This is a genomic window from Rhodococcus sp. NCIMB 12038 (assembly GCF_002165735.1).
Taxonomy (GTDB): Bacteria; Actinomycetota; Actinomycetes; order Mycobacteriales; family Mycobacteriaceae; genus Rhodococcus_F.
This window is the reverse complement of sequence record NZ_NHML01000009.1, coordinates 1-56,369: the sequence shown is the minus strand read 5'-3', so window position 1 is coordinate 56,369 and position 56,369 is coordinate 1. Positions and strand designations below refer to the sequence as shown.

56 protein-coding genes, 2 pseudogenes and 1 riboswitch (1 of these 59 running past the window's edge) are annotated in these 56,369 nt (G+C 69.2%); of the genes and pseudogenes, 34 read left to right on the top strand and 24 right to left on the bottom strand.

Annotation, left to right across the window (positions count from 1 at the left end; all coding sequences use genetic code 11):
- From CA951_RS15270 to CA951_RS15250, 6 genes and pseudogenes are all read left to right on the top strand, one after another.
- On the top strand, positions 1-99 hold the end of the coding sequence (locus CA951_RS15270; RefSeq protein WP_087557631.1) for a LysE family translocator. 549 nt of this gene lie to the left of the window's left edge; 99 of the gene's 648 nt are visible here — the last part of the coding sequence; its start codon lies off the left edge, out of view; its stop codon occupies positions 97-99.
- A gap of 21 nt (positions 100-120) precedes the next feature.
- Entirely contained in the window at positions 121-348 is a 228-nt protein-coding gene (locus CA951_RS44260; protein ID WP_256973728.1) for an alcohol dehydrogenase catalytic domain-containing protein, read from the top strand.
- Between the two features lie 11 nt (positions 349-359).
- Positions 360-605 (top strand): hypothetical protein, encoded by a 246-nt coding sequence (locus CA951_RS44255; protein WP_256973726.1) that lies wholly within the window; start codon positions 360-362, stop codon positions 603-605.
- Positions 536-1,660 carry a zinc-binding dehydrogenase gene (locus tag CA951_RS15260; RefSeq protein ID WP_306300849.1) on the top strand — a complete coding sequence of 375 codons (1,125 nt, stop codon included), beginning with the start codon at positions 536-538 and terminating at the stop codon, positions 1,658-1,660. Before CA951_RS44255 ends, CA951_RS15260 begins: the two co-directional genes overlap by 70 nt.
- Positions 1,661-1,663: 3 nt before the next feature.
- Positions 1,664-1,861, top strand: a pseudogene (locus CA951_RS15255) (zinc-binding dehydrogenase); the annotation flags it as partial.
- 52 nt (positions 1,862-1,913) lie between these two features.
- A complete protein-coding gene (locus tag CA951_RS15250; protein WP_087557630.1) occupies positions 1,914-2,339 on the top strand; it encodes a VOC family protein in 426 nt (141 codons plus the stop codon).
- Positions 2,340-2,350: 11 nt separating this feature from the next.
- Here CA951_RS15250 and CA951_RS15245 read toward each other — a convergent pair whose 3' ends face one another.
- The gene (locus CA951_RS15245) at positions 2,351-3,382 is read right to left on the bottom strand and encodes an AraC family transcriptional regulator (protein ID WP_087557629.1); all 1,032 of its coding nucleotides are present in this window, start codon (positions 3,380-3,382) and stop codon (positions 2,351-2,353) included.
- Positions 3,379-4,566: a pyridoxal phosphate-dependent aminotransferase gene (locus CA951_RS15240; RefSeq protein ID WP_087557628.1), complete on the bottom strand. Its 1,188-nt coding sequence runs from the start codon at positions 4,564-4,566 to the stop codon at positions 3,379-3,381. Before CA951_RS15240 ends, CA951_RS15245 begins: the two co-directional genes overlap by 4 nt.
- A 120-nt stretch (positions 4,567-4,686) precedes the next feature.
- Here CA951_RS15240 and CA951_RS15235 point away from each other — a divergent pair, with 120 nt between their 5' ends.
- On the top strand, positions 4,687-5,286 hold the full coding sequence (locus CA951_RS15235; RefSeq protein WP_087557627.1) for a carboxymuconolactone decarboxylase family protein: 600 nt from the start codon (positions 4,687-4,689) through the stop codon (positions 5,284-5,286).
- Here CA951_RS15235 and CA951_RS15230 read toward each other — a convergent pair.
- A complete protein-coding gene (locus CA951_RS15230; protein WP_087557626.1) occupies positions 5,261-6,181 on the bottom strand; it encodes a sigma-70 family RNA polymerase sigma factor in 921 nt (306 codons plus the stop codon). The genes CA951_RS15235 and CA951_RS15230 overlap by 26 nt on opposite strands.
- A 279-nt stretch (positions 6,182-6,460) precedes the next feature.
- Here CA951_RS15230 and CA951_RS15225 point away from each other — a divergent pair, with 279 nt between their 5' ends.
- The 8 genes from CA951_RS15225 (at position 6,461) to CA951_RS15190 (ending at position 14,603) form a co-directional block, all read left to right on the top strand.
- A complete protein-coding gene (locus tag CA951_RS15225) occupies positions 6,461-7,531 on the top strand; it encodes an ABC transporter substrate-binding protein (protein WP_087557625.1) in 1,071 nt (356 codons plus the stop codon).
- 38 nt (positions 7,532-7,569) lie between these two features.
- Entirely contained in the window at positions 7,570-8,658 is a 1,089-nt protein-coding gene (locus CA951_RS15220; RefSeq protein WP_143543057.1) for an ABC transporter substrate-binding protein, read from the top strand.
- On the top strand, positions 8,655-9,491 hold the full coding sequence (locus tag CA951_RS15215) for an ABC transporter ATP-binding protein (RefSeq protein ID WP_087557624.1): 837 nt from the start codon (positions 8,655-8,657) through the stop codon (positions 9,489-9,491). Before CA951_RS15220 ends, CA951_RS15215 begins: the two co-directional genes overlap by 4 nt.
- Complete coding sequence (locus tag CA951_RS15210; protein ID WP_087557623.1) at positions 9,484-10,359, top strand: ABC transporter permease; 876 nt, start codon at positions 9,484-9,486, stop codon at positions 10,357-10,359. The genes CA951_RS15215 and CA951_RS15210 overlap by 8 nt, the downstream gene beginning before the upstream one ends.
- Positions 10,360-10,383: 24 nt before the next feature.
- Positions 10,384-11,727 carry an LLM class flavin-dependent oxidoreductase gene (locus CA951_RS15205; protein WP_087557622.1) on the top strand — a complete coding sequence of 448 codons (1,344 nt, stop codon included), beginning with the start codon at positions 10,384-10,386 and terminating at the stop codon, positions 11,725-11,727.
- Positions 11,724-12,950 carry an MFS transporter gene (locus CA951_RS15200; RefSeq protein ID WP_087557621.1) on the top strand — a complete coding sequence of 409 codons (1,227 nt, stop codon included), beginning with the start codon at positions 11,724-11,726 and terminating at the stop codon, positions 12,948-12,950. The genes CA951_RS15205 and CA951_RS15200 overlap by 4 nt, the downstream gene beginning before the upstream one ends.
- Positions 12,951-12,963: 13 nt before the next feature.
- Positions 12,964-13,953, top strand: a complete 990-nt coding sequence (locus CA951_RS15195; RefSeq protein WP_087557620.1) for an LLM class F420-dependent oxidoreductase — start codon at positions 12,964-12,966, stop codon at positions 13,951-13,953.
- Positions 13,954-14,039: 86 nt separating this feature from the next.
- Positions 14,040-14,603 carry a GNAT family N-acetyltransferase gene (locus CA951_RS15190; protein WP_087557840.1) on the top strand — a complete coding sequence of 188 codons (564 nt, stop codon included), beginning with the start codon at positions 14,040-14,042 and terminating at the stop codon, positions 14,601-14,603.
- Here CA951_RS15190 and CA951_RS15185 read toward each other — a convergent pair.
- Both CA951_RS15185 and CA951_RS15180 read right to left on the bottom strand, forming a co-directional pair.
- Positions 14,600-15,268, bottom strand: coding sequence for a DUF3239 domain-containing protein (locus tag CA951_RS15185; RefSeq protein ID WP_087557619.1), 669 nt, complete (start codon positions 15,266-15,268; stop codon positions 14,600-14,602). The two genes, CA951_RS15190 and CA951_RS15185, sit on opposite strands and share 4 nt — an antisense overlap.
- Positions 15,269-15,305: 37 nt before the next feature.
- Positions 15,306-16,985, bottom strand: coding sequence for a DNA repair helicase XPB (locus tag CA951_RS15180; RefSeq protein ID WP_087557618.1), 1,680 nt, complete (start codon positions 16,983-16,985; stop codon positions 15,306-15,308).
- A 173-nt stretch (positions 16,986-17,158) separates the two neighbouring features.
- Between CA951_RS15180 and CA951_RS15175 the strand changes: the two genes are divergently transcribed.
- The 7 genes from CA951_RS15175 to CA951_RS15145 all read left to right on the top strand — a co-directional run bounded on the left by CA951_RS15175 (position 17,159) and on the right by CA951_RS15145 (position 27,333).
- Positions 17,159-17,920, top strand: coding sequence for a hypothetical protein (locus tag CA951_RS15175; protein WP_072944856.1), 762 nt, complete (start codon positions 17,159-17,161; stop codon positions 17,918-17,920).
- 147 nt (positions 17,921-18,067) lie between these two features.
- A complete protein-coding gene (locus tag CA951_RS15170) occupies positions 18,068-19,279 on the top strand; it encodes an ROK family transcriptional regulator (RefSeq protein WP_087557617.1) in 1,212 nt (403 codons plus the stop codon).
- A 285-nt stretch (positions 19,280-19,564) separates the two neighbouring features.
- Positions 19,565-20,632, top strand: a complete 1,068-nt coding sequence (locus CA951_RS15165) for a PhnD/SsuA/transferrin family substrate-binding protein (protein WP_087557616.1) — start codon at positions 19,565-19,567, stop codon at positions 20,630-20,632.
- Positions 20,629-21,498 (top strand): ABC transporter permease, encoded by an 870-nt coding sequence (locus CA951_RS15160; protein ID WP_087557615.1) that lies wholly within the window; start codon positions 20,629-20,631, stop codon positions 21,496-21,498. The genes CA951_RS15165 and CA951_RS15160 overlap by 4 nt, the downstream gene beginning before the upstream one ends.
- Positions 21,474-22,208 (top strand): ABC transporter ATP-binding protein, encoded by a 735-nt coding sequence (locus tag CA951_RS15155; protein ID WP_072944848.1) that lies wholly within the window; start codon positions 21,474-21,476, stop codon positions 22,206-22,208. Before CA951_RS15160 ends, CA951_RS15155 begins: the two co-directional genes overlap by 25 nt.
- An 11-nt stretch (positions 22,209-22,219) precedes the next feature.
- Positions 22,220-23,581, top strand: coding sequence for an LLM class flavin-dependent oxidoreductase (locus CA951_RS15150; protein ID WP_087557614.1), 1,362 nt, complete (start codon positions 22,220-22,222; stop codon positions 23,579-23,581).
- Entirely contained in the window at positions 23,578-27,333 is a 3,756-nt protein-coding gene (locus CA951_RS15145) for an ABC transporter ATP-binding protein (RefSeq protein WP_087557613.1), read from the top strand. The genes CA951_RS15150 and CA951_RS15145 overlap by 4 nt, the downstream gene beginning before the upstream one ends.
- A gap of 37 nt (positions 27,334-27,370) precedes the next feature.
- On the opposite strand, the gene CA951_RS15140 is transcribed toward CA951_RS15145, so the two are convergent.
- Together CA951_RS15140 and CA951_RS15135 are read right to left on the bottom strand one after the other, a co-directional pair.
- A complete protein-coding gene (locus CA951_RS15140; protein WP_179220204.1) occupies positions 27,371-28,354 on the bottom strand; it encodes an alpha/beta hydrolase family protein in 984 nt (327 codons plus the stop codon).
- A 147-nt stretch (positions 28,355-28,501) separates the two neighbouring features.
- Positions 28,502-30,820, bottom strand: coding sequence for a helicase-associated domain-containing protein (locus CA951_RS15135; protein WP_087557611.1), 2,319 nt, complete (start codon positions 30,818-30,820; stop codon positions 28,502-28,504).
- A gap of 60 nt (positions 30,821-30,880) precedes the next feature.
- Between CA951_RS15135 and CA951_RS15130 the strand changes: the two genes are divergently transcribed.
- A complete protein-coding gene (locus CA951_RS15130; protein WP_015888783.1) occupies positions 30,881-31,069 on the top strand; it encodes a hypothetical protein in 189 nt (62 codons plus the stop codon).
- A gap of 66 nt (positions 31,070-31,135) precedes the next feature.
- Here CA951_RS15130 and CA951_RS15125 read toward each other — a convergent pair whose 3' ends face one another.
- The 3 genes from CA951_RS15125 to CA951_RS15115 all read right to left on the bottom strand — a co-directional run bounded on the left by CA951_RS15125 (position 31,136) and on the right by CA951_RS15115 (position 32,835).
- Positions 31,136-31,717, bottom strand: a complete 582-nt coding sequence (locus tag CA951_RS15125; RefSeq protein WP_087557610.1) for a transglycosylase family protein — start codon at positions 31,715-31,717, stop codon at positions 31,136-31,138.
- Positions 31,718-31,725: 8 nt separating this feature from the next.
- A riboswitch (cyclic di-AMP (ydaO/yuaA leader) is annotated at positions 31,726-31,939 on the bottom strand.
- A 234-nt stretch (positions 31,940-32,173) separates the two neighbouring features.
- Positions 32,174-32,551, bottom strand: coding sequence for a YccF domain-containing protein (locus tag CA951_RS15120; RefSeq protein ID WP_087557609.1), 378 nt, complete (start codon positions 32,549-32,551; stop codon positions 32,174-32,176).
- 44 nt (positions 32,552-32,595) lie between these two features.
- A complete protein-coding gene (locus CA951_RS15115) occupies positions 32,596-32,835 on the bottom strand; it encodes a hypothetical protein (protein ID WP_072944834.1) in 240 nt (79 codons plus the stop codon).
- Positions 32,836-33,004: 169 nt separating this feature from the next.
- Between CA951_RS15115 and CA951_RS15110 the strand changes: the two genes are divergently transcribed.
- Entirely contained in the window at positions 33,005-33,415 is a 411-nt protein-coding gene (locus CA951_RS15110; RefSeq protein WP_087557839.1) for a cold-shock protein, read from the top strand.
- A gap of 63 nt (positions 33,416-33,478) precedes the next feature.
- Here the strand turns inward: CA951_RS15110 and CA951_RS15105 are convergent, their stop codons facing one another.
- The 3 genes from CA951_RS15105 to CA951_RS15095 all read right to left on the bottom strand — a co-directional run bounded on the left by CA951_RS15105 (position 33,479) and on the right by CA951_RS15095 (position 36,507).
- Positions 33,479-33,964 carry a DUF2771 domain-containing protein gene (locus CA951_RS15105; RefSeq protein WP_087557608.1) on the bottom strand — a complete coding sequence of 162 codons (486 nt, stop codon included), beginning with the start codon at positions 33,962-33,964 and terminating at the stop codon, positions 33,479-33,481.
- Between the two features lie 6 nt (positions 33,965-33,970).
- Positions 33,971-35,641, bottom strand: a complete 1,671-nt coding sequence (locus tag CA951_RS15100) for an MFS transporter (RefSeq protein WP_087557607.1) — start codon at positions 35,639-35,641, stop codon at positions 33,971-33,973.
- Between the two features lie 71 nt (positions 35,642-35,712).
- On the bottom strand, positions 35,713-36,507 hold the full coding sequence (locus CA951_RS15095) for a glutaminyl-peptide cyclotransferase (RefSeq protein WP_087557606.1): 795 nt from the start codon (positions 36,505-36,507) through the stop codon (positions 35,713-35,715).
- A 38-nt stretch (positions 36,508-36,545) separates the two neighbouring features.
- Here CA951_RS15095 and CA951_RS15090 point away from each other — a divergent pair, with 38 nt between their 5' ends.
- The 3 genes from CA951_RS15090 (at position 36,546) to CA951_RS15075 (ending at position 40,655) form a co-directional block, all read left to right on the top strand.
- Positions 36,546-37,379 (top strand): DUF3027 domain-containing protein, encoded by an 834-nt coding sequence (locus CA951_RS15090; protein ID WP_087557605.1) that lies wholly within the window; start codon positions 36,546-36,548, stop codon positions 37,377-37,379.
- Positions 37,380-37,555: 176 nt separating this feature from the next.
- Positions 37,556-40,123 (top strand): ATP-binding protein, encoded by a 2,568-nt coding sequence (locus tag CA951_RS15080; RefSeq protein WP_087557603.1) that lies wholly within the window; start codon positions 37,556-37,558, stop codon positions 40,121-40,123.
- Positions 40,113-40,655, top strand: a complete 543-nt coding sequence (locus CA951_RS15075; protein ID WP_087557602.1) for a phosphatase PAP2 family protein — start codon at positions 40,113-40,115, stop codon at positions 40,653-40,655. The genes CA951_RS15080 and CA951_RS15075 overlap by 11 nt, the downstream gene beginning before the upstream one ends.
- A 19-nt stretch (positions 40,656-40,674) precedes the next feature.
- Here CA951_RS15075 and CA951_RS15070 read toward each other — a convergent pair whose 3' ends face one another.
- Positions 40,675-40,926 carry a DUF2530 domain-containing protein gene (locus CA951_RS15070; protein ID WP_087557601.1) on the bottom strand — a complete coding sequence of 84 codons (252 nt, stop codon included), beginning with the start codon at positions 40,924-40,926 and terminating at the stop codon, positions 40,675-40,677.
- A 76-nt stretch (positions 40,927-41,002) separates the two neighbouring features.
- Here CA951_RS15070 and CA951_RS15065 point away from each other — a divergent pair, with 76 nt between their 5' ends.
- The 3 genes from CA951_RS15065 to CA951_RS15055 all read left to right on the top strand — a co-directional run bounded on the left by CA951_RS15065 (position 41,003) and on the right by CA951_RS15055 (position 44,499).
- Positions 41,003-42,457 carry an NCS2 family permease gene (locus CA951_RS15065; RefSeq protein WP_087557600.1) on the top strand — a complete coding sequence of 485 codons (1,455 nt, stop codon included), beginning with the start codon at positions 41,003-41,005 and terminating at the stop codon, positions 42,455-42,457.
- Between the two features lie 33 nt (positions 42,458-42,490).
- On the top strand, positions 42,491-42,922 hold the full coding sequence (locus CA951_RS15060) for a MarR family winged helix-turn-helix transcriptional regulator (protein ID WP_072944816.1): 432 nt from the start codon (positions 42,491-42,493) through the stop codon (positions 42,920-42,922).
- Between the two features lie 245 nt (positions 42,923-43,167).
- Positions 43,168-44,499: an MFS transporter gene (locus CA951_RS15055; RefSeq protein ID WP_087557838.1), complete on the top strand. Its 1,332-nt coding sequence runs from the start codon at positions 43,168-43,170 to the stop codon at positions 44,497-44,499.
- A 16-nt stretch (positions 44,500-44,515) separates the two neighbouring features.
- On the opposite strand, the gene CA951_RS15050 is transcribed toward CA951_RS15055, so the two are convergent.
- The 6 genes from CA951_RS15050 to CA951_RS15025 form a co-directional block, all read right to left on the bottom strand.
- Positions 44,516-45,370, bottom strand: a complete 855-nt coding sequence (locus CA951_RS15050; RefSeq protein WP_087557599.1) for a xanthine dehydrogenase family protein subunit M — start codon at positions 45,368-45,370, stop codon at positions 44,516-44,518.
- Complete coding sequence (locus tag CA951_RS15045) at positions 45,367-47,742, bottom strand: xanthine dehydrogenase family protein molybdopterin-binding subunit (protein ID WP_087557598.1); 2,376 nt, start codon at positions 47,740-47,742, stop codon at positions 45,367-45,369. The genes CA951_RS15050 and CA951_RS15045 overlap by 4 nt, the downstream gene beginning before the upstream one ends.
- Positions 47,739-48,275: a (2Fe-2S)-binding protein gene (locus tag CA951_RS15040; protein WP_087557597.1), complete on the bottom strand. Its 537-nt coding sequence runs from the start codon at positions 48,273-48,275 to the stop codon at positions 47,739-47,741. The genes CA951_RS15045 and CA951_RS15040 overlap by 4 nt, the downstream gene beginning before the upstream one ends.
- Positions 48,276-48,371: 96 nt before the next feature.
- Positions 48,372-49,496, bottom strand: coding sequence for a VWA domain-containing protein (locus CA951_RS15035; RefSeq protein ID WP_256973717.1), 1,125 nt, complete (start codon positions 49,494-49,496; stop codon positions 48,372-48,374).
- A complete protein-coding gene (locus CA951_RS15030) occupies positions 49,493-50,386 on the bottom strand; it encodes a MoxR family ATPase (RefSeq protein WP_087557596.1) in 894 nt (297 codons plus the stop codon). The genes CA951_RS15035 and CA951_RS15030 overlap by 4 nt, the downstream gene beginning before the upstream one ends.
- Positions 50,387-50,463: 77 nt before the next feature.
- Positions 50,464-51,303, bottom strand: a complete 840-nt coding sequence (locus CA951_RS15025) for an SDR family oxidoreductase (RefSeq protein ID WP_087557595.1) — start codon at positions 51,301-51,303, stop codon at positions 50,464-50,466.
- Positions 51,304-51,373: 70 nt separating this feature from the next.
- Here CA951_RS15025 and CA951_RS15020 point away from each other — a divergent pair, with 70 nt between their 5' ends.
- The gene (locus CA951_RS15020) at positions 51,374-52,180 is read left to right on the top strand and encodes an RNA methyltransferase (protein WP_087557594.1); all 807 of its coding nucleotides are present in this window, start codon (positions 51,374-51,376) and stop codon (positions 52,178-52,180) included.
- A gap of 68 nt (positions 52,181-52,248) precedes the next feature.
- Positions 52,249-52,476: a DUF2537 domain-containing protein gene (locus CA951_RS15015; protein WP_373413814.1), complete on the top strand. Its 228-nt coding sequence runs from the start codon at positions 52,249-52,251 to the stop codon at positions 52,474-52,476.
- Positions 52,477-52,486: 10 nt separating this feature from the next.
- Here the strand turns inward: CA951_RS15015 and CA951_RS15010 are convergent, their stop codons facing one another.
- On the bottom strand, positions 52,487-53,284 hold the full coding sequence (locus tag CA951_RS15010; protein ID WP_087557592.1) for a hypothetical protein: 798 nt from the start codon (positions 53,282-53,284) through the stop codon (positions 52,487-52,489).
- Positions 53,285-53,356: 72 nt separating this feature from the next.
- A complete protein-coding gene (gene sepH / locus CA951_RS15005) occupies positions 53,357-54,214 on the bottom strand; it encodes a septation protein SepH (RefSeq protein ID WP_087557591.1) in 858 nt (285 codons plus the stop codon).
- A gap of 58 nt (positions 54,215-54,272) precedes the next feature.
- On the opposite strand from sepH, the gene CA951_RS44250 reads away from it, so the two are divergent.
- Positions 54,273-54,521, top strand: a complete 249-nt coding sequence (locus tag CA951_RS44250; RefSeq protein WP_256973714.1) for a hypothetical protein — start codon at positions 54,273-54,275, stop codon at positions 54,519-54,521.
- Positions 54,518-55,003, top strand: a complete 486-nt coding sequence (locus CA951_RS15000) for a nucleoside deaminase (RefSeq protein WP_087557590.1) — start codon at positions 54,518-54,520, stop codon at positions 55,001-55,003. Before CA951_RS44250 ends, CA951_RS15000 begins: the two co-directional genes overlap by 4 nt.
- Before the next feature lie 66 nt (positions 55,004-55,069).
- Here CA951_RS15000 and serC read toward each other — a convergent pair whose 3' ends face one another.
- Together serC and CA951_RS44245 are read right to left on the bottom strand one after the other, a co-directional pair.
- Positions 55,070-56,191 (bottom strand): phosphoserine transaminase, encoded by a 1,122-nt coding sequence (serC, locus tag CA951_RS14995; protein WP_087557589.1) that lies wholly within the window; start codon positions 56,189-56,191, stop codon positions 55,070-55,072.
- Between the two features lie 41 nt (positions 56,192-56,232).
- Positions 56,233-56,369: pseudogene (locus CA951_RS44245) on the bottom strand (citrate (Si)-synthase); the annotation flags it as partial.

Genomic DNA, 56,369 nt, shown 5'->3' with positions numbered 1-56,369 from the left:
CCGGCATGGCTGCGGGCGCAGAAGTTCGTGATGGGAAGCGTCCTCGGCGGGCTCGCCGTCCACCTCGCGCTGGACCGGGCCCGGCCTGCGGTCGTCTGAGCCGGCCGCGGCCCTGGTGACGTGCTCGTCAAGGTCGAGTTCTGTGGCATCTGTCATTCCGACCTCAGTCTGATCGACGGCACGATTCCCGCGCTTCTTCCCGAGGTGACCCAGGGTCACGAGGCGTCGGGCACCATCGCGAAAGTCGGTGCCGGAGTGACCGGCTGGACCGAAGGCGACCGCGTCGTGCCGTCCGCGGGCAGGCCCTGTGCCGCAACTGCCGCCGCGGAGACCTCACGAACTGCCTGAACATCCAGCTCATGGCGTTCGCCTACGACGGCGCGTGGGCCGAGTACACCGTCGCGCAGGCCGGGGGACTGACCCGCATCCCGGACAACGTTCCGTTCGAGCAGGCGGCCCTACTCGCCGATGCGGTGTCGACGCCATTCGGTGCGGTCGTGCGCACCGGCAAGGTCGTGGTCGGGGAGACCTCGGCGTGTGGGGCGTGGGCGGCGTCGGCACCCACATCGTGCAGTTGGCGCGTCTCGTCGGTGCCGTTCCGGTGATCGCGTTCGACATCAATCCCGCTGTGCGGGAACGTGCTCTGGAACTCGGCGCCGATTACGCGTTCGACTCGCGGGACGAGGACCTGAAGGAGAAGGTCGCGGAGGCGACGGGCCGGATGCTGGACGTGGCGTTCGACGCGTCCGGACTGAAGGTGACGTTCGAGCAGGCACTCGACTGCCTGACGGTGGGCGGCCGTCTCGTCGCGGTCGGGCTCTCAACTGTTGACGTCGTGACCGAAGGCCAGATGCTGCACCGCAAGGCCGCCCGGCTGACGCGACTGGCCGCCACCGCCCCACCCGAGGTCCGCACCCGGCTGGAGGAGAAGATCGCCGTCCTCGACGAGCACCGGGAGGCGGTGGGCGTCAAGCGGGGAAAGATTAACCGAGAACTGGCCTTCCACTTCGCCCGCCAGGTCACCGACTACGCCACCGCCGCGGGCGCGCAGGTGATCGCGGTGGAGGACCTGACCACCCTCGAGGCCCGCGGGCACGGCCGGGTCAACAACAATCGGGCCGCGCAGTCCGCCCGCCGAAAGGCGGTCGCCGCCCTCGCCCACACCGCCGCCGGTGTCGGTGTCACGGTGGTGTCGGTGTCGGCCCGCGGATCGTCCGCGTTGTGTCCGGGCTGCGACGCACCACTGGCACGCCCCGGCGGCTATCACAGTGCGTGGTGTTCGGGTTGCGGGGTCGGCGGAAACCGGGACCATATCGCGGGGGTGAACCTGGCCAAACGTGCGCTGCTTGGTAGAACCAAGGTGACCCGGCGGCGGGGGCAGATGCCCGCGATCGGGGTCGCCGAGCACGCGCCGGTCCGCAAGTCCCGGGAAAAGACCAGTCCGACACCGAGCAGGCCGCGGCACCGTCGGGTCCGCCGCAGCCTGCCCACCGCAACACCGCGGGCGGGGGTGACTCCGAACAGATATGTTCCTGCACCACGAGCGTCGGTGTGGGACACGGTCGAACCCGCACCACCTCACGGTGATGCGGGTAGCCGTGACACACGTCCATCTCCCCCGCCTGCCACGCAAGTGGCAGACAGTATGAGATCTACGTAGACGCTGTCGCAGAAGCAGGTCCTCGGCCACCTGGGTTACAAGAACGTCGACATCGAAACCCTCGCCGAACTGGTGTCGCGCGGCCGCCTCGACCTGTCGCGGTCGATCAGCGAGATCGTCCCGCTCGAGGACGTCGCGAAGGGCGTCGAGAAGCTCGCGAACCACGAGGGGGATCCCATCCGGATCCTGGTCAAACCCTGACGGGTGACGCAGCGCACCGGGACCTGTCGGTGCCCCGCTGTACCGTCGCGCCATGGGATATGAATTTCAAGTCACGGTGGACTCGGAGAACCCGCATACCCTGGCCAAATGGTGGGCCCAGGCGCTCGGCTGGGAGGTGGAGCCGAGCGACGAGGAGTTCATCCGCGGGCTCGTGCAGGCCGGCCACGCGCAGGAGTCCGACACCATCGAGTTCGAGGGTGTCCTGGTGTGGCGTGAGGGCCAGGCCATCCGCGATCCGGAGCACCCCGAGCGCCCGCGCGTGCTGTTCCAGTTGGTTCCCGAACGGAAGACGGTGAAGAACCGCCTGCACCTGGACATCAGGGTCGGGGACGCCCGCTACGAGGTCGCCGAGAAGCTCGAGCAGGCCGGCGCCATCGTGCTCCACCGGGGCCGCCAGGGTCCGAGCGAGTGGGTCACGATGACCGACCCGGAGGGCAACGAGTTCTGCGTCAGCTGACAGCCGACCACTCAGCGGTAGGAACTCGGTGTGCTGCCGGTCCAGCGCTTGAAGGCGCGACGAAACGCGCTGGGTTCGGAGAAGCCGAGCCGCGCCGACAGGTCGTCCACGGACTCGCCGCGCCGGAGCCCGGCGACGGCGGCGTCGCGGAGCACTTCCTCCCGCAACTGGTTCAGTGACGTCCCCTCCTGCCGGAGCAGCCGACGCAGGTGGGGGACGCTGATCGACAGCATCTCCGCGATGTCCTCGGCCGCCGAGGTGCGGCCCTTCATGCCGTGTTCGAGGACCCGGCGTACCTGCGCGGACGCCGTGCTGTCGTAGTCGCGCTCCGACATCAGCAGCGTCGGCGACTCGCGCAGATATTCCTCGAGCGTCTCCTCGGTCTGGATGATGGGTGCCCGCATCACCGCGTTGTCGAATTCGACTGCGGGAATGTCGGAATCGAATGTCACGGGGACACCGAAGATGTGATCGTAGTTCTCGGCGAGTTGCGGCAGCGGCGCCGGATACGGCAGTTCCACCGCCAGCAACCGGACCCTCTTGCCGACGAGCCACGCCGCGAACCGGTGGAGCAGGATCAGCAGGAAGTCCGTGGTGACGCGCGTCGCCTCGAGCGACAACTGCACCTCCTCGGCGGAGAGTTCGGCCGCCGCCGGGCGGATGTCGATGGTCATCCGGGTGCCGCCGTGGATACCCGGGCCGATGTGCAGCGCGGGCAGTGACGGCAGCGCACGGAGGATGTCGGCCATCCGCTCGAGGGCGGCGGACAGGTCCGCGGTGTGGATAAGGGCGAGGCACACGAGCCGGAACGTGCCGCGGGGGACCGGAGCCGGGCCGAGGCCGAAGAGTTCGTCGCCCGTGATCTGCCAGACGGCCTGGGTGAACGCGGTGACCTGGGTGGGCGTCAACCGGGCCAACGGATCTTCCAGCGACACCGTCGTGAGTCCCGCCGCCGACAGCGCGGCGGAGAGGTCGACGCCGCGGCGCGCCGAGAGGTCGAGCGACCGCCGCACGAAGTCGGCGGGGATGGTGCGCGCAGTCACGATCCGGGCTTCCCGAGGGTCCGTAGCCGTCGTGCGGCCTCCTCGAGCACGTGATCCTGTTTGCAGAAAGCGAACCGCACCATTGGGTTCCACGGCTGCGGATGGTCGGTGAACACACTGACCGGCACCGCGGCCACACCGACGCGCTCCGGCAGTGTGCGGCAGAAGCCGATGCCGTCGCGTTCGCCGATCGCGGTGATGTCAGCGCACAGGTAGTACGTGCCGCCGCCCGAATGGACCTCCAGACCGGACGCGACGAGCGCGTCGTACAGCACGTCCCGCTTGGTCTGGAGACTGTCCCGCAGTTCCTTCACCCACTGCTGCTCGTGGCTCAGCGCGTGCGCCACCGCGGGCTGGAACGGTCCGCCGCCGACGAACGACATGTACTGCTTCGCGGTGCGGACGGCGTCGATCAGTTCCGCCGGACCGCATGCCCAGCCGATCTTCCACCCGGTGACGTTGAACGTCTTGGCGGCGCTCGACACCGAGACGGTGCGTTCGTACATTCCCGGGAGGGTGGCCAGGGCGGTGTGCGTCCGGCCGTCGAAGACCAGGTGTTCGTACACCTCGTCGCTCAGCACCAGCAGGTCGTGCTCGCAGGCCAGTTCCGCGACCGCGGCGATCTCGTCCGGGGTGAACACGGTGCCCGTCGGATTGTGCGGGGTGTTGATCACCAGCATCCGGGTCTTCGGCGTGATCGCGGCGCGCAGAGCGTCGAGGTCGACGACGAACTTCGTGCCGGAGCGGGCGAGCGGGACACTGCGCCGCACCGCTCCCGCCAGCGCGACCGAGGCGGCGTAGGAGTCGTAGTACGGCTCGATCAGCACCACTTCCTCACCCGGTTCGACCAGGCCGAGGATGGCGGCGCTGATGGCCTCGGTGGCGCCGACGGTGACCAGCACCTCCGAGTCGGGGTCGTGGTCGAGTCCGTACCGGGCCAGGCGGTCGGCGGCGACCGCCTGCCGGAGCACGGGCATACCGGGGCCGGGTGGGTACTGGTTGAGCCCGTCCGCGATCGCTTGCCGCGCCGTGTTGAGCATGGACGCGGGACCGTCGGTGTCGGGGAAACCCTGACCGAGGTTGATCGCGTCGTGACGCACGGCGAGCGCGGTCATCTCGGCAAAGATTGTGGACGCGAACGGCTGCAAGCGCTGGACGGTGCGGTTGCGCGGCGTTGCGGGCATTACTGCAGCGTAGTCGGTGTGACGGCGACCGTTGCACACGGCCGCGTCACGTTCTGCGGGGCTGTCTCGTCTTCTCTGTAGACGGCGCGCGAAGGGCGCCCGGTGACGATGGAGGACGCAATGCCCCGCATTCCCGCAGTGGCCCCGGCGGACGCGAGCCCGCTGGTGAAGGTCGCCTACAAATATGCTGCCCACAAGTTCGACGAGGTGCCCGAGCCGTTCGCCGTGCTCGCCCATCACCGCAAACTGTTCGTCGCCTCGGCCCGGCACGAGATGGCGGTGCAGAAGGCGTCGACCGTCCTCCCGGCGAACGTGCGCGAGATCGCCGTCTTCCGCGTGGCGTGGACGATCGGCTGCTCGTGGTGCGTGGACTTCGGCACGATGCTGCAGCGCCTCGACGGCCTGGACGTGGAGCGGCTGAAGCACATCGCCGATTACGCAGACTCGCCCGCGTACAGCGAGGACGAGCGCGCGGCCATCGCGTACGCCGACGCGATGACGGCGACGCCCACCACTGTCACCGACGAGCAGGTCGCGGACCTCGAGCACCGCTTCGGCCGGGCCGGCGTCGTCGAACTGTCGTATCAGATCGGTATCGAGAACATGCGCGCCCGGATGTACTCGGCGCTGGGCATCACCGAACAGGGCTTCGGCACCGATTCGTGCCGGGTGCCGTGGGCCGACGACGCCGCGGTCACGACGGACGGTCCGGGAGCATGATCCCGGCGAACTTCTCCGGGTTGGCGATGTCGTACGCCGCATAGACGAGACCGTCGCGGACGGTGAACCCACCCACTCGCGCAGGCGAGCTGCGGTGGGCTTCGTCTCCGGTGAATCCGGCGGTGAAATAGCCGAGCTGGCCGTTGACCAGTACGAGCTGCATGGCGGTGAACACCTCCGGCCCGTACCGCTGGACGAGGCCGAGGAAGAAGCGGGCGAACTTGTCGGCGCCGCGGATGACGTTGACGGCGGTGCTCGTGGTGCCGTTGGCGTCGCCGATGACCAGGGCGTCCGGGTGCAGCGCCGCGACCACCGCGTCGAGGTCGCCGCCGGCGAGAGCCTCGAGCAGCCGCTGCACGGCGAGAGCATGCTCCTCGTCGGGAACGGCGGGTGTCGTTGCGGCAGCCGCCTTGCGGGCTCTCGACGCGAGCTGGCGCGCCGCGGGTGCCTCGATACCGAGAATCCCGGCCACCTCGTCGAACGGCACCCCGAAACCGTCGTGCAGCACGAACGCGACCCGTTGCGCCGGGGTGAGGGTGTCGAGCACGATCAGCGCCGCGAGGCGGTTGTCCTCGTCCCGGACGACCGCTTCCAAGGGATCCGGCTCGGCGGACGGCGACAGCCCGGTGACGACCGGTTCCGGAAGCCATTGGCCGACATACTGTTCCCGCCGCACCGCGGCCGAACGCAACCGGTCGAGACAGATCCGCCCGACCACCGTGGTCAGCCAGGACCCGAGGTCGCGGATGGTCGCGGCGTTCGCGTCGTCGAGTCGCAGCCACGACTCCTGCACGGCGTCCTCCGCGTCACTGACACTTCCGGTCAGCCGGTACGCTACCGAGAGCAGATGCCGCCGGTGGGACTCGAATTCGTCTACCAGCGTCGCAGTGGGCATGCCGATATCCTACGTGCGGTCCAGACATAAAATCCGTCGTGTGCGTAACCGTTGACCCTGGTGGTGGGTCCGGACGTATGGTGTGGCGACCACACCACGTCCAGGGAGTCTGCCATGTTCCAGTGTTCCAGCTGTCGTAGCTGACCTGGCTTTTCCGCACCCCTTTTTCGTCTGCACGTCCTGCCAACCCCCCTCCGGCGACCGCCGGGCCGGCCGGAGTGCGCTCGCACGACCCGCTGCTTCGTCGTTCGCGGGCACCACACACTAGGAAGACCTTCGATGACTCGTCCCCGTTTCGCGCGGACTCTGGCGGCCGCGGCCGCCCTCCTCTCCCTCACCAGTCTCGCCGTTGCCTGCTCCAAATCCGAAACCACCACGACCGCCGACGGCAAGACCGTGCTGCGCTACGAGGGAACCACGGGCCAGGTCTCGTTCCCCGAACTCGCGGCCGACCTCGGCTACTACCAGAAGGTCGAATTGAACTGGATCGGCGACAGCACCAGTGGCCCGCAAAGCATTCAGAACGCCGCCACGGGTCAGACCGACTTCGGTGGGGCGTTCAACGGAGCGGTGCTGAAACTTGCTGCGGCCGATTCTCCGATCACGTCCGTCATCGGCTACTACGGCTCCGACAAGGAGACGTTCAACGGGTACTACGTGCTCGACGGAAGCCCGATCACGTCGGCGCGTGACCTGATCGGCAAGAAGGTCGGCATGAACACGCTCGGCGCGCACCACGAGTTCCTCGTGCGTGAGTGGCTGGCGCGGGAGGGACTGACCCCGGACGAGATCAAGCAGGTCGAGCTCACTGTCGTGCCGCCGGTGAACACCGAGCAGGCGCTGCGGCAGGGACAGATCGACGTCGGAACGCTCGGAAGCGTGTTCCGGGACAAGGCCGTCGAACGCGGCGGCATCCGCCCGCTGTTCACCGACGAGTCCATCTTCGGTTCCTTCACCTACGGATCGCTGCTGTTCCGCAACGACTTCATTTCGAAGAACAAGGACGCCGTCGCCGACTTCGTGCAGGGCACGGCCCGGGCCATCCGCTGGACGCAGACGACGCCGCGCGACGAGGTGATCGCGAAGTACAAGGAGATCATTACCGGGCGCGGCCGCAACGAGACCACCGACCTCGTCGGCTACTGGAAGTCGCCCGGTATTGCCGGTCCCGGTGGCGTGATCACCGACAAGGAAATCCAGACCTGGATCGACTGGCTCGTCCGCAACGGGGAACTCGAGGACGGCAAGCTCACGCCGGCCGACGTCTACACCAACGAGTACAACCCGTACGCCAACGGCACGTACCCCGCCGACAGCGGCCCCGACGGACAAGCGCTGGCCGCCAAGTGAATTCCGCCCCAGGTCCCCACGAGGAGAAAGTGAAGTCGATGTCCCACTCCCGGTTCCGGCGCGGCGCCGTGCGCGCACTCGCGGCGACCGCGGCACTGTTCACGCTGGCCTCGGGAGTGGCGGGGTGTGCCGGCTCGTCGGATACCGCTACCACCGAGGACGGGAAGACGGTCCTGCGGTACCAGGGGTGGGCCGGAGACGTGGGATTCCACGAACTCGCCGAGGACCTGGGGTATTACGACAAGGTCAAGCTCGAATGGGTGGGCGACACCACCAGCGGCCCGCAGGACATCCAGTCGGCGGCCACCGGTGACGTCGAGTTCGGCTCGGCCTTCAACGGAGCCGTCGTCAAGCTCAACGCCGCGGGCGCGCCGATCACGTCGGTGCTGAGTTCCTACGGCGCGGACGCCGGCGAGTTCACGGGATACTTCGTGCTGGACGGCAGCCCCATTCGCTCGGCGCGGGACCTGATCGGCAAGAAGGTCGGGATGAACACGCTCGGCGCGCACCACGAGTTCCTCGTCCGGGAGTGGCTGGCCCAGCAGGGCCTGACCCCGGACGAGATCAAGCAGGTGGAGCTGATCGTCGTTCCGCCCGTGAACAACGAACAGGCGCTGCGCGAAGGCCAGATCGACGTGGCCGCGATCAACGGCATCTACCGCGAAACAGCCCAGGAGCGTGGGGGAATCCGGCCGCTGTTCACGGACCGGGATCTGTTCGGCGCGTTCAGCTACGGCACCTACGTGATGCGGGACGACTTCCTGGCGAAGAACGAGGACGCCGTCGCGGACTTCGTGCAGGGCACGGCCCGGGCCATCCGCTGGACCCAGGTGACCCCGCGCGAAGAGGTGGTCGCACGGCTGAAGAGCATCATCGACCGACGTGGCCGCAATGAGAGCGACGAGGCCATCGACTACTGGCGCAGCTCCGGAATTCCCATCGCCGGGGCCGTGATCCAGGAGAAGGAGCTGCAGACCTGGATCGACTGGCTCGTCCGGAACGGGGAGCTCGACGAGGGCAAGCTGACCGCGACCGACCTCTACACCAACGAATTCAACCCGTACGCCAACGGCACGTTCCCCGCCGAGAGCGGGCCCGACGGAGAAGTACTGGAAGGACAGAAATGAGCACCACCGCCTCGAATCCCGACCGGGTTCAGACGCCCAAGCTCCGCCTCGAGCACGTCACCAAGCAGTTCGACGTGCGCGGGTCGAAGGACAAGTTCACCGCGATCGAAGACATCGACATCGATCTCGCGGACGGCGAATTCCTCGTCCTCGTCGGACCGAGCGGTTGCGGAAAGTCCACGCTGCTCGACCTGCTCGGTGGGCTCAGCACACCCACGTCCGGCCGGATCCTGCTCGACGGGAAGCCTGTCACCGGCCCCGGTCTCGACCGCGGCATCGTCTTCCAGCAGTACGCGCTCCTGCCGTGGCGGACGGCACGGCACAACATCGAGTTCGGACTCGAGGCGAAGGGACTGCCCAAGAAGGAACGGCGGGAACTCTCCGAGCACTACCTCGAACTCGTCGGTCTGAAGGGATTCGGCGACCGCTACCCGCACGAGCTGTCGGGTGGCATGAAGCAGCGTGTCGCGATCGCCCGCAGCCTGGCGTTCGACCCCGAGGTGTTGCTGATGGACGAGCCGTTCGCCGCGCTCGACGCGCAGACCCGCGAGTCGCTGCAGGATGAACTGCTGCGCATCTGGAAGGCCACCGGCAAGACCATCCTGTTCATCACCCACGGCATCGACGAGGCCATCTACCTCGGGCAGCGGGTCGCCGTCCTGACGTCACGCCCCGGCCGGGTGAAGACGTTCGTGGACATCGACATCGACCGCAGCGGCGAGGACGTCCGGTCCAACGAGCAGTTCCGGCACTACCGGCACCGCATCTGGACGCTGCTGCACGGCGAAGTGGAGCGTGCACAGGTTATCGAGAAGGAGGAAGCACATGTCTAGCGCACTCGCGGCACCCGAAGTTCCCGTCGCCGCCGATCCGACCCGGACCGCGGCTCCGACACCCGCTTCCACCCCGCCCGAGCCGGGTGCCGTCCAGCGTGCCGGCGCGGCGCTGGGGCCCATCGCCTGGCGGATCCTGAAGCCGTCCATCGCGATCGTCGCCTTCCTGGCGCTGTGGGAGATCGCTCCCCGCGTCGGTCTCGTCGACGAGGTGTTCCTGCCCCCGTTCAGCACGGTGATCGAGGCGTTCTTCGACCTGGTCCAGAGCGGTGAGCTGTGGCAGCACGTGTCCGCCAGCCTCTCCCGCGCGCTGATCGGCTTCTTCGTGGCCATCGTGATCGCGATCCCGCTGGGCATCGCCATCGCCTGGTACCGGCCCGTGTCGGACTTCCTGAACCCGATCCTGGAACTGTTCCGCAACACGGCGGCGCTGGCACTGCTCCCCGTCTTCATCCTGATCCTCGGCATCGGTGAGGAGTCCAAGATCGCCCTGGTGATCTACGCGTGCACCTTCCCGATCCTGCTGAACACGATCTCCGGTGTCCGCACCGTCGACCCGCTGCTGATCAAGTCGGCGTCCTCGCTGGGGTTGTCGCCGGTGCGCCTGTTCCAGAAGGTGGTCCTGCCCGCCGCCGTCCCCACCATCTTCACCGGAATCCGGATGGCCGCGGCGTCGTCCATCCTCGTGCTGATCGCCGCCGAGATGGTCGGGGCCAAGGCCGGGCTCGGCTACCTGATCACGGCCTCCCAGTTCAACTTCCAGATCCCCAACATGTACGCGGGCATCGTCGCCATCTCGGTTCTCGGCCTGACGATCAACGCCGTTCTCGTACTGATCGAACGCAGGCTGTCCCGCTGGCGGGTCTAGTCCTTACCGGAAAAGAAAAACTACATGTCACAGAATTCCCAGTTCCACCTCAACGCGTTTCTCATGGGCGTGGGACATCACGAGGCGGCGTGGCGCCACCCCCGCACCGAGGCGCACCGCGTCCTGGACGTCGCTCACTTCCAGGAACTCGGCCGGATCGCGGAGCGCGGCAAGCTCGATTCGGTGTTCTTCGCCGACGGTCTCGCCGTCGGACCGCGGATCAAGCACAACACGCAGGCGATCTTCGAACCCGTCACGCTGCTCTCGGCGATCGCCGTCGCCACCGAACACGTCGGGCTGATCGCCACGGCGTCGACGAGTTACTCCGACCCGTACACCCTGGCCCGCAAGTTCACTTCGCTCGACCACATCAGCAGTGGCCGGGCGGGTTGGAACATCGTGACGTCGGCAGGCGCTGACGAGGCCGCCAACTTCGGCGTCGACGGCATCCCCGCGCACAGCGGACGGTACGAGCGTGCAGAGGAATTCGTCGACGTCGCCCTCGCCCTGTGGGACAGCTGGGAGGACGGCGCGGTGGTGCTCGACCCGGAGACCGGCGTGTTCGCCGACCCCGGCAAGGTCCACACCATCGACCACGACGGACCGCGGTTCCGGATCAAGGGCCCGCTGAACTCGCCGAGATCCGCTCAGGGGCGGCCCCTGCTGGTGCAGGCCGGATCGTCCGAGAGCGGCAAGGAGTTCGCGGCGCGGTACGCCGAGGCCGTGTTCACCGCGCAGCGCACCCTCGAGCAGGGGCAGGAGTTCTACCGCGACCTCAAGGCGCGGGTCGTCAAGCACGGCCGCAGCGCCGGCGACCTCAAGGTGCTGCCCGGCATCGTGCCGTTCATCGCCGACACCGAGGAGGAGGCGAAGGCGCTCGAGCAGTCGTTCACCGATCTGATCTCGCCCGAGTACTCGCTGCGGCAACTGTCGACGATGCTCGGTGTCGATCTCACGAAGCATTCCCTCGACGCCCCGCTGCCGCCGCTCCCTCCGCTGGACGAGATCCAGGGCAACAAGAGCCGGTACCAGCTGGTGAAGGATCTCGCGGCGGACGGATCGCTCACCGTACGGCAGCTGATCGGGCTGCTCGGCGGCGGACGCGGGCACCGCACGTTCGCAGGCACCCCGGAACAGGTGGCGGACGAACTGCAGACCTGGTTCGAGCAGGGCGCGGCCGACGGTTTCAACATCATGCCGCCGTACCTTCCCGGCGGACTCGACGACTTCGTCGACCGGGTCGTGCCGATCCTGCAGCAGCGCGGACTGTTCCGCACGGAGTACACGGCGACCACCCTGCGCGGTCACTACGGTCTCGCGGACGTCGACAACCGGTTCGCGGGCGCGGTCGACGAAGCGAGCGCATGAGCGGCGAGAACAGTCTGAAGCCTCTCGTTACCACCGTCTTCATCCCCGCCGCGATCTTCGGCATCGGCCAGGGCGCCGCCGCCCCGGTCATGGCACTGACGGCCCGCGAACTGGGTGCGTCGGTGGCTGTGTCCGGGCTGATCGTCGCGGTCGTCGGGCTCGGCGCCGTCCTCGGCGATCTGCCCGCGGGCCGGATCGTCGCCAGGTTCGGGGAGCGGCGGTCGATCATCGGCGGCAGTGCCGTCGGTGCCACCGGAGTACTGGTCTGCCTCCTCGCGCAGACGCCCTGGATGCTCGGTGTCGGTGCACTGCTGACCGGGCTCGCGAACGCCGTGTGGGGGCTGGCCCGCCAGAGCTATCTGGCCGATGCCGTGCCGATCGGACTGCGGGCCCGGGCGATGTCGTCGTTCGCGGCGATGTGGCGGCTCGGATTCTTCGTCGGTCCGCTGCTCGGTGCCGCGGTGATCCTGGTGGTCGGCGCGCGGGGCGGGTTCATGGTGCAGTTCGTCGGCGTCGTGCTGTCCGGGTGGCTGATGTCGCGGGTCCCCGACCCGCCGCGCCGCGACCCGGCCTCCGTACGTGGGCACGCGACGCTGCCGTCGATCCTGCGTCGCCACCGGAAACTGCTGGCCACCCTCGGAGCCGGATCGCTCATGATGGGCGCGGCCCGCGCCTCCCGGGAAGCGGTGCTCCCACTGTGGGCCGCCCACCTCGGACTCGACGCCGCCCAGGTCAGCCTCGTCTTCGGTGTCGGTGCCGCCGTCGACCTGCTGTGCTCGTATCCGGCCGGACATTTCATGGACCGGTACGGGCGCAGGTTCATCGCGGTGCCGTCGCTGCTGGTGATCGGCGTGTCCTACCTGGCGTTGCCGTTCTCGCACGACCTGTGGTCGATCGGGGTCGTCGCCGTCGTGATGGGAATCGGCAACGGCCTCGGCAACGGCGTCATCATGACGCTCGGCGCCGACATCGCGCCACCGGCCACGCGCGCCGAATTCCTCGCAGCATGGCGGCTCACCCACGATACCGGCATGTTCGCCGGACCGTTCGGGGTCGGCGCGCTCGCCGCGGTGGTCCCGCTCGGCGCCGCCGTCGCCGCGATCGGGGGAGCGGCGCTGCTCGGCGCCGGACTCCTGTTCCGATTCATCCCCGTCTATTCGCCCTGGCCACCGCCGCCCGCGGCGGAGCCGGATTCCTCACCGCTCGAAAAACAGGAAGCATAGGTACATTCGTTTCATGCGCTTCGGATTGTTCGTTCCTCAAGGTTGGCGTCTGGATCTCGTCGGAATCGATCCCGCGGATCAATGGTCGGTGATGCGCGACTTCGCGTTGCGCGCCGACCAGGGTTCGTCCTGGGATTCACTGTGGGTCTACGACCACTTCCACACCGTCCCGGCCCCGACCGAGGAGGCCACGCACGAGGCGTGGACCCTCATGTCCGCGTTCGCGGCCGTCACGTCGCGGGTGCGTCTCGGTCAGATGTGTACGGCGATGAGCTACCGCAACCCCGCCTACCTCGCCAAGGTCGCCGCCACCACCGACCTCATCTCGGGCGGACGGATCGAGATGGGCATCGGCGGCGGCTGGTACGAGCACGAATGGCGGGCCTACGGGTACGGATTCCCCTCCGCCGGTACGCGTCTCGGCCGCCTCGACGAGGGCGTGCAGATCATGCGCCAGGCCTGGACCAACGGCACCGCGACCCTCGAAGGCAAGCACTACCAGGTCGACGGCGCCATCGTCCGCCCACTTCCGCTGCAGGACGGCGGCATTCCGCTGTGGATCGCCGGTGGCGGCGAAAAGGTGACGTTGAAGATCGCGGCAAAGTACGCGCAGTACACCAACTTCGACGGCACACCCGACGGATTCGCACAGAAGTCCGAGATCCTGCGTAAGCACTGCGACACCGTCGGCACCGACTTCGACGCCATCACCCGCTCGGCCAACTACAACGTCGCGATCGGCACCACCGAGGCGGAGGTCGAGCAGCGGTTGCTCACCCTGAAGGACCGGCTCACCCCCCACGTCGGCGCCGACGCCGCCGAGGGCGCGCTCGGAGCCTTCCGGGGCATGCCCGGCGTGGGCACACCGGAACAGATCGTCGAGAAACTGTCGGCGCTGAAGGAACTCGGCATGTCCTACGGCATCTTCTACTTCCCCGAAGCCGCCTACGACACCTCGGGCATCGAACTCTTCGAGAAAGAGGTCCTGCCGGCGCTGCGCTGATGGCCGGCCCTTCGGCCGGACGTGCTGAGGGCCGGCCCTTCGGCCGGACGTGCTGACGGCAGTTATCCGGGCATAGAGTGGCGGGCATGTTCGTCGTCACCCTCGCCGCCGACAACGTGTGGCTGAGCCCACCGGTCGTCACCGACATCGACGCGATCTGCTCGGCGTGCGGTGAGGCGTCGATCGCCGAGTGGACGACGATGCCCGCCCCGTACGCACGCTCGGACGCAGAGCAGTTCGTGCGGCAGACGGTGCCGACCGGCTGGGCCGACCGCAGCCCCACCTGGGCGCTGCGCGGACACGAGAACGGGCCGGTGCTGGGGATGATCGGCCTGATGGCCCGGGACCTGACGGCTGCGGAGATCGGGTATTGGCTGTCGTCGTCCGCACGCTCGCGGGGGCTGATGACGACGGCGGTGAACCTGGTGTGCGATTTCGCGTTTCGTCCGGACGGGATGGCGCTCGAACGCATCGAATGGCGTGCGTTCGTCGGCAACCGGGACTCGGCGGCGGTCGCCCGCCGGGTGGGCTTCCGGTTCGAGGGAGTCCAGCGCGCCGGACTGGTGCAGCGCGGCGTCCGGCGTGATTCGTGGGCCGCCGCCCTGCTGGCCGGCGACCCGCGGCAACCGGCCGAAGGCTGGCCGGGCTAGCGTAAGCCTTCCGGAAGGTCGTGCTCGGACACCGCGACCCGCTGGTCGGGGCTGGTCCGGATGTGCTCGGACTCGGCGATCCGGCTCTGCAGGAAATCCCACTCGACCTGATCGATGGCGACCTCCGCGCGGGACCGCACGGCCGCGTCGCGGGTGCCCCACGCGATCGGCATCGGGCTGACCATCTCCCAGGTATCGGCCACGCTGTGGGTGTTGCGGTCGTTCAGCAGGGCGACGGACGGCACCCGGTCACCCACCCGCTGCTTCTGGCCGGTGCGGATCGGAACGTTGCGGGTGACGAGGGCGTACGACGGGTGGCCCGCGGACGGCTTCGCGATGTCGATCAGCGACAGCAGGGTCACCGCGCGGGGATGGACCTCCGAGACGACGGCGGGCACCAGCGGGCTCTTCGCGTACAGGTCCTCGATGCTGCCGACCTTCTTCGGTACCCAGAACGCCACCCACACGGACGTCAGCGCGGCGATCGCCACGACGGCACCCAGGATGATCGACCAGGGGTGGGCGAGCAGGATCAGACCGGCAGCGGCGGCCGCGAACAGCAGCGCCACCACGATCGCCGACACCTGCAGGCGTCGCATGTCGGCGAACGTCTGGTTGACGGACTTCGCGTAGGGCCGGTCGACGGTGAACTCGAAATGTCGCACGGCCCCAGCTTAGAGGCCCCGCTCCGGTGGCAGGCGGCTACCCGATGGCCGGGCCCAGCAGGTCGTCGGCGTCGGTGATCCGGTACGCGTACCCCTGCTCGGCGAGAAACCGCTGCCGGTGGGCGGCGTACTCGGCGTCGAGCGTGTCCCGCGCCACCACCGAGTAGAAGTGGGCCTGGCCGCCGTCGTGCTTGGGCCGCAGCAGGCGCCCCAGCCGCTGAGCCTCCTCCTGACGGGACCCGAACGTTCCCGAAACCTGCACGGCGACAGACGCTTCCGGGAGGTCGATCGAGAAGTTCGCGACCTTGCTGACCACCAGCGTCTGGATTTCGCCCGCCCGGAAACGGTCGAACAGTTCCTCCCGCTCCTTGTTCTTCGTCGACCCCTTGATGACCGGGGCGTTCAACGCCTCACCCAGTTCGTCGAGCTGGTCGAGGTACGCGCCGATGATCAACGTCGGTGCGTCGGTGTGCCGTTCCAGGATGGACTTCACCACCGCGATCTTGGTGTGTGCGGTGGAACACAGCTTGTATCGCTCGTCGGGTTCGGCGACGGCGTACGCCATGCGTTCGGCGTCCGTCAGCGTCACCCGCACCTCGACGCAGTCGGCGGGAGCGATCCACCCCTGTGCCTCGATGTCCTTCCACGGCGCGTCGTACCGCTTCGGCCCGATCAGCGAGAACACGTCGCCCTCGCGGCCGTCCTCGCGCACCAGGGTGGCGGTGAGGCCGAGGCGTCGGCGGGACTGCAGGTCGGCGGTCATTCGGAACACCGGGGCGGGCAGCAGGTGCACCTCGTCGTAGATCACGAGACCCCAGTCGCGGGAATCGAACAGTTCGAGATGCTTGTATTCGCCCTTGGTGCGCCGGGTGATCACCTGGTACGTGGCGATCGTGACCGGGCGGATCTCCTTGCGCTCGCCGGAGTACTCGCCGATCTCGTCCTCGGTCAGCGACGTGCGCGCGATCAGCTCGCGCTTCCACTGCCGTCCCGCGACCGTGTTCGTCACCAGGATCAGCGTGGTGGCCTTCGCCTTGGCCATCGCCGCCGCACCGACCATCGTCTTGCCCGCACCACAGGGCAGGACGACGACGCCGGATCCGCCCGCCCAGAACGAGTCGGCGGCCATCTCCTGGTAGTCGCGCAGATGCCACTTGCCGTCCGCCGACCCCGGGGACGTGCCCTCGAAGTCCAGGTCGATGGCGTGCGCCTCGCCGTCGACGTACCCGGCGAGGTCCTCCGCCGGCCAGCCGACCTTGAGCAGCAACTGCTTGAGACGGCCGCGCTCGCTCGGGTGGACCACCACCGTGTCGTCGTCGACGCGGGCACCGAGCATCGGGGCGATCTTCTTGTGCCGGGTCACCTCGGTGAGGACCGCGCGGTCCAGGCTGACCAGCGTCAGACCGTGGGCGGGGTTTTTCACCAGCTGCAGGCGCCCGTACCGGGCCATCGTGTCGACGATGTCGACCAGCAGCGGCTGCGGCACCGCGTACCGGGAGAAGTTGACCAGTGCATCGACCACCTGCTCGGCGTCGTGCCCGGCGGCGCGCGCGTTCCACAGCGCCAGCGGGGTGATGCGGTACGTGTGGACGTGTTCGGGCGCGCGCTCGAGTTCCGCGAACGGGGCGATCGCCTGACGGGCGTCGTTCGCGCGTTCGTGATCGACCTCCAACAGCAGGGTCTTGTCGGATTGGACGATCAACGGTCCGTCGGTCACGGAAGCCTCCTCGAAAATGCGGTGCCGGATGTAGCCAGCCTGTCCATTGTCCTGATCCGGGCGGCGGCGCGCCACGTCGCGGCCCCCGGCAGGGCCGATACCTGCACATCCGGGGCGGTCGGGGCCTAAATTGAGGGGCAGCCGGATGGATCGACCCAGAGACGAGGCGCGCGATGACCCAGCCCCCCGACGACCCGAACCGTCCCGATCCGAGCGTCCCCGGCGAGCCGCCGAACAACCCGCAGCAACCGTACCCCCAAGGTGGGCCGCAGCAGCCCTACCAGCAGGGTCAGTACCCGCAGCAGCCGTACCAGCAGGGTCAATACGCTCAGCAACCCGGTCAGTATCCGCCGGGCCAGTACGGGCAGCAGCCCGGCCAGTACCCGCCCGGCCAGTACCCACCGCAGCCGAAGAAGTCGCGGAAAGGGTTGTTCATCACTCTCGGCGTCCTCGCCGTCGTGATCCTCGCCGCCGTCGCCGCGTTCGGTGTGTACGCCGTCAAGAGCGCCGACGAGAACGCCCTCGACGTCGGCGACTGCCTGTTCTTCGAATCCGCGTCGACCACCGCGGCCGACACCTCACACGAGAAGCGGGACTGCTCCGACAGCGAGGCAACGTACGAGGTGGCGCAGAAGAACGACGGCGACGTCCAGTGCGGCGAGGACTACTTCTCCTACACCCTGGTCGGCGAGGACAAGGACGTGCAGACCACGCTGTGCCTCGTCCCGAACATGATCGAGGACTCCTGCTACCTGCTCGAGGACGACGGCCGGATCGTGCCGTCCGACTGCTCCGACATGCAGACCGTCAAGGTCGTCAGACGCGCCGACGGCCAGGACGACGAAACCCTGTGCAATGAGTTCGACACCGCATTCCCCATCGCCTTCTCCGAACCCCAGCGCACGTACTGCATCGAGGTCAATCTGGGTGGCTGACGCCCCGTGAGTACTTATCAACCGCCGGCGGTTAACAAGTACTCACAGGGAGTTAAATTCACGGGAATCCAGTCCGTTGAACTGTACGTTCCCCTTCGCTAGCGTTCGAGGTCAGGCCATATCACTGCGCGCGGCGAAGGGGGAACGATGGCGCGAACCCAGCCCGTCACCCGGCGCGGCGCCGGACGTTCCGGCGCCAGCGCAGGCACGGTACTGCGCACGGTTCTCGACAGCGGGCCGATCGCCCGCAGCACCATCGCCCGCGTCACCGGGCTCTCACCCGCGACGGTGACCACGGCCAGCGCCCAACTCGTCGACCACGGCCTGCTGCGGGAACTGCCGGAGATCGCGGGTCCCACCGGGCTGGGACGGCCACACGTGCCGGTGGACGTCGACGACAGCCGGTACGTCGTCTACGGCATCCATCTGGCGATCACGCACGTGACCACCGCGTTGCTCGACCTGCGCGGGCGGGTACTGGCGCGGTCGCGGGATCCGCACTACGGGCTGGGCCCGGCCGAGATCCTGCGGAACGCCGTGACGACGCTGGAGGCGCTGGCCGTCCGGCACGGTGAGCCGTCGGTTCCGATCGGTGTCGGTTTCGCGGCGGGCGGCTGGATCGACTCGGAATCGGGTGTGGTGCGCGAGCATCCGATCCCGGGGTGGAACGGGTACCCGGTCCGCGCGGATCTCGAGCAGCGCACGGGCCTGGACGTCCGGATGGATTCGCACGCGCGCGCTCTCATCGACGCGGAGGTGCTGTTCGGGGAGCCGAGGGCGCGCGAGAGCGTGATGCAACTCTTCGTCGGGAACGTGGTGGACGCCGCGCTCGCGACCGGCGGCGTGGTCCACCACGGCCCTCGCGCGGCGGCGGGCGCGGTGGCGCACGTGCCCGTCGAGAACAGTGTCGAGGAGTGCGCCTGCGGGCGCACCGGATGTGTGCAGGCCACCCTGTCGGATCGGGTGCTGGTGCGCAGGGCGATGGAGCTGGGCATCATCGACCGGCCGATCTTCCGCGACCTTCTCGACGCGGGCCGCCGCCGGCACCCGGAGGCGCTGGCCCTGTTCACTGAGCGGGCGCACGGCGTCGGAGTGGTCGCGGCGCGTCTGCTGGATCTGTTCAATCCGGAGGTCCTCATCGTCTGCGACCAGAGTGTGAGCGGGATTCCCGGTTGTCTCGACACGGTCCGGCGGGCCGTCGCGGAGTCGTCGGCGACGTGTGACGATCCGTCGTGGTCCGTGTTGTCCACCAGCTTTCCGGGTCGGGCACTGCCGGTGTCCGCCGGTTCCGTGATCCTCGCGGAGCTCTACCGAGCGCCGCTCACCAGCTTCGTGCGGCCGCTGGCCGGAATTTCGTGACGTGTATCACAGGGCCGGAGTTAATTCGGCAGGAAGCAATGTTGACGGGGATTGCGCTGGATCGCAAGGATATTGGTGTGAACATCACCACGGCGGACAGCGTGCGTACCACCTCGTGTCGCTCCGGGTCCTGTTGTCGCCGCACGCGACCGGGTCGCATCTGACGCCTCCGGCCTGACGTCTGCCGAAACATCGTTCCATTCTTTCTTTCTCGCTCCTGCGCGGCACCCGACCTTCTGCGTCCGGGGTGCCCGACCGGAGACCACATCCTTCGAAGGATCACTCATGTCCAGTTCACTCGTGTCTTCCGCCGGGTACCGGCGCCTCACGCGCGCCGCCTTCGCCGGCGTCGTGGCGCTCGGGCTCGCGTCCTGCTCCTCCGGTTCCTCCGGCGGGCTCGCGCTCGATGATGCTGTGCCCGATCAGGTTCCGGAAGGAACCTCGCTCAGCGTGTCGATCAAGACCACCCGGCTTCAGCTCGAGGCGACCGACAAGATCGCCGATCTCCCGTTCACCGTGTCGGAGTGGCCGGACGTCAGCGCCGGTCCCGACGTGATCCAGGCCTTCCGCGGCAACGCGGTCGATCTGGCCACCAACGCCGCGATCCCGCCGATCCAGGCGCACGCCACGGGGCTCGACGCGAAGATCGTCGCGGTCCGGGAGAAGGAACAGCCGCAGTACGTGCTGGCCACCGCCCCCGGCTCGGACATTGCGGAACTGCCGGACCTGCGGGGCAAGAAGATCGCGTTCTCGCCCGGGCAGGCGCAGGGCGTGGTGATTCTGCGAACGCTGAAGGCGCAGGGCCTGACCACGAAAGACGTCCAACTCGTCGAGCTTCCCAGCCCGCAGTTCCTCACCGCGCTGCAGTCGAAACAGGTGGACGTCGCGCCGCTGTCGGAGCCGACGGTGACGAAGTACCTGAACCAGTACGGACCGGACGGAGCGAAGGCGTTGCCGACCGACGCCGTGGACGCGCTCACCGTGCTCTGGGCGCCGGTGGAGGTCCTGCAGGATCCGGCCAAGGCGGCGGCGATCAAGGCGTTCATTCCGTTCTGGGCGCGCGGGGAGATCTGGGCGTGGGAGAACCAGGACGCGTGGATCCAGAAGTACTACGTGGAGAGCGAACAGGTGTCGGCCGAGGACGGCAAGCGCATCGTCGCCTCCGTCGGGCAGCGACCGTCGTATCCGGCCAACTGGGACGCGGCCGTCAAGTGGACGCAGGACACCGTCCAATTGCTTTCCGACGCCGGCTACTTCAGTGAGTTCGACGCCAACGAGCTGTTCGACCGCCGATTCGAAACCGTCGCCGCCGACGCCGTGCCGGCCGAGTACCGAGGCGGTGTGCAGCGATGACCAGTATTCTCTCCGCGCCCGCAGCCGTACCGGCGCGCACGGTCGGCGCCGGTGCCGCCAGGTCCGGGTCCGGCGCCGCCGAGCGGCCGATCCGGCGACTCGGCCTGCGCAAGGGTTTCCCGTTCTCCCGGCTGGCCGGGGTGCTGCTCCTTCTTGCGGTGTGGGCGGTGGGCAGCCTGGCGGGCTTCATCGACGCGCGAAAACTGTCCGCGCCGTGGACGGTGGTGACCACGGCCGTCGACCTGATCGCCACCGGCACACTGCAGGAGCACATCGCCGCGTCGTTGAGCCGCGCTGCCGTCGGGTTCGCGTTCGGTGTGGTGATCGGGACGGCCCTGGCCGTCGTCGCCGGTCTGACGCGTTCCGGTGACGCCCTGATCGACGGGCCGATCCAGCTCAAACGGGCCATCCCGACGCTCGGCCTGATCCCGCTGCTGATCCTCTGGCTCGGCATCGGCGAGACGTTCAAGATCGTGATCATCGCGCTCGGTGTCGTCGTCCACATGTACATCCAGACCCACAACTCGCTGACGTCGATCGACAACCGGTACGTCGAACTCGCCGAGGTCCTCGGGCTGTCCCGGGCCACGTTCATCCGCAAGGTCGTGCTGCCGGGTGCGATGCCGGGATTCTTTCTCGGACTGCGCCTCTCGGTGACCGGTGCCTGGCTCACCCTCATCGTCGTCGAGGGCATCAACGCGGTGACCGGTCTGGGGAAGATGATGTACAACGCGCAGAACTACGGACAGTCCGATGTGATTCTCGTGGGGCTCGCCGTCTACGGCATCTTCGGTCTGCTGTCCGACGCCGTCCTCCGCTACATCGAAAGGCGGTCGCTGTCATGGCGCAAGACGCTCGCCGGTTAGAACCCGCCGCCGTGCAGGTGCGGTCCCTCGTCCGCGGGTTCGGCGACAAGACCGTCCTCGACCACCTGGACCTCGACATTCCCGAAGGTCAGTTCGTGGCTCTGCTCGGCAAGAGCGGGTCCGGCAAGAGCACACTGCTCCGCGCGCTCGCGGGCCTCGACTACGACGTCGAGGGCCGTGGCGGAACGCTCACCGTGCCCGCGGAGGTGTCGGTGGCGTTCCAGGACTCACGGCTGCTGCCGTGGCTGCGGGTGCTGGACAATGTGACGCTCGGGCTGGGCCGCACCGGCACGAGCAGGGGTGCCTCCGCCCTCGCGGAGGTGGGGCTCGCCGGCCGTGAGAAGGCTTGGCCCAGTGAATTGTCCGGTGGCGAACAACAGCGGGTGGCGCTGGCGCGAGCGCTGGTCCGCGAGCCCCAACTGTTCCTCGCCGACGAGCCGTTCGGCGCCCTCGACGCGCTGACCCGGATCAAGATGCATGCGCTGCTGCAGGAGTTGATCCGCCGGCACCGCCCGACCGTCCTGCTCGTCACCCACGACGTCGACGAGGCGATCGCGCTCGCCGACCGGGTGCTCGTCCTCGACCGCGGGCAGATCGTCGTCGACGAGATCGTCGACATTCCGAGGCCGAGAGCGCTCGGCGACAGCAAGTTCCACGAGTTTCGCAATACGCTGCTCGGCGCCCTCGGCGTCGAGGTAGCGGCACAGTGAGGAGTTACACCATGAGTTCGTCACCACAGCGCCGGCTGCATCTCAACGCATTCCTGATGGCGATCGGACACCACGAGGCGGCCTGGCGCCTGCCCGAGAGCGATCCGAACGCCAACCTCGATATCAAGCACTACATCTCGCTGGCGCAGACCGCCGAACGCGGAAAGTTCGACTCGGTGTTCCTCGCCGACAGCCCGGTGCTGTTCAGCAACCCGGAACGCAGGCCGAGCGGCAAGCTGGAGCCGACCATCATCCTCACGGCGATCTCCGCGGCCACCGAGAAGATCGGCCTGATCGCGACCGCGTCGACCAGTTACAACGAGCCGTACAACCTGGCGCGGCGGTTCGCGTCCCTCGACTTCGTCAGCGGCGGCCGCGCCGGCTGGAACATCGTCACCACCGCCGGCGCCGACGCGGCGCAGAACTTCGGGCTCGACGACACCCCCGCCCACCGCAGCCGGTACGAGCGCGCCGCGGAGTTCGTGGACGTCTCCACCAAGTTGTGGGACAGCTGGGAGGACGACGCCATCGTCGCGGACAAGGACGTCGCGATCCACGCCGACTCCGCCAAGGTCCACGTCATCGAACACGAGGGCCGGTTCTTCAAGGTGCGGGGACCGCTCAACGTGCCGCGGTCGCCGCAGGGGTACCCGCTGCTCGTGCAGGCGGGATCGTCGGAGGACGGAAAGGATTTCGCCGCCCGCTACTCGGAGGCGATCTTCACCGCCCAGCCCACCCTGGACGAAGGGAAGGCGTTCTACGCGGACGTCAAGGACCGCGTCGCGGCATTGGGACGGGACCCGGAGCAGGTGCTGATCCTGCCCGGCATCGTGCCGGTCATCGCGGACACCGAGGAGGAGGCCCTCGAGCTCGAGGCCGAACTGGAGCGGCTGATCTCGCCGGAATACGCCCGCAAGCAGCTGGCGGCGCGGTTCAATCTCGAACCCGAGCAGCTCCCGCTCGACGAGGAACTGCCCGACGACCTGCCGTCCGAGGACGAGATCGAGGGCGCGAAGAGCCGGTACACGCTGATCGTGGACCTCGCCCGCCGCGAGAAGCTCACCGTCAGGCAGCTGATCGGGCGACTCGGTGGTGGTCGCGGGCACCGCACGTTCGCGGGCACCCCGGTCCAGGTGGCCGACACGATCGAGCACTGGTTCCGGAACGGCGCCGCCGACGGGTTCAACATCATGCCCGCCGTCCTGCCGTCCGGGCTGGAAAAGTTCGTCGACTCGGTGGTCCCGATCCTGCAGGAACGCGGACTGTTCCGCACCGACTACACCGAGACCACGCTGCGGGGGCACTACGGCCTGCCGCGGCCCGCGAATCAGTTTGCGGTCGAGAAGGATTCCACGCTGGTGTCTGCGCTGTGACGACGGGAGCCCGGGAGGACACCGGCTGGCTGCGGTACCTGTTCGGTTACTGTCTGCGCCAGCGCCGCAATCTCGTTCTCGCATACGGGGCGGCGGCGGTGGCGGCCGCGGCCACCGCCACCATCCCGCTGGCCGTCCGGCACGTGATCGACAACGCCGCGATCGACACGAATCATGCGCTGGCGCCGTGGATCGCGGTGCTCGTCGCCCTCGCGGCGATCCGCTTCGCCGCCGCCTACACGCGGCGGTACCGCTCCGGGCAGCTGTCCCTCGGCGTCCAGTACGACCTGCGGGGCGACGCCTTCCGATCCCTGCTGCGGCTGGACGGCGTCAAACAGGACGGGCTGCAGACGGGGCAGGTGGTGAGCCGGTCGATCTCGGACATCACACTGATCCAGATGCTCCTGCAGTTGCTGCCGCACATGGCCGGGAACCTGCTGATGTTCGCGATCTCGCTGGGCGTGATGGCGGTGCTGTCGCCGATCCTCACCCTGGTCGCCCTCGCCGTGCTGCCCGTGCTGTGGTTCATCTCCCTGCGCAGCCGCGTCGACCTGTTCCCCGCCAACTGGCATGCGCAGGAACAGGCGGCCGTCGTGGCGGGCGGGGTGGAAGCCGCTGTCACCGGGGTGCGCGTCGTCAAGGGATTCGGCCAGGAGGACCGCGAACTCGAAGACCTCGAGAAGCGGGCGGGTGAGCTGTTCCGGTCGCGGCTGCGCGTCGCCCGGCTCACCAGCCGGTACAACCCTGCGCTGCAGGCGGTCCCGATGCTCGGGCAGGCCCTGGTGCTGGCCCTCGGCGGGTGGCTGGCGCTGCACGGCACCCTGTCGCTGGGCACGTTCGTCGCCTTCACCACGTACCTGGCGGCGTTCGCGTCGCCGGTCCGTCAACTCGCCACGCTGCTGACCGTGAGCCAGCAGGGGCGTGCGAGCGTCGAACGCGTCCGCGAGGTGATCGACAACGCGCCGGCCGTTACCACCGCACCCGGCGCCGTGGACCTGCCGGACGGGCCCCTCGCGGTGGAATTCGACGACATCGCCTTCGGCTACGACCCGCCGAACCGGCTGCTCGACGGACTCTCGCTGCGAATCGCACCCGGCGAGACCGTGGCGGTGGTCGGTGCCGCCGGTTCGGGCAAATCGACTCTGGCCATGCTCGTTCCGCGGCTCTACGACGTCGACGCGGGTGCGGTCACCGTCGGGGGGATCGACACCCGCGGGCTGTCGCTCGAATCGCTGCGCTCCGCGCTCGGCGTCGTCTTCGAGGACAGCTACCTGATGTCCGAGACCATTCGCGCGAACGTCTCGTACGGCAGGCCGGACGTCGACGAGGCAACGGTGCGGGAGGCCCTGCGCGTGGTGCAGGCGGAGGAATTCGTCGACGCGCTGCCGGACGGCCTCGACACCGTCGTGGGGGAGCAGGGGGTGACGTTGTCGGGTGGTCAGCGGCAGCGCATCGCCCTCGCCCGGGCACTGGTGACCGATCCGCGGATCCTGGTGCTCGACGACGCGACCTCGGCGGTCGACGCCCGGGTCGAGGCCGCCGTTCATCACGAACTGCGCGTCGCGACCCGCGAGCGGACCACGCTGATCATCGCGCACCGCCGGTCGACGCTCGCCCTGGCCGACCGCATCGCGGTGCTGGCGGACGGCCGAATCGTCGACGTGGGGACGAGCGCCGAACTCGACGAACGCTGCCCGCTGTTCCGCGCGCTGCTGTCGAGTGCCGACGACGACGCCGCCCCGGACACGTCGCCGCCGCAACCGGTCGTCGACGGTGTCACCGCCGAACTGTGGCGCCGGGAGGACGGTGACGAGGCATCCGGGGTGTTCGATGCCAGGGCCGCAGCGGCTTTCGCGACCGCGGCGGCCGGTGCGAGCGGACCGTCCCGCGGAGGCGCGGGTGGCGGAATCCTGTCTTCGGCACCGCCCGGACCCGACGTGATGGCCCGGCTCGATCACCTGCCGCCGCTCACCGGAGACCCGGACGTCGCCGCCGGCGAGGCCCGGGCCGCCGACCCGGCGTTCGGGCTCGGCTCGCTGCTGAGGCCGCTGCTCCTGCCGCTGGTCGCGGGACTGGCGCTGGTCGGGTTGGACGCCGTCGCGCAGATCGCGGTGCCGGTCCTGGTCCGTACCGGCGTGGATCGGGGAGTGCTGCAGGGCGCCCGCGACCTGCTGCTGCTCGCGGCGGCCGCGACCGTGGTCGTGGTGCTGCTCGACTGGGCCGTCAACGTCGCCCAGACCCGGGTGACCGGGCGCACCGGCGAACGGCTCCTGTACACGTTGCGGGTCAAGACGTTTGCGCAACTGCAGCGGCTCGGACTGCAGTACTACGAGCGGGAACTGGCCGGCCGGATCATGACCCGCATGACCACCGACGTCGACAGTCTGTCCAACTTCCTGCAGACGGGTCTGGCCACCGCGGTCGTCAGCGGGCTGACCATCTCCGGTGTGCTGGTGGCACTGCTGGTGATCGACGCGGAACTGGCCCTCGTGCTGGTGCTCGTCGTGCCCGTCCTCGTCGCGGCCACGGTCGTGTTCCGCCGGAAGTCGGTGCCCGCCTACGCCGAGGCCCGTGACCGCGTCGGGATCGTCAACGCCTACCTGCAGGAGAACGTGACCAACATCCGCGTCACACAGGCATTTCGGCGCGAGGACTACAACGCGGCCCAGTTCGCCCGGCGGGCCTGGGACTTCCGGGAGTCGCGGCTCCGGGCCCAGCGGTACATGGCGCTGTACTTCCCGTTCGTCGAATTCCTGTCCGTGGTGGCGACCGGTCTGGTGCTCGCCGCGGGGACGGCGCGGATCCATGCCGGAACCCTCACCGTCGGCACACTGATCGCGTTCGTGCTGTACGTCGAACTGTTCTTCGCTCCCGTACAACAGCTTTCGCAGGTGTTCGACGGCTACCAGCAAGCGGTCATCGGACTCGGACGGCTGCGGGGGCTGATGCGGACGCCGACCACCACACCGCAGGCCGGCGATCCGATCGTCCTCGACCGTATAAGCGGCGGCATCGTGTTCGACGACGTCCACTTCGCGTACGAATCCGGCAAGGGTGAGGCGCTGCGAGGCGTGGAGCTTCACATCGAACCGGGCGAGACCGTCGCCCTCGTCGGCCAGACCGGCGCGGGAAAGTCGACGGTGCTCAAGTTGCTCGCCCGCTTCTACGACCCCACCGAGGGAGCGGTGCGCGTCGACGGCATCGACACCCGCGCCCTCGACGTCGCGTCGTTCCGGCAGCGACTCGGCGTCGTCCCGCAGGAGCCGCACCTGTTCGGCGCCACCGTCCGCGACGCCGTCGCCTACGGGCGCCCCGACGCGACGGACGCCGAGGTCGAGGCCGCCAGCAGGGCCGTCGGCGCCCACGACATGGTGTCCGGGCTGGCCCTCGGGTACCTGCAACCGATCGGGGAACACGGACGCAACCTGTCGGCCGGGCAGCGCCAGTTGCTGGCACTGGCTCGCGCCGAACTGGTGGACCCCGACATCCTGCTGCTCGACGAGGCCACCGCCTCACTGGACCTGGCCACGGAGGACCGGGTGCGCCGCGCGACCGAGAACCTGTCCCGGCGGCGCACCACCGTCGTCGTGGCGCACCGTCTGAGCACCGCGGCGCGAGCCGACCGGGTGGTGGTCCTCGACGGTGGCCGCGTCGCGGAAGTCGGAACGCACGACGAGTTGCTGGACCGGGGCGGCGTCTACCGGGAACTCTGGGACGCCTATGCGGCTTCGCCACCCGTGAGTACTTATTAACCGCGGGACGTTAACAAGTACTCACGGGGCCGAAGGCCTAAGCGCCGATCGACGCCTTCATCATCGGCAGCATGGCCCACAGCTGGTCCTGCCAGTAGCCCCAGCTGTGGGTCCCCTGCGCCGGGAAGTCGTAGTGGGCGGGGATGCCGAGGGTGTCGAGCCGCACCTGGAAGGCGCGGTTCTGGGCCAGCGCGATGGCCTCGAGGCCCATGCCGGTGCCGACGTTGAACACGTCGATCGCGGACTGCGGCTGATCGTGCGGTCCGGGGAGGCCTGCCCCCGCCGAGATCCACATCGGCAGTCCGCGGAGCAGCGGGGCGGCGACGAACGGATCGTTGCGAAGCCACGCCGGATCCCACGGCGGGCCCCACATGCAGTCGGCGTTGTAGCCACCGGAGTCGAGCATCGCGATACGGATGGCCTCACGCATGCCGGGCGCCGACAGGTTCAGATACCCGGACATCGACCCGGCGAACGTGAACTGGTCGCGGTGGTAGGCGGCGAGGATCAACGCCGCGTTGCCGCCCATCGACAGTCCGGCGATGGCGTTGCTGGTGCGGCTGATGCCGTAATTGTTCGCGAGGAAGTCGGGCAGGTTCTGGGTGAGGAACGACTCCCACTTGTAGGTGTACGGCTGCCCGTTGGTGTTGCTGGGCGCGTACCAGTCCGTGTAGAAGCTGGACTGCCCGCCGACCGGTTCGACCACGGTGATCCCGTGATCGGACAGCCACGCGGCGTTGGTCTCGTGCTCCCACCCGCTGACGTCGTTGGTCGCGCGGAGTCCGTCGAGGAGGTAGACCGCCTTGTTGCTGCCGTTGTTCGCGAGCCACATGCGGATCTTGATCTGCCCGACCCCGCCGGGTGCGTCGACCCAGTGTTCGCGCAGACGACTGTACGGGTCCGCGGACGCCGTCCCGCCGCCGACGAGGACGAACGCGAGGGGCAGGACCACCACCGCAATCATCAGCCGGACGACGCCTCGTAACCAACCGTGTAACGGCTTCGTTGCTGCAACACCCATGGTTCTGCCTCCTGGTAAGTCGTCCCCGGCCAGGTACATACCAGCAACACGGTATTGCGCGGCCCGGAATTCCTCGGCGTTTGCGCAGAATCGTTATCCGACCTGTGAGTACTTGTTAACGTCCCGCGGTTGACATGTACTCACGGGTCAGTCGACGCGGGCTACCGACGTGATGCGGTGCAGGGTGAACCGGCGGACCGCGCCGCTCGCCGGGTCGAAGGCGTCGAGCTGGCCGCCGCCGACGCTGACGGGATCGACGATGCGGTGCGTCGCCACACCCTGCGCGTCGACGTAACCGATCGTCACGCTGGAGCGTTCGCGCGCCGCGGCGTTGAGCAGGGCGATGGTCGCGGCGCTGCTGGCCCGGGAGCCGTCGGACCGGATGCTGCCGGACCCTCGGGTGGAGGCGGCCAGGTCACCGGCGCGCAGGGTCCGGACGACCGCGTCGAGCTGGGCGTCCGTCGCGACGGCCGGGGTACGGCTCGCGGGGGCCTTGCGCCGGGTCAGGACGCGGGCGCCGCGCGGGCGCAGGTCGACGAGGGCGCCGGACGAGTCCTCGCCTGCCGGAGCGAACCCGGCCGCCCGCAATTCGCCCAGCACTTCCCGCAGCGGTGCCTGCGACACCGCCACCGTCGGCGCCAGCGCACGCAGGGCCAGGGCGGCGGCCACGGGCGACGCCAGGACCTCCGCGAGCAGCGTCGGGTCCTCGCAGCGGACGAACGACGCCGCGACACCGGCCCGGAGCCGGCCGTGCCGCCGCGCGACGTCGTCGATCAGATACGACAGCGACTGAGGGACGGGTGTGCGCGACCGGGTCGCGAAGAGACTGTGCAGTTCCGCCGCCGTCATCCCGACGTCGAGGGCGCGCCGGATGCTGTCCTCGCTGATCCGGTACATGGACGCCGCACCGGCGGACTCGATGTCCGCGACGAGGGTGACCTGCTCCAGCAGTTCCGGGGTCAGCGGTCCCGGGGCGACGACGGTGAGGTCGGCCTGCACGAGGACGTGGTCGACGGGTTCGGGCAGCGACGCGTGCATCTCGGCCTCGGCGTCGCCGCCGTGGAGCAGTGCACGTCCGGGGGAGCTGAGCGCCCCGCGGGCGACGAGTCCGAGTGTCGCGGCCTCCTCGAGGGTGCGTTCCACCGCGTGGACGCGCAGCCGGGCACCCCAGCGGGGCCGACGCCACGCCAGCAGGCGACTGACCTCGGCGGGGTCCGCCGAGTGTCCGCTGCCCAGTTCCGCCAGCAGCCCCAGGATCGCCTGCCGGTCCCGCGGCGCGGACGGCGCGCGCACTTCCTCGGACAGCGCGGCGACCGGTTTGTCGTTGGCGTCCCGCATGCCGATGAACCACGCCATGCGCGGCAGTTCCAGCCACGCCGCGGCGAGGGCGTGCCACCGCCGGGCGACCGGGGAGGTCAGCCAGTTGTCGACCGCGGTCGTCGGGGCCCAGTAGTTCTCCCCGGTGTCGGACGTCGGGGCAGGGTCCGGGGTGCCGCTCGCGATCAGTCCCGCGGCCGACAGCAGTTCGACGAGCAGGCTCAGCCGGTTCTCGTCGATGCCGGACGTCTTGGCGATCCGCCGCAGTTCCCGGACCCCGAGACCACCCGCCCGCAGAGCCGGCGCCGGGATCTCGCCGAGCGCCTTGACGACGTCCTCGCAGTGGCGGACCAGTTCGATGGCCTCACCCGCGGCGGCCGCATTGATGTCGGCCGGCTTGTGTTTACGGCCCGTCACACCGGGCGCGGCCAGCGAGGTGGGGTCGAAGACGGCCTCCCCGCGCAGCACCTGCCGCACCTGGAACGGCAATTCGACGGTCTCGTCGTCGATCCACCGCAACAGCCCGGCGGCGAGAAGCCGCTGAACGGGACGGTCGGGGGGTGTTCCGGGCGCCGCGTCCCGGGTCCGCCCGATCGAACTCGACTTCGCCAGTGTCTCGAGGATGTCCCGTTCGGCGGTCTGCAGTCCCGCCAGCGCCGCCGTGATGCCGGCCTCGTCGAGCGTCTCGACGGGTTCGGCGCTGCGTCCGACGCGCCACGGGATGGTGGCCACGACAGCGGGAACGATCCGCAGCGACGACTTGTCACCCCAGACGATCCCGACGGACCGCAGGCCGTCCAGGGTGGCGTCGACGGTCTTCTTCGTCGCCCGCGACCGTACCGCCTCCTGCAGGGTGGCCCGGGGCACGGCCACCTCGTCGGCATGCTCAAGCGCCAGGAGTTCGAGGACACCGAAGTCCAGGGATGTCAGGTTGTCGGCCGCACGCGCGACCGACGCCCGCTGCTCGGCGCGACCGGCGAGGACGACGATCGTGGCCGGCGGCGGGACCGCGAGATCGGGGCGCTTGCGGAGCAGATCCGTCAGTTCGGCGTCGCTGCGCGCGGCCAGCCAGTCCGCGAGCGTCGCGGCGCCGCGGGGGGAGACTGCGGTGCCGTTGGTGCTCGCGGTGGTGTCGTCGGTGTCGGTCATCGACTATCAGATTAGAGACCTGGGCTGTACGTCGCCGAATGCTCCTGTCAAAATGGCACCGTGGCTAACAATTCGAAGAAGCAGTATGTGGATCCAGGGTGGCCCGAAACCGCCGATGGAGATCACGCCGTGACCGAACTGTCGTCGACCCGTGCGGGCGGATTGTCCCCGTTCGGCGAGGACACCGAGTTCCCGTTGCCGGCGGAGTCGTTGCCGTACGCGCACCCGCACACGGTGATCAACCGCTGACCACGCGACAGAAGAGGGGCCCTGCACCGGATCGGTGCAGGGCCCCTCTTCTGTGAGTTGCGGGGATTACTGTGCGAGCAGTCCCTTGTTCGCGTCGATGAGCTGCAGGATCTGGGGGTCGATCGCGATGCCCTGGGCCTTGACGGCCTCGATCGCGCTGTCGACGACGCCCGCGTACTGCGAGGTGCCGTTGGTGCTGGGGACGCCGCCCGTGAGGTCGGGGAGTGCCGGCGCCGCGGGGGCCTCGGGCACGGTGGCGGGGGCGTTGCGCTGGGTGGGTGCGCTGCTCAGGCCGAGGCTCGAGGAGCAGGACGGCCATGCGCCCCAGCCCTGGGAGTCGAGGACCTTCTCGGCGACGACGATCTGCTGTTCACGCGAGGCCTGGTTGGCGGTGGCTGCGTACTGGGTTCCACCGTGTGCGTTCCAGGTGCTCGGGGAGAACTGGAGTCCGCCCTGGAAGCCGTTTCCGGTGTTGATGCCCCAGTTGCCGCCGGACTCGCACTGCGCGAGGCGGTCCCAGTCGGAGTCGGGTGCCGCGTTCGCGGTGCCCGAGAAGGCTGCTCCGGCGACGCCCATGATGGCGCCGGTGACGGCGACCTTGGCGACGGTGCGGCCAGTGGTGGTCGGCTTGCGATGGCGTCCGCTCATAGTGGTAGAGATCCTCTCCACACGCGCCTGCGAGGTCAGCTGTCGGGTTCGGGCTGAGAGGTCGCCCGGCCTCGCCTCTCCTGGCTGGAGAGGGTCTGGCTTCACCCCAAGATCCGACTGTGCGAGGCACATTCGGACCGGTGTCCGTCTGGAAACTTGCGTTCCCTGGAGGACTTTGGGTCCCCCGTCCTCGTCCCTGGAATGCTTCGTCGGGACTCCGGTACCCGCGGGACGAGGTTTGGCGCGGCGGGCCGGACGTGGTCGATGTTTCATCGGCCGGTGACGACGGTAACGGGCCGAGGCCGCAGTGTCACCATTTGATAACGCGGTGTGTCTTCGCCTGTTGTGGGGCCTCATTGGGCGCGCCGGGACTCTTCCCAGCTAGTAGCGACGAGACACGCGTATCGCCGTCCCGTTGCCCTTCCGTTATCGGGCCGTTATGTGAGTAAGCTCACATCACCGCGGTGCGTCGACGATGTCCTTGCCGAGGGGCATCAGCGAGATGGGAATCATCTTGATGTTCGCGACGGCGAGGGGGATCCCGATGATCGTGATCGCCATGGCGACGGCCGTGATGACGTGCCCGATCGCGAGCCACAGACCTGCGATGATGAACCAGATGACGTTGCCGATCACCGAGGCGACCCCGGCCGTCGGCTTGTCGATCACGGTCTTTCCGAACGGCCACAGCGCGTAGACGCCGACCCGGAACGACGCGATGCCGAACGGGATCGTGATGATCAGGATGCAGCACAGGATTCCGGCGACGAAGTACCCCAGCGCCAGCCACAGACCGCCGAAGATCAGCCAGATAATGTTGAGCAGAATTCTCATGATCGTCCCCTCGGTGGTTGGGAATGCCCCGGTGGTCGGGTGTGTCAGCGCGAGCGTCTGCCCTGCCTCAGTGCCGCGACGATTCCGAGGAGGAACCCGATCGGGCAGGCGAGGGCGATGAGGTAGAGAACGAGACCCGGCTCGGAATCGGAGAGGACCGGGGTCAGGAAGATCGCCACGATCGCGACGAAGCCGATCGCGAAGAGGGCGAGCGCGACCCGCAGGAGACCGTCGCCCCTCCGGGGTGTGTGAGGTGTGCTCGAAGGAGTCGATTCGTGGGCCACACCAGCAACGATAGTGCCTGGAAACCCGAATGCCGGAGGGGGTCTGTCCAAGGTAGACTGTGGGCACTGCGCGTCCCGCACCAGAGGTGGGGCGCGCTGTTTTGCATACCAAGTGCAACCAATACCAAGTGCAACCAACTGCACTCCAAGTGATGAGCGGGTGAACGCGGTGCCGACCGGCAAGGTGAAGTGGTACGACGTCGAAAAGGGCTTCGGCTTTCTGTCGCAGGAGGAGGGGGAGGACGTCTATGTGCGTTCGTCCGCTCTTCCCGAGGGCGTCGAGGGCCTCAAGGCCGGTCAGCGTGTCGAGTTCGGCATGGCCGCCGGTCGACGCGGACCCCAGGCGCTGAGCCTGAAGGTCCTCGACCCGGCGCCGTCGCTGCGTCAGAACGGTGCGCGCAAGGAGCCGTCCGCCAAGAAGCACACGCCCGACGAACTGCACGGCATGGTCGAGGACATGATCACGCTGCTCGAGGCGAAGGTCCAGCCGGACCTGCGCAAGGGCAAGTACCCCGACCGCAAGACCGCCCAGCGCATCTCCGAGGTGGTCCGCGCCGTCGCACGCGAACTCGACAGCTGATTCGTCCGACGAGAAGGGCCCCGCGCTGTCACAGCGCGGGGCCCTTCGCGTGGGCGGGTCGTTCTATGCGGTCTTGATCGACCAGGCGGCCCGAGCCTGCGTGAGCCCCTGCTCGTCGACGACGGCGGACGGCAGCTGGATCTCGACGCCGGCCAGTTGCAGGTCTTCCGAGGACGGCACCGTCACGGCGCGGGTCTCACCGGCGCGGTGCACCTGTTCCTGGACGAGGACCTGACCCGCAGGATCCTGGTAGACGACGAGCATGCGCCACGGCGCGTCGACGATCTCCGGCGGCAACGACAGCTGCAGCGACGAGCCGGGCGGCACGTCGAGTTCGGCGATGTCGCCGGTCTCGCAGTCCTCGAGATACAGGTTGCAGTAGCCGAGCGGAGCGACCTGCTCGGCCCGGTCGTGCGCGAAGGCCGTGATCTCGGGCAGGCGGGGCGAGGAGTTGCGGACCAGTGTGTAGACGACTCCGACGAACGCCACCAGGACCACTATCAGGCCCGCTGCGATCAGTGCGAGGATCTTCTTGGTTCGCGCCTGCATTCTCACTTACTTCACATTTCCTGTCGATCGGTCGGCCCGGTGGGTCGAGTGGTGCTCGGTCACTTCTTGTTCGGCCAGGTCGGGGCGTTTTCCTCCCAGTCCCGGCAGGAGGGTGCTGCCGCGGTACGTGAGGATGGTCTGGACGAGCCCGACGGTCATGACGGCGGAGACCACCGAGAATCCGATCCAGTATTCGGTGGGCAGCAGCACGCCCAGCGCCCCGCCCACGACCCAGCTCAGCTGTAGAACGGTCTCCGACCTTCCGAATCCGGACGCGATCGACTCCTCGGGCAGGTCGTGCTGCAGCGACGCGTCCAGCGACACCTTGGCGAGGGCGCTGGCGGCCGACGCGACGAGCGTGGCGAGGGCGGCGGTCAGGAGATTGTCGGTGATCGCGGCGAGGACGGCGATGATCCACACGGCGCCCGTGCAGCGCAGCACGATGAGGGCGGGGCGGCCGAGCTTGATCCGGGCCCCCGCGGCGTTGCCCGCGAAGTTGCCGATGCCGGCGGCCGCGCCGACCAGGCCGAGCATGGCGGCCTGGACCAGGGGTTCGTGGTCGGTCTTCGACTTCGCGACGAACGCGATGTACAGGGTGAGGAACCCGGTGAGCACGCGGATGGTGCTGTTGCCCCACAGCCCGGTGATGACCGCGCGGCCCAGCGGTTGCCTGCGTTTGCCGGTCTTCGCGGCGGCCGGGGCCTCGGGCTGCAGCACGCGGGTGCGTCCGATCACCTCGGTCGGGTGTTCGTCGCCGTGGTACGTGAGGGTGGCGGGGACCTCGCCTTCGGTGACCTCGACCCACGACGGGATCCGCATGCTGAGGTACGCGCCGAGGGCGGTGATGACGGCCGCCAGCCACAGCGCGCCGACGGAACCGGTGGCCATGGCGAGACCACCCGCGAGGGCGCCCGCGCCGATGGTTCCGCCGAGAAGTCCGAACACGGTGAGCCGGGAGTTGACGCGCACGAGGTCGATCTCCGGTGGCAGCACACGCGGGGTGACAGCACTCTTGAGCACCGAGAACGATTTGCTGAGCACCATCATGCCGAGCGCCGCCGGATACAGCACCCAGCTGTCGAAGTTGAAGACGAGCACGATCGCCAGCATCGTCCGGAGGCCGAACGACGTGGCCAGCGCGACGCGGCGACCGTGCTGGAGGCGGTCGAGCATCGGACCGATCAGCGGAGCGATGACGGCGAACGGGGCGATCGTGATCAGCAGGTACAGCGCGACCTTCGTCTTGTCCTCGCCTGTCGCGGCCGAGAAGAACAGCGTGTTCGCCAACGCGACGGCGATGGCCGCGTCGGTCGCGTTGTTGGCCATCACCGCGTAGGTGAGCGCGGTGAGCCCCGACTTGTCCGCCCCGTCCGCCTTGGCGGCCCGGTGGAACGTCGCGATGCCCTTGTTGGTGAGTTCCCGGCTGCGCATCGCCGCCACCCGGGTGACGGTGAGCTTGCGCGGCATCGGCGGCGCCTTGGGGGCGTCCGCCCGCTCCTCGTCGGACCGGGGACGCTGCCCGCCGCCGACCGGATGCAGGGGCGGCAGCGGCGTGCGCCTTCCTCCCGGGCGTGCCGCGGGCGGGTATTTGTCGTAGCCGGGATGAACGGGGGGCCCGGGATTCTCGTCAGGAGCCCGACCGCCGTCAGGCTCGTAGGGTTCGCGCGGTCCGGTCACTCCCTAATTCTGTCCTAGTCGGGAGACATGCGACCACAGCAACCCCGGCCAATGCTGGTCAGATCGGCCTGTCAGGGAACGAACCGCACCTCGAACATGGCCGGCCAGTACTTTCCGGTGACGAGGAACCGGTCCGTACCCGGGATCTGGGCGATGCCGTTGAGGACGTCGACGTCCCGCGGGCCGGGCGGAAGCGCATCGCGGACGGCGGAGGCGTCGATCTCCGCGGTGACCCGTCCGTCCGAAGGATCGATGCGGACGAGGGTGTCCGTGGTCCACACGTTCGCGTAGATCGCGCCGTCGTCCGCGCATTCGAGTTCGTTGAGCCGGGAGACGGGGTTTCCGTCCTGCGCCGCTTGCACGGTGCGCAGGGGCGCGAACGTGACCGGGTCGCGGAACGTGAGTGTGGCTGAGCCGTCGCTCGTGACCAGGGCGCCGGGCAACGCGCAGATGCCCCACCCCTCGCCGTCGAACGGGACCCGCCGCTGTTCGGCGAGCGTCGCGCGATCGCGGACGACGGCGACCCCGTCACGCCACGTCAGCTGCCAGACCGTGTCGCCGCTCACCGTGATGCCCTCGCCGAACAGGGGAGACGGCAGTTCGGCGCGCACCCGGACGGTGCCGCTGTCGAGGTCGGTGCCCTGCACCCAGGATTCGCCGGGGCGGCCGGTGCCCTCGAGCAATTCGGTGCCGTCGATCTCGAGTCCCTGGGTGAACGCATTCGGGTCGTGGTCGACGGTGCGGACGATCTCCGCGCGGAGGTTCGTGCCCGCCGCGCCCGCCGCCACCGAACTCTGCGGGGAGCATGCGGCGACCATCCACGCCACCGCGAGCAGGGCTGGGACGAGGTGCCTCCGGCCGGTCATCGGACCAGCATGACAGCCCAGGTGGGCACGCACTTGCGGTGGTGCGGCAAACTGGTGGTGTGAGTGTTGCTTCTTCCGACGAGCGCGCAGTGGCGCGTCCCGTACTGACCGACGCCGTCGAGCTCGCCCGAACCGCAGTGGTCCAACTGCAGGAAGGGGGAGTCGGCGACTATCTGGGCGTCACGTCCGAGGACGAGTGCGCCGCGACTCACCGTTTCGTTGCGGACCTTCCGGGCTACCGGGGATGGCAGTGGGCGGTGGTGGTGGCCGCCGATCCCGGGTCGGACCGTGCCACCGTCAGCGAACTCGCCCTCCTCCCCGGACCCGACGCGCTGGTCGCACCCGAATGGATTCCGTGGGACCAGCGGATTCGGCCCGGTGACCTGTCCGCGGGCGATCTGCTGGCACCGCCTGCCGGTGACCCCCGGCTCGTCCCCGGCTACGTGGCGACGGGTGACCCCGAGATCGACGACGCCGCCCTCGAACTGGGCCTGGGCCGCAAGCAGGTGATGAGCCTCGAGGGTCGCCTCGACGCCGCCCAGCGCTGGCACGACAGCGACTACGGCCCCGATTCCGAGATGGCCAAGGCCGCGCCGTCGACGTGCGGGCTGTGCGGTTTCTACCTCCCGCTCGCCGGCTCGCTGCACGGGGCGTTCGGCGTGTGCGGCAACGAGATGGCCGCCGACGGGCACGTCGTCGACGTCACATACGGGTGCGGCGCCCACTCCGACACCCTGCTGCCCACGGGCGCCGGTTCGCCGCAGTACGACGCGTACGACGACGGCGCCGTCGAGGTCGTCGAGCGGTCCGCAACCGAGACGGAAGCTGCAGCCGCGGTCACCGACGCCGAGGAATCCGCATCGACCAGCTAGCCGATCCTTTCGGCACCGCCGCCCTGAGGGATTCGACGCTCCTCGCGTGGCGCACGTCCCCGACCCGCCTGCGGGAGGACGCCGCGGCCGAATCCGATTTGGCCCGCGCCGGCTACCGCGACCGGCTCCTCACCGAGTTGGCGCAGAACGCGGCCGACGCCGCGGCCCGCGCCGAAGTGCCCGGCGAGCTGTCCGTGCACCTCGACGGTCGCGTCCTCAGCGTGTCCAACACGGGCACACCGCTGGACGAGCCGGGAGTTCAGGCGCTGGTCGCGCTGCGGGCGTCGAACAAGTCCGGGGCGACCGTCGGCCGCTACGGCGTCGGTTTCACGGCGGTGCTGTCGGTGAGCGACGAGGTCGAACTGCGGTCGACGTCCGGTTCCGTGCTGTTCTCCGCGGACCGCACGAGGTCGGAACTGCGGGACCTCGACGGCGCCGATCCGGGCGCGGGTGTGCCCGCCCTCCGGCTGGCGTGGCCCACCGAGACCCGCCCGGCCGCCGGTGCGGCGTCGGAAGTCGTGCTGACGCTGCGCGAGGACGTGGACGGCGAGTCGCTGCTCGCGTACATGGCGCGCGAGGCCCCCGACCTTCTGCTCGAACTTCCGGCGCTCGTCTCGATCACCGTGGGCGACAAGCAGTTCCGCCGGCGCGAACGACCACTCGAGTCCGGGTTGACCGAGGTCGCGATCGGCGACGACCGCTGGTGGCAGTACGAGTCCGGGCGCGCCCGCTGGCTCGTCCCGGTCCGGGACGGCGTCGTCGCACCCGTCACCGAGGACGTTCTGCGCGCCCCCACCCGCTCGGACGAGGAACTGTCGGTACCCGCGATCCTCGTCGCCGACATCGCCATGCAACCCGACCGCAGGCGCATCCTGCCCGGCGCCGCGATCGCCGAGTTGGCCACCGGATACGCCGAGTTCGTGGCCGCGATGCCGCCCGAACAGCGACTGTCGCTGGTTCCCGTCCCCGCGTTCGCACGCAGCGAGGTCGACTCGGCGCTGCGCGACCATCTCGTCGCCGAATTGCGGGAGCACCCCTGGCTGCCGACCGTCGACGGCAAGGACAAGGCCCCGGGCCGGGCGTCGGTGGTCCCCGGGCTCACCGACGAACTCGCCGAACTGCTCGCCGAGATCGTCGACGGCCTGGTCGTCCCGGATCTGTCCGGCCCCCGCTGGGCGCCCGCGCTGGCCGCGGTCGACGCCCACCGCCTCGGCCTGGCCCGCCTCACCGAACTGCTCAGTGGCATCGAACGGGAACCGTCCTGGTGGCAGCGCCTGTACGCGGCGCTCGAACCGCTGGCCGTCGACGCCCTCGCGGCGGAGGAACTGGCGTCGATCCCGGTGCCGCTGTCCGACGGCCGCACCGTGACCGGTCCGCGAACGGTGTTGCTGGGTCACGACATCGACGGTGTGCTGGGTGTCGACTGGACGAGGCTCGTCCACCCCGACGCCGCGCACCCGCTGCTGTCGAGGCTAGGCGCGAAGACCGCCACGGCCGTCGACCTGCTCTCGGATCCGGCGTTGCGCGCCGAGATCGAGGACCTCGATCCGGACGACGCGGCGGCGGCCGAGGAACTGTCGGTCGCGGTGCTCGCGCTCGCGGGCCGCGTCGACCCCGGCGTTCTGCCGTCGTGGCTCGGTCTGCTGCCGCTGCCGGATGTCGACGGGGAGTTGCGCGGGGCGGACGAATTGCTGTTGCCCGGTGCGCCACTCGCCGAGGTCCTGGTGGACGACTCGCCGTTCGCGTGCGTGGACTCCGCGTTCGCCGAGCGGGTGGGGGAGGACGCCCTGCGCGCCGTGGGCGTCGGCTGGGGCTTCACCGTGCTGCGCGCCGAACTTCCCACCGGACCCGACCACGACCTCGACGACGAGGACCGCTGGTGGGACACACTCGAGGACGACCCCGACGTGATGGGGGCGGTGCGCGACCTGGACCTGGTGGACGAAGACCGCTGGCCGCAGGCGCTGACGATGCTCGCCCGGGACCCGGCGACGCGTCCGCTGCTCGCCGACCGCGCCGGGTACACGGCCTGGTGGCTGCGGCACAACGCCGAGTTGGACGGTCAGGTGCTCGGTCTGCTCCGCGACCCCGCCGACGAGACGTTCGCCGGACTGCTCGACCCCGTCGAGCACCCGGAATCCGCCGTGTTCGCCACCGCTCTGGCCCCGGCGACGGTCGACTCACCGGAACTCGCGCAGCTACTGCTGGACCGGCTGGCCGATCCGGATCGCGAACCGACCCCGGCGGTGACGGCGCGGACCCACAGCCTGCTGGCGGCGGCCGCGGCCGGGCACCTCCTCGACCTCGAGGAACTTCACCTGCCCGAACACGTGCGCGGCCTGACGGGCGCCCTGGTCGATCCCGCCGACGCGCTCGTGCTGGACGAACCGTGGCTGGCCGCCGCGGTGCCGCGCGAGCGCCTGGTGGTCGGGAGCCTGGACACCGCCGAGTCCCTCGCCGATCTGCTGGACGTCCCGCTCGCCTCCGCGGCGATCCGCGGCACCGTAACCGGCTCCGGACGGGAATCCTCGTGGGATCGCGAACCCGTCGCGGTCCTCGCCTTCGCCGCCCTCGGCCGCGACTTGCCCCGCGGGCCTGTCGTCGTCCATCCCCGGCTCACGGTGAAGCTCACGGGTGCCGTCGACGCCGAGATCGCGGTCCCGTGGTGGGTGGACGAGCAGGGCGCCACCCATTGTTCCGAGTCCTGGGCCGAGGGCACGTGGGGCGCCGCCGGTGTCGTTTGACCAGAGCATCCTCGACAGCGCGGTCGAGGAGCGCACACCCTGGCTGATCGACGTCGTCACCGTCATCACGCACAGCGGCGGAACGGTCGCCGCCTGGATCGTGTCCACCGTCCTGACGGTGGCCCTCCTGCTGCAGGACCGCCGGCGGGAAGCGGTACTGGTCGCCGGCGCGATGCTGTCGGGTCTGGCCGTGATGACCGCGCTCAAGAATCTGTTCGAGCGGCAGCGTCCCCCACTGCCGGATCGGCTGGTGGAGATCTCGTCGTTCTCGTTCCCGTCCGGTCACGCGATGATGACCGCGATCCTCGCGAGCGTGCTCGTCGCCGTCATTCTCCGGATCGTGCTGGTGCGGCACGTTCGGATCACGCTCGTCTTCCTGATGGTGCTGTACACGCTGGCGGTGGGGCTGTCGCGCGTCTACCTCGGCGCGCACTGGATGACCGACGTCCTCGCCGGGTGGGCCTTCGGCGCGCTGTGGGCGGCGTTCTGGATCCTGCTGACCCGCGCTCGGCCCCGCCACAGCCAGGCCTAGAGTTCCAGTCCCTGCTGCATCACTCGAGCAGTCCCTGCTGCGCTCCGCGGCTGCCGCGCCGCGCCGCCCGCCGCTGCAACGCGAACAATCCGTACCCGAGGAATCCGACGACGACGCCTGCTATACACGTCGGAAGCGCATCCGACCACCGGTCGCCCGTGACGATCACCACGACCATCGCGACCGCCCACGCAGTGGTTCCCAGTATCAGCGCAGGTCGCGGGTCGGCGAGGCGCTGAGTGAGGGGTCGGCGATCTGCGGTTTCGTTCACCGAATGAACGCTACCCTCGCCGTGGTGCCCTAATCTCCAAGGGCGACGCGCGACTTCTGGCGATGGGGACTGAACAATGGGTGCTGCTCCGAAACTGCTCGACAACTACTTCAAGATCACCGAGCGTGGTTCGACGGTAGGCGCGGAGATTCGCGGCGGCGTGGTGACGTTCGTCGCGATGGCGTACATCGTGGTGCTGAACCCGCTCATCCTCGGCAGCTTCTCCCCGGACGACGCCGTCGCCAAGACGGACGTCCTCGGCAACATCCTCCCCGTGAACCAGGTGGCTGCGGTCACAGCCCTGGTGGCGGGACTGATGAGCATCGTGTTCGGCGTCGTCGCGAATTACCCCTTCGCGATCGCGGCGGGCCTCGGCATCAACAGTCTCCTCGCCGTCACCATCGCGCCGCAGGTCACCTGGCCCGAGGCGATGGGACTCGTCGTGATCGACGGTGTCATCATCGTCGTGTTGGCGCTCACCGGTTTCCGGACGGCCGTCTTCAATGCCATTCCCGCCGAGCTGAAATCCGCCATCGCCGCCGGTATCGGCATGTTCATCGCGTTCATCGGTCTCGTCGACGCCGGCTTCGTGCGGCGCATCCCCGACGTCGCGGGCACCACCGTCCCCGTCGGCCTGGGCATCAACGGATCGATCTCCTCCTGGCCGACCCTGACGTTCGTGTTCGGTGTGCTGCTGATGGGTGTCCTGGTGGTGCGCAAGGTGCGCGGCGGTCTGCTGATCGGCATCGTCGTCACCACCGTGCTGGCCGCGATCATCGAGGCCGTCGCCGGTGTCGGACCGTCGCTGGGCGTGAACCCCCACGGCTGGAACCTCAGCGTTCCGGCCGCTCCCGAAGTGCTGGCGGAACTTCCGGATCTCAGCCTCGTCGGCGACGTCAGCATCTTCGGGGCGTTCACCCGCATCGGCGTGCTCGCGGCCAGCCTGCTGGTGTTCACGCTCGTGCTCGCCAACTTCTTCGACGCCATGGGCACGATGACCGGGCTCGGCAAGGAGGCAGGCCTGACCGACGAGGACGGCAACCTGCCCAACATCGGACGGGCCCTCGTCGTCGAGGGCACCGGCGCGATCGTCGGCGGCGGGGCCTCCGCGTCGTCCAACACGGTGTTCGTCGAATCCGCTTCGGGTATCGCCGAGGGCGCCCGCACCGGACTCGCGAATGTGGTGACGGGACTGCTGTTCCTGGCCGCGATGTTCCTGACCCCGCTGTATTCGGTGGTGCCGATCGAGGCGGCCGCGCCCGCGTTGGTCGTGGTGGGCGCGATGATGATCGGCCAGGTCCGGGACATCGACTTCACGAAGTTCTCGATCGCGTTGCCCGCGTTCCTCACCATCATCGTCATGCCGTTCACGTACTCGATCGCCAACGGCATCGGCGTCGGATTCGTCTCGTGGGTCGTGCTCAATGCTGCGAGCGGTGGTATCAAGAAGATTCACCCGTTGATGTGGGTGGTCGCGCTTCTGTTCGTGGCCTACTTCGCGGTCGGTCCGATCACCGACGCAGTAACGTAAACGGCGGCCGATCGGTCCCGTATTGTCATTCCCGTGACCACGGATACGCGAGCACTCGCCAGCGACCTCTCCCTGGCTGTCGTGCGCCTCACGCGTCACCTGCGTGGGCGCCGCGTCGACGCCCAGGTATCGCTGACCCAGCTGTCGGCTCTGGCCACCCTCGCCCGCGACGGCGCCATGACGCCGGGCAATCTCGCGGCGCGCGAGAAGGTGCAGCCGCCGTCGATGACCAGGGTCATCGCGTCGCTGGTCGAACTGGGACTGGTGGAGCGGGCACCGCATCCCACCGACGGACGCCAGATCATCGTCACGCTGTCGGACGCCGGTCACGCGCTGATCGCCGACGAGACCCACGCCCGCGAGGCGTGGATGAACGAGCGGCTGTCCGGGCTCGACGAGTCTCAGCTGAAGACCCTCCGCGACGCAGTCGGCATCATCACGTCCATCGTCGCCGACTCCGAGTGAATCGCCGCGGCTGATCGGCAGCTGCCCAGTAGTACAACGGCATTGGGCTACCCGGAACGGGGCAGGTGTCCGTTCCCGCGACATCGCGGAGCAAATCTTCTGCCGGAGAACGCAATCGGCATCTGGCGTCGCCCGACCACCGGGGCGCGCGTAGGGGCAGGTCGAGGGCGTTCCGGTGACGGGAGCAAGATGGAAGGGTGCCGCCCGAACCCGAGACCACCGCCCCAGACAAGCCGAAGACCGGCATGTTCGTCGCTCTCCGCACCCGGAACTACCGGTTGTGGGCGTCGGGGCAGATCGTCTCCCTCGTCGGCACGTGGATGCAGCGGGTGGCGCAGGACTGGCTCGTCCTGACGTTGTCGAACGGCAACGCTCTCGCGGTCGGGATCGTGATGGCACTGCAGTTCGGACCGACCCTGTTCCTGTCCGTGTGGGGCGGCGTCCTCGCCGACCGGTACGACAAGCGGCGCATCCTCATCGCGACGCAGGTGTCGATGGCGGTGTGCGCGCTGGTACTCGGCCTGCTCGACGTCGGCGGACTCGTCGCCCTGTGGCACGTCTATCTCATCGCGTTCCTGATGGGCTGCGCGTCCGCGATCGACGCGCCGGCGCGGCAGTCGTTCACCATCGAGATGGTCGGCAAGGACTCACTGCCCAACGCGATCGCCCTGAACTCCATGACGTTCAACACGGCCAGGATCATCGGCCCGGCGATCTCCGGCGTGCTGATCACCCTCATCGGCACGGGCTGGGTGTTCCTGCTCAACGTCGGCACGTTCACCGGCGTGCTGATCGCCCTGCTGATGATGAATGCCCGCGACCTGTTCACCGCACCTCAGGCGGAACGCGGGAAGGGGCAGGTCCGGGAGGGTTTCCGCTACGTGTGGAGTCGCGCCGACCTGCGGGTGCTGATGGTGGCGATCTTCATGGTGTCCACGTTCGGGCTGAACTTCCCGATCAGTCTCGCCGTTCTCGCCCGCAACACGTTCGATCGCGGTGCGGACGCCTACGGACTGCTGTCGACCACCCTCGCCGTGGGCACGCTCGCCGGTGCCACCATCGCCGCGAGACGCAAGACCCCGCCCCGGCTGCGCACGTTCCTCGGGGCCGCGGCCGCGTTCGGGGCGTTCGAGATCCTGGTCGGAGTGATGCCCACGTATGCGCTGGTGGCGATCATGCTCATCCCGACCGGTGCGCTCACCCTGACGTTCACGACGGCGGCGATGAACATCCTGCAGATGTCCGTGCCGTCCGAGATGCGCGGCAGGGTGATGGGCATCTACATGCTCTGTTTCCTCGGCGGCACCCCGCTGGGCAGTCCCGTTCTCGGCTGGCTGGCCGACGCCCTCGACCCCCGCGCCCCGCTCGTGATCGGCGGCGCGATCTCCCTGGTCAGCGGGATCGGCGCGGCGCTGTACCTGATGCGGCACCAACGGGTGTGGATCAAGGTGCGCAGACCGGACGCCGGACGCCACCTCCCGGTGATCGAACTGCGCAACGTCCTCGAACCGCGCCCCGTCGTGGTCTGCGACGCCACCGAACAGGCCGTGGAGGCGAGCCGAGACCCACGGTCCTGACGCAGGCCGGAGCCGTTCAGACGCCGACCGCCGTCGCCACAGCCCGCCGGGTCAGCACTCTCGCGAGGTGGGTGCGGTACTCGGCGTCGGCGTTGCCGTCGGTGACGGGGTCGGTGCCCTCGGCGGCGTGCTCGGCCGCCGCCCGGATCGACTCCGGGTCCGCGGCCTTTCCGACGAGCGCGTCCTCGACGCCGCGAGCACGCACCGGCACCGACCCCATGTTGGTCAGCGCCACCCGCGCCTGCCGGATCATGCCACCGTCCACCTGGATCGTCGCGGCCACCCCCACGATCGACCAGGCCTCCGCGACCGTGTTGAACTTCTCGTACCGCGCCTCCCAGCCGGTGTGCTTCGGGATCCGCACGTCCACGAGGATCTCGTCCGGTCGCATCGTGGTGGTGTAGTAACCCTCGAAGAAGTCGGCGACCGCAATGGTCCGCCTGCCCCCGGTGCCCACCACGGTGAGGGTGGCGTCCAGGGCCAGTGCAGGTCCGCACAGGTCACCCGCCGGATCAGCATGCGCGAGGGCGCCGCCCAGCGTGCCGCGGTGCCGGATCTGCGGGTCGGCGACGGTGCGGCTCGCCTCGACGAGCAGCAACGCGTGCTCGTGGACGAGCGGGTTGCGGATCACGTCGTAGTACGTGGTCATCGCGCCGATCACGATGCTGTCCCCGTCTTCGTGCACACCGCGCAACTCACCGATCCGGCCCAGGTCGACGAGGGTGCTCGGCGAGGACAACCGCAGCCGCAGGACCGGCAGCAGACTCTGCCCGCCCCCGAGGATCTTGGCGTCCTCGCCGGCCTCGGCGAGCGCGGCCACCGCCTGGTCGACGGAGGTCGGGGCGACGTAATCGAAGCTCGACGGAATCATCGGGCACCTTCCTGAGCGGTGTGGACGGCACGCCAGACCCGCATCGGCGTCAACGGCATCTCGATGTCACGCACCCCGAACTGCCGGACCGCGTCGAGGGCGGCGTTGACGACGGCCGGGGTGGATGCGATCGTCCCCGCCTCGCCGACCCCCTTGACGCCCAGCGGGTTACCGGTGGCGGGGGTCTCGGTGCGGCCCGTCGTGAACGACGGCAGATCCGCCGCCGACGGAACCGAGTACTCGGCGAACGAACCCGACAGCAGGGTGCCGGACTCGTCGTACACCGCCTCCTCGTACAGGGCCTGCGCGATGCCCTGGGCGAGTCCGCCGTGCACCTGCCCCTCCACGATCAGTGGGTTGACCACGTGCCCGATGTCGTCGACGCACACGTAGGAGCGGATGCGGACCTTCCCGGTCTCGGTGTCGACCTCCACCGCGCACAGGTGCGTGCCGTGGGGGAACGAGAAGTTCTCGGGGTCGTACGCCGCCTCGGAGTCCAGGTTCGGCTCCACACCGTCGGGCAGATCGTGCGCGGCGAACACCGCGAGCGCGACATCGGCGATGCCGACCGCCTTCTCGGTGCCCTTCACCTGGAACCGCCCGTCGGTGAACTCGAGATCGTCCTCGGCGCACTCCATCAGGTGCGCCGCGATGGGTCTGGCCTTCGCGATCACCTTCTCGGCGGCCTTCACCACCGCGATCGCACCGACCGCCAGCGACCGGGAACCGTACGTGTCCATCCCGCGCGGCGAGGTCTGGGTGTCGCCGTGCAGCACTTCGACGTCCTCGAACGGCACCCCGAGTTGATCCGCGACCACCTGGCTCCACGCGGTCTCGTGGCCCTGGCCGTGGGCGGAGGAACCGGTGACCACCTCGACCTTGCCGGTCGGCAGCATCCGGATCGCCGCGTGCTCCCACCCGCCGGCCCCGTAGGCCAGCGCGCCGAGCGTGCGCGACGGCGCCAGCCCGCACATCTCGGTGAACGTGGACACGCCGATGCCCAGTTGCACCGGGTCCTTGCGTTCGCGGCGCTCCGCCTGCTCGCGGCGCAGGCCGTCGTAGTCGAACAATTCCCGCGCGTGCGCGGTCGCGGCCTCGTAGTTGCCGGAGTCGTACGTCAGGCCCGCGACGGTGTCGAACGGGAACTCCTCGTGGGTGATCCAGTTCTTCGCCCGCAACTCCAGTGGGTCCAGCGACAACTCGGTCGCGAGTTCGTCCATCATCCGCTCGATCGCGAACGTCGCCTCCGGGCGGCCCGCCCCGCGGTACGCGTCGGTGGGCACCTTGTTGGTGAACACGTTGGTGCACGTGAAGTGATACGCGGGGAACTTGTAGATGCCGTTGAACATGAACGCACCCAGGATCGGCACTCCCGAGGTGACCAGTCGCAGGTATGCGCCCATGTCGGCAAGCAGTTCCACCTTCATACCGGTGACGGTGCCGTCGCGGCGGGCGGCCAGCGTCAGCTTCTGGATCTGGTCGCGACCGTGATGGGCCGCGACCATCGACTCGCTGCGGGACTCGGTGTATTTGACCGGCTTGCCGAGTCGCCGCGCGACGAGCAGCGCGATGACCTCCTCGGGCGTCACCTGCAGTTTGCCGCCGAAACCGCCGCCGACGTCCGGGGCGACGACGCGCAGTTTGTGCTCGGGGATGTCGAGCGTCATCGCGAGCATGAGCCGCAGGATGTGGGGGATCTGCGTGGCCGACCACATCGTGATCTGGGCGCCGGTCGGATCGACCACCACCGAGCGGGGTTCCATGAACGCCGGGATGAGCCGCTGCTGCCGGAACGTGCGTTCGACGAGTACCTCGGCGTCGCGGATGGCCTCCTCCACGTCGCTGCCGGTACCGGCCTCCGCGGAATCGAACGTCCAGGTGGCGCTGACGTTCGTTCCGAGATCGGGGTGCACGAGTTCGGAGCCGTCGGCGGCCGCGGACGCGAGGTCCAGCACGACCGGCAGTTCGTCGTATTCGACGTCGATCGCCTCGAGAGCGTCGTGTGCCTCGTAGGCACTGCGCGCCACGACGACCGCGACGGCCTCGCCTGCGAAGTTGACCCGGTCGACCGCGAGGGACGGAGCAGGCGGCGACTTCATGTCCGGGGTGATCGGCCAGGCGCACGGCAGGCTGCCCTGTTCGTCGGCGAGATCGGCGCCGGTGAGGACGGTGACGACCCCGGGCAGGTCGCGGGCGGCGGAGGTGTCGATTCCGGTGATGCGGGCGTGCGCGAACGGGCTGCGCAGGATCGCCAGGTGCTGCATGCCGGGCAGGACGAGGTTGTCGGTCCAGCGCGTGCGGCCCGTGACGAGATGCTCGTCTTCCTTGCGTCTGCGGGCCTTGCCGATTTCCGGTTCGGCGGTGGCGGTCATCGCACACCTCCCTGCGCGGTGTCGGTCTTCGGCGCACTCGCGTCTGCGGCCGGTGTCTCGGCGGTGCTGCCGCCGCGCAACCGCTGCGCCGCGTCCTGCACCGCGCTGACGATGTTCTGGTACCCGGTACAGCGGCACAGGTTGCCTTCCAACCCCAGCCGCACCGTCCGCTCGTCCGGGTCGGGTTCCTCGGCGAGCAGGTCGAGAGTCTGCATGATCATGCCGGGTGTGCAGTATCCGCACTGCAGGGCGTGGTTGTCGTGGAACGCCTGCTGCACGGGGTGCAATTTCCCGTTGCGGGACAGGCCCTCGACGGTGAGGACGTCGCCGCCGTCGGCCTGCACGGCGAGCACCGAGCAGGACTTGATGCTGTGACCGTTCAGATGAACGGTGCACGCCCCGCAGTTCCCGGTGTCGCAACCGATGACGGTGCCGACCTTGCCGAGCCGGTCCCGAAGATAATGGACGAGGAGCAGTCGTGGTTCGACGTCGTCCGTGTATGCCGTTCCGTCGACGGTGACGGTGATGCGCATCGCGCCTCCAAAGCCGAGAGCCTCAGGTGATACGTCCTACTCTGCGCCGACCGGGCCCGAACAACACCCGGAATCGGGGAACCGTTTCCGGATCGGTCACGTCCGGCGCGCCACCTCGAGCAATTCCTGCAGCGTCGCGAGACTGTGGCCGGCGAGGAGCCGGTCGACATACGGCAGCGCGGCGACGATCCCGGACTGCACCGGTTCGTACCCGTCCGCGCCGGCGTGCGGATTCACCCACAGCACGGCGTGGGCGAGCCGGCGCAGCTGGGCCATCTGCTCCGCGAGCAGGGTCGGGTCACCACGCTCCCAGCCGTCGGAGAAGATCACCACGACGGCGCCGCGGGCCACACCGCGGCGCCCCCAGCGGTCCAGGAACGCGCGCAGCGTCTCGCCGAGTCGGGTGCCGCCCGCCCAGTCGGGCACGGCGCGGCTCGCGGCGGCCAGTGCCACTTCCGGGTCGCGGACCCGCAGCGCCCGGGACAGCCGGGTCATCCGGGTGCCCAGCGAGAACACCTCGGTGCCCGCCGGATTGCTCCGCGCGACGACGTGACCGAACCGCAGCAGCGCGTCGGCGTACGGGCTCATCGATCCGGACACGTCGATCAGCAGCACCATCCGGCGCGGGCGGGTGGCCTTGCGGTGGTGGCTCGGCCGCACCGCTTCGCCGCCCGCCGCGAGCATGCCCCGCACCGTCCGCCGCGGATCGACGGCGCCCCGGCGGGCGGGACGCATCCGGATGGCCGGGCGGGTCGGGGGCCGCGGACGCAGGGTGGCGATCAACTCGGCGAGGTGCGCGCGCTCGGCCGCGGTGAGGTCGGCGATGTCCCGGTGGCGCAACACCTCGGCGTCGTCGGCCGCGACCCGCAGGCGCGGCGCGTCCCCACCGGTGTCGCCGCCGTCCGCCGAGGTCAGAGCGGCGGTTCTGGCCCGTCGGGGCTGCTCCCCGGACCGAGGCGTGTGCAACGGGACGGTACCGCCGAACCAGCCCTCGAAGGCCGAGTCGTACCGCGGGATGTCGTCGGGACCGCGGCTCAGGGTCGCGCGCCCCGCCCAGTACACCTGGCCCGGATCGCCCACGTCCACCTGGCGCAGGGCCCGCGTGAACGCGGCGACGGCGTCCGACGCGACCGGCAGTCCCGCCGCCGCGAGGGCGTGCGCGAACCCGGCGAACCCCACCAGCGGGTCGCCGGCGTCCGGGGCCGCGGGCACGGTGCTCACCCCGCCAGGAGCCGGTCCAGTCCCGCCCGGGCCACGCGTTCGAGGTCCTCGCGGTACTTGAGGACGGCGCCGAGCGTCGCGGCTGCGGTTTCCGCGTCCAGTACGTCCCGATCGAGTTCCTGCAGTGCGCGCGCCCAGTCCAGCGACTCGGCCACCCCCGGCGGCTTGAGCAGTTCCATCTCGCGCAGGGAGCGGACGGCGTGGGCGACCTGGCCTGCGAGTTCGGCCCCGATGCCGGGGAGGCGGCGGCGCAGGATCGCGACCTCCCGCGCCAGATCCGGGTGTTCGAGCCAGTGGTACAGGCAGCGGCGTTTGAGGGCGTCGTGCACCTCGCGGGTGCGGTTGGACGTGAGCACCACCAGCGGCGGTGTCGCCGCCCGCACCTCGCCGAGTTCGGGAATCGTGACGGCGTTCTCGTCGAGGACCTGCAGCAGGAAAGCCTCGAACTCGTCGTCGGCGCGGTCGATCTCGTCGACGAGCAGCACGCACGGCGCCTCGGTGAGGGCCCGCAGCAGGGGACGCGCCAGCAGGAACCGCTCGGTGTACAGGGAGCGTTCGACGGTGTCGGCCTCGAGCGATCCGTCGCTCGCCGCCTCCAGCGTCCGCAGGTGCAGCAGTTGCCGCGGGAAGTCCCAGTCGTAGAGCGCCTGCGCGGCGTCGATGCCCTCGTGGCACTGCAACCGGATCAGCGGCAGGCCGAACGCCTCCGACAACGCGGCCGCGAGCGACGTCTTGCCGGTGCCGGGTTCGCCCTCGCAGAACAGGGGCCGTCCCATACGTATGGCGAGGAACGCGGCCATCGCGACGCCGTCGTCGGCGAGGTAACCGGTGCCGTCCAGTGCCCGCGCCAGTTCCGCGGGTGAACCGACCGTCGGCGTGGAATCACTCACGTCCGCGAGCCTAGATCAGTGCCCGCGCCCCGGTACCCGACTCGGGCAACCGAGCACGTCGTCAGCCGATCCGGCCGTCAACCATCGGGCTCCACCCGGCCGCGGTCCTCGCTCAACCGCCGGAACATCGCGGTGGCGCCGAACCTCGCGGCCACCCGCTCGGCGAGTCCCGGCGCGATCTGGGCCAGGGCGAGCAGGGGGCGGATCGGTGCTCCGCTCTCGACGACCTCGGGCAGGTCCCGCCGAATCGCCCGGGTCACGGTGGCGGCGACCTTGTCGGTACTGGTCTCGCCCGCCATTCGTCCGGCCCTGATTCCGCGTTCGGTCATCCGCTGGTACATGCCGTCGCCCGCGATGAACCCGGGACAGACGACGGAGAAGCCGACCGGTGCCCCGGCGTACTCCGCGCGCAGCGACTGGGTGAGGCCGATCAGGCCGGCCTTCGTCGCGGCGTACGGCGCGCAGTACGCCGGACCGATCTTCGCTGCCAGCGACGACACGAACACCACGTGACCGCGGCCGCGGTCGAGCATCCCCGGCAGCACCCGGCGGGTGAGAAGCAGTGGTGCGGTGAGGTTTACGTCGACCATGGCGCTGAGCTCGGCGGGACTCAGTCGGGTGAACGCCGAGACGTTCTCCACGCCGGCATTGTTCACCAGGACGTCGAGGGGGCCGACCGCCGCCTCGGTGCGTTCGATCAGCGCATCGAGCAGGTCCAGTCGATTCAGGTCCCCGGGCACAGCCTCGGCGCGCGCACCGAGCGCACGTAGTTCCGCCACGAGTTCCGCGAGGCGGTCCTCACGCCGGCCGGACACCGCGACGGCGACACCCTCGCGCGCCAGGGCCCGGGCGACGACGCGGCCGAGCCCGCCGGAGGCGCCGGTCACCAGAGCCGTGCGTCCGTGCAGGTGCTTCATTCCTTCGAGCTTTCGCGCCCCGCGGAGGGGAGTCAACGCTGTGACGCCGCGCATACGGCAATATGGACCGGTGGTTCACGTCATCGACATAACAGATCCGGCCGACACCAGGCTGGACGACTTCCGCGATCTCAACTCCTCGGACCGGCGTCCCGACCTCCCCGAGGGCAAGGGCCTGGTGATCGCGGAGGGTGTGCTGGTGGCGCAGCGACTGCTGGCGTCCCGGTTCGACCCGATCGGTCTGCTCGGCGTCGATCGGCGGCTCGAGGAACTGGCCGGCGACCTCGACGGCGTGGACGTGCCGTTCTACCGGACGACGGCGGACGTCATGGCCGAGGTGGTCGGGTTCCACCTCAACCGGGGTGTGCTCGCGGCGGCGCGTCGCCCGGCGCCCCTCGAACTGTCGGACGTGCTCGAGCACTCCCGGACGGTCGCGGTGCTCGAGGGCGTCAACGATCACGAGAACCTGGGCTCGATGTTCCGCAATGCCGCGGGGCTCGGCGTCGACGCCGTGGTGTTCGGCAAGGGGTGTGCCGACCCGCTGTACCGCCGGGCGGTCCGGGTGTCGATGGGGCACGTTCTCCGGGTTCCGTTCGCGCACGTGACGAAGTGGCCGCACGATCTGGACGCGTTGCGGGAGCGGGGTTTCCAGCTGATCTCGCTGACCCCGAACCCCGAGGCGGTGACGCTGGCCGAGGCGATGACGGGGGAGAAGGTGGCGTTGCTGCTGGGCGCGGAAGGGCCCGGCCTCACCGAACACGCCATGCGGGCCACGGACATTCGTGCCCGCATCCCGATGGCGCCCGGAACGGATTCGCTCAACGTCGCGACAGCGGCGGCGATGGCGTTCTACGAGCGCGTCCGAACCGGCCGGTGAGAATGCTGCCCCCTCATTCCCCGTATCCGCCGCCGCCGACGGAAACACCGTGGTTCACCGGACTTCTCGTGACAGCGTTCGCCACGGCGGTGGTGGCCGTCGCGATCATGGCGTTCGGCTCGCAGCTCGCCCGGATCAACCCGGCACTGGCGGTGTTCCTCGAACTCGTCGTGGTCGCCGGGGTCGCGCCGTCGGTGTGGCGGCTACGCCGGACATTGGTATGGCGGTGGCTGGTGTACGGCGCCGCAGCCGGAGTTCTCGCCGGCTGGTCGGCGCTGCTCGTCGGCGCCGCCTGACTTCTGCAGGTCAGAAGCCGAAATAGCGGCGGAGCAGTCCGCCCTTGCGAGCGGGCGGCGGCGGAGCGGGCGTAGGAACGGGCTTGGGGGTGGGCTTGGGGGCGGGGTGTTCCACCTCAGCGGGCTGTTTTACGTCGGCCGCCGCCTCGGCCACCGGACCTTCGCCGGGCGGGTGGACGGCGAACCCGTGCACGGTGATCTTCTTCGGGTCGATCTCGGTGCCCTCCGGGGCCCCCGTGTACCGGAAGTTCAGCCATTCCCGGTTGGCGCCCTCGGCGAACTGCTGCGGGTGGAACGGCAGCGACTGCGGGTCGGGCAGCACGCCCGGCGGGTGTTCGAGCGGGAAGTCGCCCGCCCAGAACGGTCTCTCCCACACCATGGGGATGCCGAGGTCCTCGTGGATGTGCACCGGCGTCGCGCTGAACGCGCGGATCAGGTGCCCGTCCTCCCACATCGCGAACGAGCCCCACGCGATGTCGGGCTTGGATGCGACGTAGTACGTCTTCGCGGATTCGGTGGGCCGGATGCGGGTTCCGGGCAGGGTCGACGGCCGGGGAACGACAAGATCGGGCCCGCACACGACGGTGACGCCGGCGTAGGAACCGATGTGCACGGTCCCGGCGGCGTCGAGTCGCGCGGCCTCGGCCAGCGGAACCGGGCCGGTGGGGGTGGCCGCCAGATCGGGATAGAGGCGGGCGGCGAGTCGCCGCGCCGCCGCGAGGTCAGGCTCGGGGTGACTGCGCAGAACAGCCGCAGGGTCGGGGACGTCGACGTACCAGATCGTTGATACCTTGGCCCCCACGGTCATCCCCCTCTTCCGGTGTCTTCCTGAAAGAGTACGACCCCGACCGGGTTTCCGGCCTGCTTACCGCGTCGACGGTCAGCGTCCGCTGCTGCGGACACCGAGCAGGACGTCGTCCCAGGAGGGGAGGGCGGGTTTGCCGCGCTTGTCCTTGTTGTTCGTCTGGTGCGGGGCGATCTTGGGTGCGGCCGGCTCTTCGGGCGAGGCGGGCTCGTCCTCGGGCTCCTCGGTGACATCGGCCTCGATGATCTCCTCGGGCTCGATCGTCGGCACCTCCACCTCGGTGGGGAACTCGGCGAGTTCGAGCTGCTCCGGTTCGTCGGAGGCCACCGGCGCCAATCCGCGCAGCGGACGGCCGAAGTCGGGGTCGATCAGGTCGAATGCGGTGTCGTCGAGGGCGACGATGGTGCCACCGTGCGCGTCCGGCTGGTACCGCCAGTGCGCCGCATTGGTGGTGCGGCCGGCCTGCCACTGCAGCTGGGCAACCCAGTGATTGTCCTCGTCGCGCCACGCGTCCCAGGTGGCGTCGTCGATGTTGTGTCCCCGCGCACGGAACGCCTGCGTGACGATCTCGGCGAGAGTGGGAACGGCGGGGCCGTTGTCGCGCACCGGGTGTCCGCCCTGCGCCATCTCGGCCGCACGGGAACGTTCGAGCAGAACCGGATACGCGAAACGCTCCACCTTCGCCAAGGGGATACCGGCCTCGTCGGCAACCTGTTCGACGGAGGCGCCGGCACGGATGCGGGCCTGGATTTCTCGGGGCCTGAGCTGACTGTCCATTTCGATCTCAATCTGGCCGAGTCGAGCGATGTCCCCGCGGGATGCGGCGCGGAGTTTGTCATCGGCGGGAAGCCGGAATTTTTCGCCGGTACTGGCATCTGCGCACACGACGTGCGATCCATCGGGCTCGAGACCGATCACTCGAAGCTCTCGCACGTTGACCTCCTTATCGCGCCGGCTCGCGACTCTGCACCCCGGCAACTGTAATTCATTCGTGACAGCCCGCGCGGCAGGACACGCGCGGGTAAATCCCGTCCCGGATTCGGCTGCGCGCTACGCTTCCTCGTTTCCCGATCGATCCTTCCTGCGGGGTGTGCGCTGCCTCGTGCGGGTGACCTGGACGGCGTCGATCACGCTGTACAACTCCGTCGGGATCGGCCTCCAGGACCTCGCCGCGGCGCGCATACTGATCGACACAGCCCGGCAACGGGGCGTCGGAACAGAAGTGGATCTGAGTCGATGAGCCAGAGCGATATCGACGACGTGGACCTTGCCCACCTGCGGCGGGCCATCGAACTCGCCGACGAGACGGGGGACGCGGGCAACAGGCCGTTCGGTGCGGTCGCTGTCGGCGCCGACGGTCACGTCATCAGTGAGGGCGCCAACTCCGTGGCGACGTCCGCCGACGTCACCGAGCATGCAGAACTCGACGCGATCACCACCGCCTGCGGTGAAGGCCGGACGGGCGACCTCGTCGGCGCCACCATGTACGCGAGCGGTGAGCCGTGCCCGATGTGCAGTGCGGCGATGGTGTGGGCCGGGATCACGCGGGTGGTCTACGCGGCCTCGTCCGCGGATTTCTCCCGGATCCTCCCCGACGGGCCGCGGTTCACGCTGGGCTGCGCCGACGTGCTCGATGCGGCGAGCGTCGAGATCCAGGTGAGCGGGCCGCATCTCGGTGACGAGGCGCTCGCGCCGTTCCACCGCTTCCTCGACACGGACTGACCCCGAGACGCCGTCAGCCCCCGGCACTTCGGTGCGGGGGGCTGACAGGTATCAAGGTGCCGGGACTCAGCCGAGCTGCGAGACGACCCAGTCGATGCTCTTCGTGAGCTGCGAGACGTCCTCGGGATCGATCGCCGGGAACATGCCGACACGCAGCTGGTTGCGGCCCAGCTTGCGGTACGGCTCCGTGTCGACGACGCCGTTGGCCCGCAGGATCTTCGCCACCTGGGCGGCGTCGACCTTGTCGTCGAAGTCGATGGTGCCGACCACCTGCGAGCGGTGTGCCGGATCGGTGACGAACGGCGTGGCGTAGTCGCTGGCCTCGGCCCACTGGTACAGGCGCGAGGACGAATCGGCGGTACGCGACGTGGCCCAGTCGAGACCGCCGTTGCCGTTCAGCCACTCGATCTGGTTGGCGAGCAGCAGCAGCGTCGCGACCGCGGGGGTGTTGTACGTCTGGTCCTTGGAGCTGTTGTCCACGGCGATGGGCAGCGACAGGAAGTCGGGGGTCCAGCGACCCGAATCCTTGATCTCCGCGACCCGCTCGAGCGCCTTCGGGCTCATCAGCGCGATCCACAGTCCACCGTCGGCCGCGAAGCACTTCTGCGGCGCGAAGTAGTACACGTCGGCGTCGGCGACGTTCACCGGCAGACCGCCGGCGCCGGACGTGGCGTCGATGGCGATGAGTGCGTTCTCCGAGCCCGCGGGACGCGAGACGGGGATCGCGACACCGGTGGACGTCTCGTTGTGCGCCCAGCCGATGAGGTCGACGGACGGATCGGAGACCGGCTCGGGCGCGCTGCCCGGGTCGGCGGAGACGACGATCGGGTCACCGATGAACGGGTTGTTCTTCGCGACCGACGCGAACTTGGAGCTGAACTCGCCGTTCGTGAGGTGCAGCGACTTCTCCCGGATCAGGCCGAACGCGGCCGCATCCCAGAACGCGGTGGTGCCACCGTTGCCGAGCACCACCTCGTAACCCTCGGGCAGGGAGAACAGATCGGCGAGGCCGGACCGCACGCTGGCGACGACGTCCTTGACGGGCTTCTGGCGGTGGCTGGTGCCGAACACCGAGGCGCCCACCTCGACCAGCGACTGCAGCTGTTCGGGGCGAACCTTGGAGGGTCCGCAGCCGAACCGTCCGTCGGCGGGCAGGAGGTCTGCGGGGATGATCGGTGTGGAGGTCATCGCTACTTTCTGTTCCTTACTGATTCAGGCGGGGGAGACGGTCAGCTGGTGTGGGCGATCTGGTCCCAGCCCTCGACGGACTCGGGGGTGCGGGGAGCGGGCCCGGTGTAGATGGCGGCGGGGCGGACGAGTTTGCCGAGGCGCTTCTGCTCGAGGATGTGGGCGCACCAGCCTGCGG

What these genes read in the sequence shown, in the direction of transcription:
- CA951_RS44255 (WP_256973726.1), top strand. Translation starts at nt 360, where the DNA reads ATGGCGTTCGCCTACGACGGCGCGTGGGCCGAGTACACCGTCGCGCAG.
- CA951_RS15250 (WP_087557630.1), top strand. Translation starts at nt 1,914, where the DNA reads ATGGGATATGAATTTCAAGTCACGGTGGACTCGGAGAACCCGCATACC.
- CA951_RS15240 (WP_087557628.1), bottom strand. Translation starts at nt 4,566, where the DNA reads ATGCCCGCAACGCCGCGCAACCGCACCGTCCAGCGCTTGCAGCCGTTC.
- CA951_RS15235 (WP_087557627.1), top strand. Translation starts at nt 4,687, where the DNA reads ATGCCCCGCATTCCCGCAGTGGCCCCGGCGGACGCGAGCCCGCTGGTG.
- CA951_RS15230 (WP_087557626.1), bottom strand. Translation starts at nt 6,181, where the DNA reads ATGCCCACTGCGACGCTGGTAGACGAATTCGAGTCCCACCGGCGGCAT.
- CA951_RS15225 (WP_087557625.1), top strand. Translation starts at nt 6,461, where the DNA reads ATGACTCGTCCCCGTTTCGCGCGGACTCTGGCGGCCGCGGCCGCCCTC.
- CA951_RS15220 (WP_143543057.1), top strand. Translation starts at nt 7,570, where the DNA reads ATGTCCCACTCCCGGTTCCGGCGCGGCGCCGTGCGCGCACTCGCGGCG.
- CA951_RS15215 (WP_087557624.1), top strand. Translation starts at nt 8,655, where the DNA reads ATGAGCACCACCGCCTCGAATCCCGACCGGGTTCAGACGCCCAAGCTC.
- CA951_RS15210 (WP_087557623.1), top strand. Translation starts at nt 9,484, where the DNA reads ATGTCTAGCGCACTCGCGGCACCCGAAGTTCCCGTCGCCGCCGATCCG.
- CA951_RS15205 (WP_087557622.1), top strand. Translation starts at nt 10,384, where the DNA reads ATGTCACAGAATTCCCAGTTCCACCTCAACGCGTTTCTCATGGGCGTG.
- CA951_RS15200 (WP_087557621.1), top strand. Translation starts at nt 11,724, where the DNA reads ATGAGCGGCGAGAACAGTCTGAAGCCTCTCGTTACCACCGTCTTCATC.
- CA951_RS15195 (WP_087557620.1), top strand. Translation starts at nt 12,964, where the DNA reads ATGCGCTTCGGATTGTTCGTTCCTCAAGGTTGGCGTCTGGATCTCGTC.
- CA951_RS15190 (WP_087557840.1), top strand. Translation starts at nt 14,040, where the DNA reads ATGTTCGTCGTCACCCTCGCCGCCGACAACGTGTGGCTGAGCCCACCG.
- CA951_RS15175 (WP_072944856.1), top strand. Translation starts at nt 17,159, where the DNA reads ATGACCCAGCCCCCCGACGACCCGAACCGTCCCGATCCGAGCGTCCCC.
- CA951_RS15170 (WP_087557617.1), top strand. Translation starts at nt 18,068, where the DNA reads ATGGCGCGAACCCAGCCCGTCACCCGGCGCGGCGCCGGACGTTCCGGC.
- CA951_RS15165 (WP_087557616.1), top strand. Translation starts at nt 19,565, where the DNA reads ATGTCCAGTTCACTCGTGTCTTCCGCCGGGTACCGGCGCCTCACGCGC.
- CA951_RS15160 (WP_087557615.1), top strand. Translation starts at nt 20,629, where the DNA reads ATGACCAGTATTCTCTCCGCGCCCGCAGCCGTACCGGCGCGCACGGTC.
- CA951_RS15155 (WP_072944848.1), top strand. Translation starts at nt 21,474, where the DNA reads ATGGCGCAAGACGCTCGCCGGTTAGAACCCGCCGCCGTGCAGGTGCGG.
- CA951_RS15150 (WP_087557614.1), top strand. Translation starts at nt 22,220, where the DNA reads ATGAGTTCGTCACCACAGCGCCGGCTGCATCTCAACGCATTCCTGATG.
- CA951_RS15140 (WP_179220204.1), bottom strand. Translation starts at nt 28,354, where the DNA reads ATGGGTGTTGCAGCAACGAAGCCGTTACACGGTTGGTTACGAGGCGTC.
- CA951_RS15135 (WP_087557611.1), bottom strand. Translation starts at nt 30,820, where the DNA reads ATGACCGACACCGACGACACCACCGCGAGCACCAACGGCACCGCAGTC.
- CA951_RS15125 (WP_087557610.1), bottom strand. Translation starts at nt 31,717, where the DNA reads ATGAGCGGACGCCATCGCAAGCCGACCACCACTGGCCGCACCGTCGCC.
- CA951_RS15120 (WP_087557609.1), bottom strand. Translation starts at nt 32,551, where the DNA reads ATGAGAATTCTGCTCAACATTATCTGGCTGATCTTCGGCGGTCTGTGG.
- CA951_RS15105 (WP_087557608.1), bottom strand. Translation starts at nt 33,964, where the DNA reads ATGCAGGCGCGAACCAAGAAGATCCTCGCACTGATCGCAGCGGGCCTG.
- CA951_RS15095 (WP_087557606.1), bottom strand. Translation starts at nt 36,507, where the DNA reads ATGACCGGCCGGAGGCACCTCGTCCCAGCCCTGCTCGCGGTGGCGTGG.
- CA951_RS15065 (WP_087557600.1), top strand. Translation starts at nt 41,003, where the DNA reads ATGGGTGCTGCTCCGAAACTGCTCGACAACTACTTCAAGATCACCGAG.
- CA951_RS15055 (WP_087557838.1), top strand. Translation starts at nt 43,168, where the DNA reads ATGTTCGTCGCTCTCCGCACCCGGAACTACCGGTTGTGGGCGTCGGGG.
- CA951_RS15050 (WP_087557599.1), bottom strand. Translation starts at nt 45,370, where the DNA reads ATGATTCCGTCGAGCTTCGATTACGTCGCCCCGACCTCCGTCGACCAG.
- CA951_RS15045 (WP_087557598.1), bottom strand. Translation starts at nt 47,742, where the DNA reads ATGACCGCCACCGCCGAACCGGAAATCGGCAAGGCCCGCAGACGCAAG.
- CA951_RS15040 (WP_087557597.1), bottom strand. Translation starts at nt 48,275, where the DNA reads ATGCGCATCACCGTCACCGTCGACGGAACGGCATACACGGACGACGTC.
- CA951_RS15025 (WP_087557595.1), bottom strand. Translation starts at nt 51,303, where the DNA reads ATGAAGCACCTGCACGGACGCACGGCTCTGGTGACCGGCGCCTCCGGC.
- CA951_RS15010 (WP_087557592.1), bottom strand. Translation starts at nt 53,284, where the DNA reads ATGACCGTGGGGGCCAAGGTATCAACGATCTGGTACGTCGACGTCCCC.
- CA951_RS15000 (WP_087557590.1), top strand. Translation starts at nt 54,518, where the DNA reads ATGAGCCAGAGCGATATCGACGACGTGGACCTTGCCCACCTGCGGCGG.
- serC (WP_087557589.1), bottom strand. Translation starts at nt 56,191, where the DNA reads ATGACCTCCACACCGATCATCCCCGCAGACCTCCTGCCCGCCGACGGA.